This window comes from Flavobacterium sp. MFBS3-15, from assembly GCF_026107645.2.
Classification (GTDB): domain Bacteria; phylum Bacteroidota; class Bacteroidia; order Flavobacteriales; family Flavobacteriaceae; genus Flavobacterium.
Genome location: NZ_JAPCHV010000004.1, coordinates 115,343 through 171,868, shown reverse-complemented (window position 1 = coordinate 171,868; position 56,526 = coordinate 115,343). Strand labels below are relative to the sequence as shown.

General features: G+C 45.5%; 63 protein-coding genes and 2 tRNA genes (1 of these 65 running past the window's edge). 25 read left to right on the top strand and 40 right to left on the bottom strand.

The genetic code is table 11. From position 1 onward, the window contains the following. Positions 1-89: 89 nt before the first annotated feature. The 4 genes from rpsT to proS all read right to left on the bottom strand — a co-directional run bounded on the left by rpsT (position 90) and on the right by proS (position 2,094). Entirely contained in the window at positions 90-341 is a 252-nt protein-coding gene (gene rpsT / locus OGH69_RS05805; RefSeq protein WP_265173505.1) for a 30S ribosomal protein S20, read from the bottom strand. A 36-nt stretch (positions 342-377) separates the two neighbouring features. Continuing rightward, positions 378-449: transfer RNA gene (locus OGH69_RS05800), tRNA-Glu, on the bottom strand. A gap of 20 nt (positions 450-469) precedes the next feature. After that, positions 470-541 (bottom strand) — tRNA-Glu (locus OGH69_RS05795). Positions 542-621: 80 nt separating this feature from the next. Continuing rightward, a complete protein-coding gene (gene proS / locus OGH69_RS05790) occupies positions 622-2,094 on the bottom strand; it encodes a proline--tRNA ligase (RefSeq protein WP_265173504.1) in 1,473 nt (490 codons plus the stop codon). A 100-nt stretch (positions 2,095-2,194) separates the two neighbouring features. Between proS and OGH69_RS05785 the strand changes: the two genes are divergently transcribed. The 4 genes from OGH69_RS05785 to OGH69_RS05770 all read left to right on the top strand — a co-directional run bounded on the left by OGH69_RS05785 (position 2,195) and on the right by OGH69_RS05770 (position 6,788). After that, a complete protein-coding gene (locus tag OGH69_RS05785) occupies positions 2,195-3,250 on the top strand; it encodes a hypothetical protein (protein WP_265173503.1) in 1,056 nt (351 codons plus the stop codon). A gap of 76 nt (positions 3,251-3,326) precedes the next feature. Beyond that, positions 3,327-4,850: an OmpP1/FadL family transporter gene (locus OGH69_RS05780; RefSeq protein ID WP_265173502.1), complete on the top strand. Its 1,524-nt coding sequence runs from the start codon at positions 3,327-3,329 to the stop codon at positions 4,848-4,850. 157 nt (positions 4,851-5,007) lie between these two features. Further along, complete coding sequence (gene rimO, locus OGH69_RS05775; protein ID WP_265173501.1) at positions 5,008-6,339, top strand: 30S ribosomal protein S12 methylthiotransferase RimO; 1,332 nt, start codon at positions 5,008-5,010, stop codon at positions 6,337-6,339. Between the two features lie 62 nt (positions 6,340-6,401). Then, positions 6,402-6,788, top strand: a complete 387-nt coding sequence (locus tag OGH69_RS05770; protein ID WP_265173500.1) for a hypothetical protein — start codon at positions 6,402-6,404, stop codon at positions 6,786-6,788. Here the strand turns inward: OGH69_RS05770 and OGH69_RS05765 are convergent. After that, the gene (locus OGH69_RS05765) at positions 6,785-9,067 is read right to left on the bottom strand and encodes a B12-binding domain-containing radical SAM protein (RefSeq protein ID WP_265173499.1); all 2,283 of its coding nucleotides are present in this window, start codon (positions 9,065-9,067) and stop codon (positions 6,785-6,787) included. The two genes, OGH69_RS05770 and OGH69_RS05765, sit on opposite strands and share 4 nt — an antisense overlap. 91 nt (positions 9,068-9,158) lie before the next feature. On the opposite strand from OGH69_RS05765, the gene OGH69_RS05760 reads away from it, so the two are divergent. From OGH69_RS05760 to OGH69_RS05745, 5 genes are read left to right on the top strand one after another with little or no spacing between them, the layout of a single operon-like run. Further along, on the top strand, positions 9,159-9,692 hold the full coding sequence (locus OGH69_RS05760) for a hypothetical protein (RefSeq protein ID WP_265173498.1): 534 nt from the start codon (positions 9,159-9,161) through the stop codon (positions 9,690-9,692). Between the two features lie 49 nt (positions 9,693-9,741). After that, positions 9,742-11,331, top strand: coding sequence for a bacillithiol biosynthesis cysteine-adding enzyme BshC (bshC, locus tag OGH69_RS05755; protein ID WP_265173497.1), 1,590 nt, complete (start codon positions 9,742-9,744; stop codon positions 11,329-11,331). Positions 11,332-11,366: 35 nt separating this feature from the next. Then, complete coding sequence (locus tag OGH69_RS05750) at positions 11,367-11,597, top strand: hypothetical protein (protein WP_265173496.1); 231 nt, start codon at positions 11,367-11,369, stop codon at positions 11,595-11,597. Beyond that, positions 11,587-11,880, top strand: a complete 294-nt coding sequence (locus OGH69_RS18255; RefSeq protein WP_372339331.1) for a type II toxin-antitoxin system RelE/ParE family toxin — start codon at positions 11,587-11,589, stop codon at positions 11,878-11,880. Before OGH69_RS05750 ends, OGH69_RS18255 begins: the two co-directional genes overlap by 11 nt. Before the next feature lie 52 nt (positions 11,881-11,932). Then, complete coding sequence (locus tag OGH69_RS05745) at positions 11,933-12,352, top strand: nucleoside-diphosphate kinase (protein WP_265173495.1); 420 nt, start codon at positions 11,933-11,935, stop codon at positions 12,350-12,352. A 58-nt stretch (positions 12,353-12,410) separates the two neighbouring features. Here OGH69_RS05745 and OGH69_RS05740 read toward each other — a convergent pair whose 3' ends face one another. Both OGH69_RS05740 and OGH69_RS05735 read right to left on the bottom strand, forming a co-directional pair. Further along, on the bottom strand, positions 12,411-12,707 hold the full coding sequence (locus OGH69_RS05740) for a DciA family protein (protein WP_265173494.1): 297 nt from the start codon (positions 12,705-12,707) through the stop codon (positions 12,411-12,413). Continuing rightward, positions 12,707-13,120 (bottom strand): lipocalin family protein, encoded by a 414-nt coding sequence (locus OGH69_RS05735; protein WP_265173493.1) that lies wholly within the window; start codon positions 13,118-13,120, stop codon positions 12,707-12,709. Before OGH69_RS05735 ends, OGH69_RS05740 begins: the two co-directional genes overlap by 1 nt. 89 nt (positions 13,121-13,209) lie before the next feature. Between OGH69_RS05735 and OGH69_RS05730 the strand changes: the two genes are divergently transcribed. Beyond that, positions 13,210-14,283 carry a serine hydrolase domain-containing protein gene (locus OGH69_RS05730; RefSeq protein WP_265173492.1) on the top strand — a complete coding sequence of 358 codons (1,074 nt, stop codon included), beginning with the start codon at positions 13,210-13,212 and terminating at the stop codon, positions 14,281-14,283. A 319-nt stretch (positions 14,284-14,602) separates the two neighbouring features. Here the strand turns inward: OGH69_RS05730 and ftsY are convergent, their stop codons facing one another. From ftsY to OGH69_RS05680, 10 genes are all read right to left on the bottom strand, one after another. After that, entirely contained in the window at positions 14,603-15,556 is a 954-nt protein-coding gene (gene ftsY, locus OGH69_RS05725; RefSeq protein WP_265173491.1) for a signal recognition particle-docking protein FtsY, read from the bottom strand. 95 nt (positions 15,557-15,651) lie between these two features. Continuing rightward, the gene (locus tag OGH69_RS05720) at positions 15,652-15,804 is read right to left on the bottom strand and encodes a DUF4295 domain-containing protein (RefSeq protein ID WP_143373223.1); all 153 of its coding nucleotides are present in this window, start codon (positions 15,802-15,804) and stop codon (positions 15,652-15,654) included. A 9-nt stretch (positions 15,805-15,813) separates the two neighbouring features. After that, a complete protein-coding gene (rpmG, locus tag OGH69_RS05715; protein ID WP_008253902.1) occupies positions 15,814-15,996 on the bottom strand; it encodes a 50S ribosomal protein L33 in 183 nt (60 codons plus the stop codon). A 27-nt stretch (positions 15,997-16,023) separates the two neighbouring features. Then, positions 16,024-16,260: a 50S ribosomal protein L28 gene (gene rpmB / locus OGH69_RS05710; RefSeq protein WP_054409746.1), complete on the bottom strand. Its 237-nt coding sequence runs from the start codon at positions 16,258-16,260 to the stop codon at positions 16,024-16,026. Positions 16,261-16,339: 79 nt separating this feature from the next. Then, positions 16,340-17,587, bottom strand: coding sequence for a competence/damage-inducible protein A (locus tag OGH69_RS05705; protein ID WP_265173490.1), 1,248 nt, complete (start codon positions 17,585-17,587; stop codon positions 16,340-16,342). Further along, positions 17,587-17,931: an Hpt domain-containing protein gene (locus OGH69_RS05700; RefSeq protein WP_265173489.1), complete on the bottom strand. Its 345-nt coding sequence runs from the start codon at positions 17,929-17,931 to the stop codon at positions 17,587-17,589. Before OGH69_RS05700 ends, OGH69_RS05705 begins: the two co-directional genes overlap by 1 nt. Further along, on the bottom strand, positions 17,931-18,542 hold the full coding sequence (locus tag OGH69_RS05695; protein ID WP_265173488.1) for a fumarylacetoacetate hydrolase family protein: 612 nt from the start codon (positions 18,540-18,542) through the stop codon (positions 17,931-17,933). The genes OGH69_RS05700 and OGH69_RS05695 overlap by 1 nt, the downstream gene beginning before the upstream one ends. 12 nt (positions 18,543-18,554) lie before the next feature. Further along, positions 18,555-19,331: a 3'-5' exonuclease gene (locus OGH69_RS05690; RefSeq protein WP_265173487.1), complete on the bottom strand. Its 777-nt coding sequence runs from the start codon at positions 19,329-19,331 to the stop codon at positions 18,555-18,557. Between the two features lie 78 nt (positions 19,332-19,409). After that, positions 19,410-20,075, bottom strand: a complete 666-nt coding sequence (locus tag OGH69_RS05685; RefSeq protein WP_265173486.1) for a M15 family metallopeptidase — start codon at positions 20,073-20,075, stop codon at positions 19,410-19,412. A gap of 41 nt (positions 20,076-20,116) precedes the next feature. Then, a complete protein-coding gene (locus OGH69_RS05680; RefSeq protein WP_265173485.1) occupies positions 20,117-20,326 on the bottom strand; it encodes a hypothetical protein in 210 nt (69 codons plus the stop codon). A 111-nt stretch (positions 20,327-20,437) separates the two neighbouring features. On the opposite strand from OGH69_RS05680, the gene OGH69_RS05675 reads away from it, so the two are divergent. From OGH69_RS05675 to OGH69_RS05665, 3 genes are all read left to right on the top strand, one after another. Further along, positions 20,438-21,049 carry a hypothetical protein gene (locus OGH69_RS05675; RefSeq protein ID WP_265173484.1) on the top strand — a complete coding sequence of 204 codons (612 nt, stop codon included), beginning with the start codon at positions 20,438-20,440 and terminating at the stop codon, positions 21,047-21,049. Positions 21,050-21,203: 154 nt separating this feature from the next. After that, positions 21,204-21,437, top strand: a complete 234-nt coding sequence (locus OGH69_RS05670) for a hypothetical protein (protein WP_265173483.1) — start codon at positions 21,204-21,206, stop codon at positions 21,435-21,437. 154 nt (positions 21,438-21,591) lie between these two features. Further along, a complete protein-coding gene (locus tag OGH69_RS05665; RefSeq protein WP_265173482.1) occupies positions 21,592-21,819 on the top strand; it encodes a hypothetical protein in 228 nt (75 codons plus the stop codon). 59 nt (positions 21,820-21,878) lie between these two features. On the opposite strand, the gene hisS is transcribed toward OGH69_RS05665, so the two are convergent. Then, on the bottom strand, positions 21,879-23,303 hold the full coding sequence (gene hisS / locus OGH69_RS05660) for a histidine--tRNA ligase (RefSeq protein ID WP_265173481.1): 1,425 nt from the start codon (positions 23,301-23,303) through the stop codon (positions 21,879-21,881). A 179-nt stretch (positions 23,304-23,482) separates the two neighbouring features. Between hisS and OGH69_RS05655 the strand changes: the two genes are divergently transcribed. Beyond that, a complete protein-coding gene (locus OGH69_RS05655) occupies positions 23,483-24,721 on the top strand; it encodes an ABC transporter permease (protein ID WP_265173480.1) in 1,239 nt (412 codons plus the stop codon). A gap of 62 nt (positions 24,722-24,783) precedes the next feature. Here OGH69_RS05655 and prmC read toward each other — a convergent pair whose 3' ends face one another. Both prmC and OGH69_RS05645 read right to left on the bottom strand, forming a co-directional pair. Then, on the bottom strand, positions 24,784-25,632 hold the full coding sequence (prmC, locus tag OGH69_RS05650; RefSeq protein WP_265173479.1) for a peptide chain release factor N(5)-glutamine methyltransferase: 849 nt from the start codon (positions 25,630-25,632) through the stop codon (positions 24,784-24,786). 64 nt (positions 25,633-25,696) lie between these two features. Then, entirely contained in the window at positions 25,697-26,179 is a 483-nt protein-coding gene (locus OGH69_RS05645) for a GNAT family N-acetyltransferase (RefSeq protein WP_265173478.1), read from the bottom strand. Between the two features lie 114 nt (positions 26,180-26,293). On the opposite strand from OGH69_RS05645, the gene ribD reads away from it, so the two are divergent. Beyond that, positions 26,294-27,385 (top strand): bifunctional diaminohydroxyphosphoribosylaminopyrimidine deaminase/5-amino-6-(5-phosphoribosylamino)uracil reductase RibD, encoded by a 1,092-nt coding sequence (ribD, locus tag OGH69_RS05640; protein WP_265173477.1) that lies wholly within the window; start codon positions 26,294-26,296, stop codon positions 27,383-27,385. Continuing rightward, the gene (locus OGH69_RS05635) at positions 27,363-27,980 is read left to right on the top strand and encodes an HAD-IA family hydrolase (RefSeq protein WP_265173476.1); all 618 of its coding nucleotides are present in this window, start codon (positions 27,363-27,365) and stop codon (positions 27,978-27,980) included. Before ribD ends, OGH69_RS05635 begins: the two co-directional genes overlap by 23 nt. A 58-nt stretch (positions 27,981-28,038) precedes the next feature. Here the strand turns inward: OGH69_RS05635 and OGH69_RS05630 are convergent, their stop codons facing one another. Then, entirely contained in the window at positions 28,039-28,386 is a 348-nt protein-coding gene (locus OGH69_RS05630; RefSeq protein ID WP_265173475.1) for a hypothetical protein, read from the bottom strand. 6 nt (positions 28,387-28,392) lie between these two features. Further along, the gene (locus OGH69_RS05625; RefSeq protein WP_265173474.1) at positions 28,393-28,785 is read right to left on the bottom strand and encodes a hypothetical protein; all 393 of its coding nucleotides are present in this window, start codon (positions 28,783-28,785) and stop codon (positions 28,393-28,395) included. Positions 28,786-28,876: 91 nt separating this feature from the next. Between OGH69_RS05625 and OGH69_RS05620 the strand changes: the two genes are divergently transcribed. Further along, positions 28,877-29,485 (top strand): IMPACT family protein, encoded by a 609-nt coding sequence (locus tag OGH69_RS05620; protein ID WP_265173473.1) that lies wholly within the window; start codon positions 28,877-28,879, stop codon positions 29,483-29,485. Positions 29,486-29,488: 3 nt separating this feature from the next. On the opposite strand, the gene OGH69_RS05615 is transcribed toward OGH69_RS05620, so the two are convergent. After that, complete coding sequence (locus OGH69_RS05615; RefSeq protein ID WP_265173472.1) at positions 29,489-29,896, bottom strand: acyl-CoA thioesterase; 408 nt, start codon at positions 29,894-29,896, stop codon at positions 29,489-29,491. Between the two features lie 190 nt (positions 29,897-30,086). Here OGH69_RS05615 and dnaA point away from each other — a divergent pair, with 190 nt between their 5' ends. The 4 genes from dnaA to OGH69_RS05595 all read left to right on the top strand — a co-directional run bounded on the left by dnaA (position 30,087) and on the right by OGH69_RS05595 (position 33,412). Then, the gene (gene dnaA / locus OGH69_RS05610) at positions 30,087-31,514 is read left to right on the top strand and encodes a chromosomal replication initiator protein DnaA (RefSeq protein ID WP_265173471.1); all 1,428 of its coding nucleotides are present in this window, start codon (positions 30,087-30,089) and stop codon (positions 31,512-31,514) included. A 3-nt stretch (positions 31,515-31,517) separates the two neighbouring features. Further along, positions 31,518-31,982, top strand: a complete 465-nt coding sequence (locus tag OGH69_RS05605; protein WP_265173470.1) for a low molecular weight protein-tyrosine-phosphatase — start codon at positions 31,518-31,520, stop codon at positions 31,980-31,982. Then, positions 31,979-32,692: an SAM-dependent methyltransferase gene (locus tag OGH69_RS05600; protein ID WP_265173469.1), complete on the top strand. Its 714-nt coding sequence runs from the start codon at positions 31,979-31,981 to the stop codon at positions 32,690-32,692. Before OGH69_RS05605 ends, OGH69_RS05600 begins: the two co-directional genes overlap by 4 nt. A 324-nt stretch (positions 32,693-33,016) precedes the next feature. Continuing rightward, complete coding sequence (locus tag OGH69_RS05595; RefSeq protein WP_265173468.1) at positions 33,017-33,412, top strand: hypothetical protein; 396 nt, start codon at positions 33,017-33,019, stop codon at positions 33,410-33,412. Positions 33,413-33,457: 45 nt separating this feature from the next. On the opposite strand, the gene OGH69_RS05590 is transcribed toward OGH69_RS05595, so the two are convergent. The 4 genes from OGH69_RS05590 to dapF all read right to left on the bottom strand — a co-directional run bounded on the left by OGH69_RS05590 (position 33,458) and on the right by dapF (position 36,730). Continuing rightward, complete coding sequence (locus tag OGH69_RS05590; RefSeq protein ID WP_265173467.1) at positions 33,458-34,108, bottom strand: peptidoglycan-binding protein LysM; 651 nt, start codon at positions 34,106-34,108, stop codon at positions 33,458-33,460. A gap of 259 nt (positions 34,109-34,367) precedes the next feature. Beyond that, the gene (mltG, locus tag OGH69_RS05585) at positions 34,368-35,408 is read right to left on the bottom strand and encodes an endolytic transglycosylase MltG (protein ID WP_265173466.1); all 1,041 of its coding nucleotides are present in this window, start codon (positions 35,406-35,408) and stop codon (positions 34,368-34,370) included. Between the two features lie 18 nt (positions 35,409-35,426). Further along, positions 35,427-35,951: a GNAT family N-acetyltransferase gene (locus OGH69_RS05580; RefSeq protein ID WP_265173465.1), complete on the bottom strand. Its 525-nt coding sequence runs from the start codon at positions 35,949-35,951 to the stop codon at positions 35,427-35,429. Further along, positions 35,945-36,730 carry a diaminopimelate epimerase gene (gene dapF, locus OGH69_RS05575; RefSeq protein WP_265173464.1) on the bottom strand — a complete coding sequence of 262 codons (786 nt, stop codon included), beginning with the start codon at positions 36,728-36,730 and terminating at the stop codon, positions 35,945-35,947. Before dapF ends, OGH69_RS05580 begins: the two co-directional genes overlap by 7 nt. Before the next feature lie 105 nt (positions 36,731-36,835). On the opposite strand from dapF, the gene OGH69_RS05570 reads away from it, so the two are divergent. Continuing rightward, entirely contained in the window at positions 36,836-38,227 is a 1,392-nt protein-coding gene (locus OGH69_RS05570; protein WP_265173463.1) for a S1C family serine protease, read from the top strand. Between the two features lie 46 nt (positions 38,228-38,273). Here OGH69_RS05570 and OGH69_RS05565 read toward each other — a convergent pair whose 3' ends face one another. The 13 genes from OGH69_RS05565 to OGH69_RS05505 all read right to left on the bottom strand — a co-directional run bounded on the left by OGH69_RS05565 (position 38,274) and on the right by OGH69_RS05505 (position 54,322). Next, positions 38,274-38,900: a hypothetical protein gene (locus tag OGH69_RS05565; protein ID WP_265173462.1), complete on the bottom strand. Its 627-nt coding sequence runs from the start codon at positions 38,898-38,900 to the stop codon at positions 38,274-38,276. Further along, positions 38,884-39,540, bottom strand: a complete 657-nt coding sequence (locus OGH69_RS05560; RefSeq protein WP_265173461.1) for a DEAD/DEAH box helicase — start codon at positions 39,538-39,540, stop codon at positions 38,884-38,886. The genes OGH69_RS05565 and OGH69_RS05560 overlap by 17 nt, the downstream gene beginning before the upstream one ends. Positions 39,541-39,754: 214 nt before the next feature. After that, positions 39,755-40,510 (bottom strand): hypothetical protein, encoded by a 756-nt coding sequence (locus OGH69_RS05555; protein ID WP_265173460.1) that lies wholly within the window; start codon positions 40,508-40,510, stop codon positions 39,755-39,757. A 4-nt stretch (positions 40,511-40,514) separates the two neighbouring features. Further along, positions 40,515-41,678 (bottom strand): sigma-54-dependent transcriptional regulator, encoded by a 1,164-nt coding sequence (locus tag OGH69_RS05550; protein ID WP_265173459.1) that lies wholly within the window; start codon positions 41,676-41,678, stop codon positions 40,515-40,517. 177 nt (positions 41,679-41,855) lie between these two features. Further along, positions 41,856-42,536, bottom strand: a complete 681-nt coding sequence (locus tag OGH69_RS05545) for a hypothetical protein (RefSeq protein WP_265173458.1) — start codon at positions 42,534-42,536, stop codon at positions 41,856-41,858. Between the two features lie 136 nt (positions 42,537-42,672). Next, a complete protein-coding gene (locus OGH69_RS05540) occupies positions 42,673-43,971 on the bottom strand; it encodes an ABC transporter permease (protein WP_265173507.1) in 1,299 nt (432 codons plus the stop codon). Next, the gene (locus OGH69_RS05535) at positions 43,968-44,900 is read right to left on the bottom strand and encodes an ABC transporter ATP-binding protein (protein ID WP_265173457.1); all 933 of its coding nucleotides are present in this window, start codon (positions 44,898-44,900) and stop codon (positions 43,968-43,970) included. The genes OGH69_RS05540 and OGH69_RS05535 overlap by 4 nt, the downstream gene beginning before the upstream one ends. Before the next feature lie 357 nt (positions 44,901-45,257). Further along, positions 45,258-46,388, bottom strand: a complete 1,131-nt coding sequence (dnaJ, locus tag OGH69_RS05530; RefSeq protein WP_265173456.1) for a molecular chaperone DnaJ — start codon at positions 46,386-46,388, stop codon at positions 45,258-45,260. Positions 46,389-46,407: 19 nt separating this feature from the next. Further along, entirely contained in the window at positions 46,408-46,998 is a 591-nt protein-coding gene (locus OGH69_RS05525) for a nucleotide exchange factor GrpE (protein WP_265173455.1), read from the bottom strand. 164 nt (positions 46,999-47,162) lie between these two features. Further along, a complete protein-coding gene (gene asnB / locus OGH69_RS05520) occupies positions 47,163-48,779 on the bottom strand; it encodes an asparagine synthase B (protein WP_265173454.1) in 1,617 nt (538 codons plus the stop codon). Between the two features lie 246 nt (positions 48,780-49,025). Then, positions 49,026-49,478, bottom strand: a complete 453-nt coding sequence (locus OGH69_RS05515; protein WP_265173453.1) for a GreA/GreB family elongation factor — start codon at positions 49,476-49,478, stop codon at positions 49,026-49,028. 87 nt (positions 49,479-49,565) lie between these two features. Continuing rightward, positions 49,566-51,299, bottom strand: a complete 1,734-nt coding sequence (locus OGH69_RS05510) for a porin family protein (protein ID WP_265173452.1) — start codon at positions 51,297-51,299, stop codon at positions 49,566-49,568. Between the two features lie 8 nt (positions 51,300-51,307). Then, positions 51,308-54,322 (bottom strand): tetratricopeptide repeat protein, encoded by a 3,015-nt coding sequence (locus OGH69_RS05505; protein WP_265173451.1) that lies wholly within the window; start codon positions 54,320-54,322, stop codon positions 51,308-51,310. A 266-nt stretch (positions 54,323-54,588) separates the two neighbouring features. On the opposite strand from OGH69_RS05505, the gene OGH69_RS05500 reads away from it, so the two are divergent. The 3 genes in view from OGH69_RS05500 to OGH69_RS05490 are tightly spaced (at most 43 nt apart) and all read left to right on the top strand, a layout consistent with a single transcriptional unit that may run on beyond the window. After that, on the top strand, positions 54,589-55,272 hold the full coding sequence (locus OGH69_RS05500) for a cell division ATP-binding protein FtsE (protein ID WP_265173450.1): 684 nt from the start codon (positions 54,589-54,591) through the stop codon (positions 55,270-55,272). A 43-nt stretch (positions 55,273-55,315) separates the two neighbouring features. Beyond that, on the top strand, positions 55,316-56,203 hold the full coding sequence (locus OGH69_RS05495; RefSeq protein ID WP_265173449.1) for a glycosyltransferase family 2 protein: 888 nt from the start codon (positions 55,316-55,318) through the stop codon (positions 56,201-56,203). A 4-nt stretch (positions 56,204-56,207) separates the two neighbouring features. Continuing rightward, a protein-coding gene (locus tag OGH69_RS05490) for a glycosyltransferase family 2 protein (RefSeq protein WP_265173448.1) crosses the window boundary here: on the top strand, positions 56,208-56,526 show its beginning. It continues 614 nt past the right edge of the window; the window shows 319 of its 933 coding nt (coding positions 1-319); its start codon is at positions 56,208-56,210; the stop codon falls past the right edge of the window.

The window sequence follows — 56,526 nt, the reverse complement described above, 5'->3', positions numbered from 1 at the left end:
TATACTTTTGCCCTTAAAAATTATAATATTTTACAAAACAAAAAAGCTCCCGTATTACGGGAGCTTCTGTATTATCAGGAGTGCTCTGATTAAAGAGCCGCTACGTGCCTTGTAAGTTTTGACTTCAGGTTAGAAGCCTTGTTGGCGTGAATGATGTTTTTCTTCGCCAGTTTGTCGATCATGGAGATTACAGAAGATAGTTTCTCTGAAGCCTCATTTTTATCAGTAGCCAAACGTATAGCTTTGATAGCGTTACGCGTGGTTTTATGCTGATACCTGTTCAACACCCTCTTCTTCTCGTTTGTCCTTATCCTCTTTAAAGCTGACTTATGGTTTGCCATGTTCTTTTTAACTTAATGTCTTATTATTTCTTTTTGTAGTCCGTAGGGGAATCGAACCCCTGTTGCCAGAATGAAAATCTGAAGTCCTAACCCCTAGACGAACGGACCGTTGCCGTTTTTAAAATTTGTAGCCCGTAGGGGAATCGAACCCCTCTTGCCAGAATGAAAATCTGAAGTCCTAACCGATAGACGAACGGGCCATTTTGTTTCTCTAATGCGGATGCAAAAATACAACTATTTTTTATTTCCGCAAGAGCTAAACAAAAAAATATTAAAAAAATTAATAGGCTCTTGCAAACAGCACCCTTCCTGCCGACGGAGCACCAGTAAACACACAGGTTCCCGCCTCTTCCTTCCTGTCTAAAGGTATGCAGCGGATGGTGGCTTTGGTAAGCTCTTTTATCTTTTCTTCTGTAGCAGGCGTGCCGTCCCAGTGGGCCGATATAAAGCCTCCTTTATTATCCAGCACACCCTTGAACTCTTCAAACGAATTTACCTCGGTAATATGCTCCTCCCTGTAATTCAGCGCTTTTACAAACAAGTTCTTCTGCATTTCCTCCAACAGGTCGCTTATGTAGGTAACAATATCGGCGCTAAGCACTGTTTCTTTTGTAAGATTATCCCTCCTGGCCACTTCAAATGTACCGTTGGCTAGGTCGTTGGGGCCTATGGCAACACGTACGGGCACACCCTTAAGTTCGTATTCATTGAATTTCCAGCCCGGCTTGTGCGTGGTCCTGTCGTCATATTTTACAGAGATGCCAAGCTTCCTAAGCCTCGCCATCAGTTGTTTTGCCTCTTCGGATATGGCCGCGAGTTGCTCATCCCCTTTATATATAGGAACGATAACCACCTGTATAGGAGCCAGGTTTGGAGGCAGCACAAGGCCGTTATCATCAGAGTGTGTCATCACCAACGCACCCATCAAACGGGTAGACACCCCCCATGAGGTAGCCCATACATACTCCTGCTTACCTTCCTGGTTGGCAAATTTCACGTCGAATGCCTTGGCAAAGTTCTGCCCGAGGAAATGCGACGTACCCGCCTGCAGCGCTTTACCGTCCTGCATCAGCGCTTCGATGCAATAGGTCTCTATAGCACCTGCAAAACGCTCATTGGCGCTTTTCACGCCTTTTATAACCGGAATTGCCATGAAGTTCTCGGCAAAGTCGGCATATACATTCATCATTTGTTCCGCCTCGGCAATAGCTTCTGTTTGGGTAGCGTGTGCCGTGTGGCCTTCCTGCCAAAGGAATTCAGCCGTCCTCAGGAACAAGCGCGTACGCATTTCCCAACGCACCACGTTGGCCCATTGGTTGATAAGCAATGGCAGGTCGCGGTAGGACTGTATCCAGCCGCGGTAGGTATCCCATATGATGGTTTCAGAAGTCGGGCGCACGATAAGCTCTTCTTCAAGCTTCGCATCCGGGTCTACCTCAATTTTACCATCTTCGCCGGTTTTAAGCCTGTAATGAGTAACAACGGCACATTCTTTAGCAAAGCCGTCTACGTGGCTTGCCTCCTTACTGAAATATGACTTGGGGATGAACAGCGGGAAATATGCATTCTGGTGGCCTGTCTCTTTAAACATCCTGTCCAGTTCTGCCTGCATTTTTTCCCAGATTGCATAGCCATACGGCTTGATCACCATGCAACCCCTAACCCCCGAATTTTCGGCAAGGTCGGCTTTTACCACCAGTTCATTATACCATTTGGAATAATCCTCTGCGCGCTTGGTTAAATTCTTACTCATTTTAAATTATTTGGCACAAAAATTGTTTATATTTATATTAAAAATAATGCTGTGGCAAAACTAACCATTTTTACACAGTCCAACAATAAAAAAAATACTTATGAAATCTGATTACTTCAACCTGCGATCCCTCTCCCTCTACTCTCTACTGGGAGTTTTCGGCATTGCTGCCACTTCGTGCAGCTCATATAACAGTGTTTCCGGTTCGGATAACGACGGCATATACGGCAATGTACCCCGTAATGATAAAAACGAGCCTGTGTACAACTATAACGACGGCACGGTAACCCAATACCGCGACGGCGAGGTTACGGGCCAAAACGCCAATGGCTACTCAACCTATTTCAACTCGCTACAGGATGAATACCCGCTGGTTGGCGATGTTGAGGACTATAGCTCCTACAGCAATGACAGCATTGTAACTGTACAATCTTATAATTCCAACGCCGGATGGGGTGAAGACACCGACAATGTTACCGTAAATGTATACGGTGGCGCCGGATGGGGCGGTTACCCTTACTATGGCGGTTGGGGCGGATGGGGCTGGCCCTACTACGGTGGCTGGTATGGCAACGGTTGGGGCTGGGGCCTTGGCTATGGCTGGGGTGGCGGTTGGTACGGCGGCGGCTGGGGCCTTGGTTGGGGCTGGGGCGGCGGCTGGGGTGGCTGGTATTCTCCATATTACGGAGGCTGGGGCCACAATCACTACTACAACGGCGGCTATTACGGACACGGCAGGTCAACAGCACATTACACCGGTGGGCGCAGTACCTACTATAACAATGGCGGCAGGTATACACAGGGCAGGCGAAGCACCACAAGCATAACCAACGGCAGGAACACCGCCGGAAGGACTACAAGGTTTACCAATGGCAGCAGCCGCAATACAGGTACTAACGTTGTACGCTCACGCGGAGACAACAATGCTACCTATAACGGCTCATCAAGGAATACGGGCAACAGCCGTAGTACTTATAGCAACTCATCGCGAAACAGCGGCAGCAGCAGGAGCTACACCCCATCCAGAAGCTCTTCGCCATCCCGCAGTAGCGGTTCGTTCAGCACGCCTTCACGCAGCAGCGGAGGCAGCATGGGCGGAGGAAGGTCCGGTGGAGGCGGTGGCGGTTCACGCGGCGGCGGCGGACGCAGGGGCTAATACAAAAAATCATAATGCCCCATGTCATTTTTCAACTGAAAAATGACATGGGGCTTCTTTACTTAATACAGGAATCATGAAGAGAGTCATACTTTCTGCCGCCTTTATTTTAGCGGCAGCGGCAACATATGCACAGCAGGACCTGAACACGGCTGCAGACGCAGTTCGTTATTCTACAGACAATTTAACCGGATCGGCACGCTTCAGGGCGATGAGCGGCGCTTTTGGCGCAGTGGGCGGCGACCTGTCGTCCATTGGTGTTAATCCGGCAGGCGCAGCAGTATTCAATTATAATACCGGGACAGCATCCCTGTCCAATTACAGTACCAGCAATGAAGCCAATTATTTTGGCACAAAAGCAACAAGGAACACCAATGCTTTTGACCTCAATCAACTGGGTGCAGTATTTGTTTTCACAAATTCGAGTGAAGATGCGGTCATGAACAAGTTTACATTAGGCTTTAATTACGAGAACACCAACAGCTATTATAATAAAACAGATGCCATGGGTACCAACCCAACCAACTCGATCGACCAGTACTTTTTACGTTATGCGAACGGTATAGGTGATGAAGGCGGCATACTCCTTGGGACGCTCCGCAATGCCTACTTTGATGAGCTGAACTTTATCGACCAGCAGGCCTACCTTGGCTACAATGCATATATATTCGACCCTTTAACCGATAATAATGACAATACCGAATATGTAAGCGCTGTTCCCAATACCGGCAACTACTATCACGAGAATTACACCTCAACACGCGGTTATAATGGCAAGATGGCGCTCAACTTTGCCACACAGCTAAAGCAACGCTTCTACCTCGGGGCCAATATCAACTTCCATTTTACGGATTATGTTAAGACCACCAGCATGTATGAGGACAACAACAACCCATCGGCTACCGGCCTCCGTGCCGTCAGGTTTGACAATGAGCGCTATACCTACGGAGGTGGTTTTTCATTGAATTTGGGAGGTATCGTAAAGATAACCGAACAGCTGAGGGCCGGGGTGGCCTACGAATCTCCTACCTGGTACAGGCTGCAGGATGAGATAACACAGCGCATTTCATCTTTCTGCCCCGATTGTGATGCCAACACATCAAACGACAGTTTTGTAACCAATCCGGGCATAACATTCGTTTTTGACGATTATACCATCAAAACACCTTCAAAATGGACAGGCAGCCTTGCTTATGTATTCGGTAAGAACGGACTGGTAAGCGTGGATTACTCCATTAAGGATTTCAGCAAAACGGAGTACAGGAACGCCCGATATGAAACGATCAACCAGGAACTTTCAGATAACATGACTGTGGCCGGTGAGCTTCGGGTAGGCGCCGAATACCGTATAAAGAACTTCAGCCTGCGTGGTGGCTACCGATTTATGGAAAGCCCTTATAAAGACGGCAGGACCATGGGCGACCTTACAAGTTATACCGGCGGGCTTGGCTATTCATTCGCCAACTCAAGAATCGACCTGGCTTACGCATGGTACCAGCGCAAAAATGACATGCCGCTGCTTACCGCAGGATTTACTGACGCTGCCAGGGTAACCAGCACCAACAACAACGTAACGATATCCTACACGATTGACCTGTAGATTTTTCATCTCTATTATATTAAAGCCATCCCTTTTAATTCGGGATGGCTTTTTGTTTACAATCATCCGCGCCCGGAACTGTAACCGCAAACTTTACCGTTTAAATAGCCAATCTGTCAATAAATTATATTAATTTTGCACTCCAATTTTCAACTTCATGAGAACCAAATCGTTAAAGAAGAATAAGATCAATGTAATCACCTTGGGATGCTCCAAGAATGTGTACGACAGCGAAGTGCTGATGGGACAGCTGCGTGCAAGCGGCAAGGACGTAACCCACGAAGCGCCCGCCCATGAGGAAGGTAATATTATTGTGATCAACACCTGCGGGTTCATTGACAATGCAAAAGAAGAGTCGGTTAACATGATCCTGAACTATGTTGACAAGAAGGAACAGGGCATTGTGGATAAGGTTTTTGTAACCGGATGCCTTTCAGAGCGCTACAAGCCGGACCTTATTAGAGAGATCCCGAATGTAGACCAGTATTTCGGCACCACCGAACTCCCGGGATTACTGAAAGCATTGGGAGCCGACTACAAGCACGAATTGCTTGGCGAGCGACTTACTACCACCCCAAAAAACTACGCCTACCTGAAGATTGCCGAAGGGTGCGACCGCCCATGCAGTTTCTGTGCCATACCTTTAATGAGGGGCAAGCACGTTTCGCAGCCTATTGAAAAACTGGTTAAGGAAGCGGAAGGCCTTGCGCGCAATGGCGTAAAAGAGCTGATACTTATTGCGCAGGACCTTACCTACTACGGCCTGGATCTTTATAAAAAACGTAACCTGGCAGAGCTGCTTGAAAACTTAGTGAAAGTAGAAGGCATCGAGTGGATAAGGCTGCATTATGCATTCCCGTCCGGATTCCCAATGGATGTACTGGAATTAATGAACCGCGAGCCAAAGATTTGCAACTACATTGATATACCATTGCAGCACATCAGCGACAGCGTACTGAAGTCGATGCGCCGTGGCACGACACAGGAGAAAACAACGAAGCTGCTTAAAGAGTTCAGGCAGGCCGTTCCCGGCATTGCCATCAGGACTACACTGATTGTAGGCTATCCGGGCGAAACGGAAGAAGATTTCCAAATCCTTAAAAACTGGGTGGAAGAAATGCGTTTTGAGCGCCTGGGTTGTTTTGCCTATTCCCACGAAGAAAACACACACGCCTACCTGCTTGAGGATGATGTGCCTGCTGAAGTGAAGCAGCAGCGTGCCAACGAGATCATGGAGATACAATCGCAAATATCCTGGGAGCTCAACCAGGAAAAGATAGGCCAGACCTTCCGCTGCATCATCGACAGGAAAGAAGGCAGCCACTTTGTAGGCCGTACTGAATTTGACAGCCCTGATGTGGATAACGAAGTCCTTATCGACGCTACGCAGGTATATTTGAAAACCGGAGAGTTTGTAAATATTACAATTACTGATGCTACTGAGTTTGACCTTTACGGCATTCCGGCAGACATAAAAATTGAGGCATAATATTTGGAAAGCTAAAGGAGACTTTAGCTTTTTTTATTAAGTTTGATGAATATTAATTCCCCATGAAACTGAAACTTACCTACATACTGTTATTCTTCGCATTCTTTTTCTCCGCAACAACCTATGCCCAGGTAAACCGGAGCATAGCCCGTGAGCAATACAAGCGCCCTAAAAAGGATAAGAAAAACTATGATTTTGTAGAACAGTCGGTAAATTACCTGACAAAGGAGCTTAAACTGGACGATTTCCAAAAGGCCGCAGTAAAAGATATCCTTGAAGGCGAAAGGACAGCTATAACTGAATTGAGTGAAGACCGCGAGATGATGTCTGACGTGAGGGCGGACAAAGCCCGTGATATTTCTAACAGGATATACAAAAAAGTCCTCCCCCTGCTTTCTAAAGACCAGGCCGAGATTTACACCAAAATGGAGGAATCCAAGAAATTCTAAAGCACCAGCAGGCCGTACTCCCTCAGCGTGTTGACAGGCTTGCTGTACCAGAACAGCTCGAAATCTTCCTGAGTGCTCTCATAGTCCTTTTTCGCCTGCGCGAAAGTAGTGGTTCCTGTATTTTGCACAGAAGCCTTTTCCAGGAAATCCGCCAGCCAATCGCCGTTTTCCTTGGAAACCTGGATGGAATAGCTTTCCTTCTTATCGTGTAAAGCCAGCTCTGCCATTTCAAATGACCTGCCTTTTTTGCTTTTTGTAAAATAAGAAATTACAGGCTTCCCTCCCATCCAGACCAGCTTTGCGGTAGGCTTAATGTTCAGGCTGTCGTCTTCCTGCAATACAGCATAGATATAATCCTCCGGCACCTTGGTACGCGGCACCTTGAATTCGAACCAGTCCTGCAACGGGTAGTCAAAGCATATCCCGTGCATATAGTTGAACAGGGATTTTTTCAGCCCAAAACTGAACTTGTCGTGGTTGGCACCGCTGTTGTCGGTAAACAGGATATCATTGTTGGCAAAACTGCCCACAATGTCGCTGTCTTTCACCACACTGAATTTTTCGGGATACAACCCAACAGGGCTGTGCGCGGTCATGGCAAACTGATGCCAGAACCCCGATTGCAATATGCCTGTTTCGAACATCTGGCGCACCATTTCAAGGGAGTCGATGGTTTCCTGGGCCGTTTGCGTTGGGAAGCCATACATCAGGTAGGCATGCACCATGATGCCTGCTTCGGTAAAGTTGCGGGTCACACGGGCTACTTGGGCTACGGTTACTCCTTTCTGTATCAGTTCCAAAAGCCTGTCTGATGCTACTTCCAGCCCTCCTGATACCGCAATGCACCCCGAAGCCTTAAGCAACCGGCACAGGTCGGCAGTAAAGCTTTTCTCGAAGCGGATGTTGGTCCACCACGTTACGGCCAGGTTGCGTCGGAGAATCTCCAGCGCCACTTCGCGCATTAGTGCAGGGGGCGCGGCCTCGTCCACAAAGTGGAAGCCGTTCTGCCCGGTTTGGGCAATCAGTTCCTCCATACGGTCGACCAACAGCCGGGCCGCAACAGGTTCGTAAATCTTTATATAGTCAAGAGATATGTCGCAAAATGTGCACTTGCCCCAATAGCATCCGTGTGCCATGGTGAGCTTGTTCCAGCGGCCGTCGCTCCACATGCGGTGCATGGGGTTCACAATCTCGATAACCGAAATGTAACTATCGAGTAATAAATCGGAATAATCGGGCGTACCTACTTCGGATTGCTTATAGTCCTTACAACCGGAGTTGTCGATGTATTTTATTTCCCCATCCACGAGAGTGAACGTGCGTTTTAGTGCTGACACTTCCCTCCTGCCCTCGATATGCTCAATGAGGCATTCGATAGGCGCTTCGCCATCGTCGAGCGTAATGAAATCGAAAAACTCCATAACGCGTTTGTCGGCCAGCGAGCGTAATTCGGTATTGGGGAAGCCACCACCCATCACGGTTTTTACCCCGGGGAAATGCTGTTTTATATACTGTGCACTCCTGAAAGCCGCATACAGGTTACCGGGGAACGGCACCGAGAAACACACCAGTTGCGGATTGACCTCCTTCATCCTTTCCTGCAGCAATTCAACCAGCAGCTTATCGATATAGGTGTACGGCTGTTGCAGGCTTTCATAAAGTTCGTCAAATGAATTGGCCGAGCGCCCGAGCCTCTCGGCATAGCGGCTGAAGCCAAAATGTGGGTCGATGCACTCTACAATAAGATCGGATATGTCCTCAAGGTACAGCGTGGCAAGGTGCTTTGCCCTGTCCTGTGTGCCCATGCTGCCGAAAGCCCAGTCCAATTCCTCAAGCTGCGTAAACCGCGAAGCCTCGGGCAGGAAGTCTTCACTGCATATCAGGTGCGACAGTGTGGGGTTCTTGCCTTGCAGGAAGAGCATTACAGGATCAATGGTTTTGAGGTATTCGGTTTTCAGGGCGAGGATGCGCTCCGAGTTTGGGGTTCGGGGTTGAGAGTTCGGAGTTTTGGGTTGTGACATCTCGACTGCGCTCGATTTGACATCGCGTTCCTCAAGTTTGTGATTTGGGATTTGTGATTTGGAATTTCTTTCAATCTCCCCAAATAAATCGGTTAATCCCTGCTTTGAAAACAGCTTTAAAATAACTTCAATGCCCAGGTCGGCCTGGAAGGACGCGATGCCCTTTGTATTGAGGAAACCCTTCAGGTAGGCGGTCGCCGGGTAAGGCGTATTGAGCTGTGTGAAGGGCGGTGTTATTAAAAGGGCTTTGGTGTTCAAAATAGTGGATTAAAGTGCAAAGGTAGGGGATATTTTCGGGATTGGGAAGTGAAGGGATTTTGGGTATATTTACTTATAATAATTTATCACTATGAGAAGTATATTTGTTTTAGCTACAATAACCCTCTCAACACTCGCCTCCTGTCGCAAGGAACATACAGAAAATATTTCTATAAAAGAAACTATAGAAGAAAAAACCGATTCAATTAAGACAGCTGAAAATACGGAAGATATTTATAAAAGGCCTAACTACATTATTGCTGACCTTGACGGAGATAAGTTGCAAGACAGCGTAATAATTATAACCGATCCTGTAAACAAAAAGGAAGGCTTCCGGATTGTATACGCTAATAAAACAACTGACACTATTGGTATGGGCAGGGAAGTTGTGGGACAAGGATTTGATGACATTAGTTGGGCAGGAATTTTTGAAAAGGCACCAAAAGGCGAAAAATACGTTAATAATGTAGACGAAAATGGTGAGTTTATAGATATAGAAGAAATACCGGAAAAGGACTGGATAACATTGCCAAATGACGCAATATACATACACATGGTAGAATCGTGTGGTGGGGGCATTATCTACCTGGACAAGGGTGAGTACAAATGGATTCAGCAAGAATAACAACCCTGCCTATCCCTTTTTTCCGTAATTTTACACAAAACAAATTACAATGCCATCAGACTGTACCAGCTTCCAGAGCTCAGGATATTTTACCCCGCTAATTAATGATTACCTCGACCAAAAAGATAACCTGAAGCCGCTGTACAACCGTTTCCCCACCCTTGAAAATTTTAAGCTACAGATAGAAGAAAAGCAGGGAAATTATAACCCTGAATTTCGCAGTGTACTGGTTACTGCCCTACAGCAGCAATACAACGCCGTTAATGCATCAACGCTCACTGTTCAAAATATACAGTTACTGAGCAACGGCAAAACCTTTACCATAACCACCGGCCACCAGCTCAACCTTTTCACCGGGCCGCTGTATTTCCTCTACAAGATTATTTCGACCATCAACCTGACAAAAGAATTAAAGGTCGCATATCCTGAGTATAACTTTGTACCTATGTACTGGATGGCAACGGAAGACCACGATTTTGAGGAAATCAATTACTTCAATTTTAAAAATAAAAAGATTACCTGGCCGCGCGAAAGCTCAGGGCCTGTAGGGCGGCTTTCTAACAATGGCCTTGATGCCGTACTCGAGGTTTTCAGTAAGGAACTCGGGCCGGGCAATAACACGGAGTGGCTGAAGTCACTGTTTAGAAAAGCCTACCTCGAGCACGCCAACCTTGCCGATGCCACTCGCTACCTGGCCAATGAAATTTTTGGTGAATACGGCTTAGTGATCATCGATGCGGACACGCCCGAACTGAAAAGGCTGTTCATGCCCCATGTAAAAGAAGAGTTGCTGCACCAAACCTCGCACCACAAAGTCGCTGAGGCATCAGAATCATTGAAAAAGTATAAAATCCAGGTCAACCCCAGGGAAATCAACCTGTTTTACATTGAGGACAATATACGGGAACGTATCATTTTGCAGGAGGGTACTTATTACGTGAATAATACGGAACTGAAATTTACAGAAGCCGAACTGCTGGCACTACTGGAAAGCAACCCTGAAAAATTCAGCCCTAACGTTATCATGCGGCCACTGTACCAGGAAGTGATACTGCCCAACTTATGCTACATCGGCGGTGGCGGTGAATTGGCCTACTGGCTGGAATTGAAGTCGTATTTCGAAGCCGCAGGAGTTACTTTTCCAATAGTATTGCTACGGAATTCGGTAGTGCTGGCTACGCAAAAACAGGCCGACAAACTGGACAGGCTCGGATTGACGTGGGCGGATATGTTCTCGAAACAACAGGACCTGGTGAACCGGAAAGTGCAGGTTTTTTCGGAATTCCAACTTGACTTCACCGAACAGAAGGAGTTCCTGAAAGCGCAGTTTGAAAAGCTTTCGGCCATGGCTGAAAAAACAGACGTATCGTTTACCGGCGCTGTAAAGGCACAGGAGTTAAAACAGCTGAAGGGGCTTGAAAACCTTGAGAAACGCCTATTAAAAGCCGAAAAAAGAAAGCATGCCGATGAATTGGGGCGGATTACCTCCATCCAGAATGAGCTATTCCCAAACAACAGCCTGCAGGAGCGCAAGGCCAACTTTGCAGAGTTCTACCTTGAGTTTGACGGCAAGCTATTGGAGGAATTATTCAGGCGGCTAAAGCCTCTGGAGCAGGAGTTTAATGTAGTGGTGCTTTAATAATTTTTGTACATTTATGGAATAAATTATACGCCATGAATATCGCTAAAGAAAAAGAACGCTTAAAGATGGCCATCGATAAGGTTGATGATCCGGAGATACTGGAAAGGATAAACTATGTTCTCTCTGGATCGGAAAGAATTTCCATTACCGATGAGCAACTATCAATCGCAATGGAAAGCAGGGAAGAATATTTTAGGGATCCCTCAACAGGAATGTCTTTAGAAGACTTTGAAGCACATATGAAAAAGAAATATGGCTTTTAAAGAGGTTATCTCGCGTGTAGCCCAAATTCATATCAATGATGCTTTTTACTACTACGAATCACAACAACATGATCTTGGCTTACGATTTTTTATCGAATTCAAGAATGCTGTCAGATACATTTTGTTAGACCCATATCTGTTCCCTGTAAAATCTAAAAATCTGAGGGAGCTTAAGCTATCGGTATTTCCATATATTATCATTTACGAAATCGTTGATGACATTGTAATTATAGCAGCAGTTTTCCACACTTCGCAAAATCCTAAAAAGAAACCTAGTAAATAATATGGATTTGATGTAAAAACGATTATTTTTGCACCAAATTTTAAAAAAGACTATGGCTACTAACAGGACATTTACAATGATCAAGCCGGATGCTGTTGAAGGCGGACACATCGGCGGTATTTTATCAATGATATCTGAAGCAGGATTCAGGATCGTATCTCTAAAGCTTACGCAGCTTACAGTTGCTGACGCACAGGCATTTTACGCTGTTCACAGTGCAAGGCCTTTCTACGGCGAACTTGTTGAATTCATGTCAAGGGGTCCAATCGTAGCTGCCATCCTTGAAAAAGAAAACGCTGTTGAGGATTTCAGGACGCTTATCGGCGCTACTAACCCTGCTGATGCTGCCGAAGGCACTATCCGTAAAAAATATGCTAAATCTGTGGGCGAGAATGCCGTTCACGGTTCTGACAGCGATGAGAATGCCGCTATCGAAAGCGCTTTCCATTTTGCAGGCAGGGAGCAGTTCTAATACAGGACAAGCAAACACACTATATGAAAATGCCGCTTTTTGAGCGGCATTTTTTTATTTATCTAAGTACAACAGTCGTTACCACTTCCCTTTTCAGTTCTTCATTGATCATCTTTACGATCTTTTCCTTGCCATAGCTCAGCTCTTCGCGAAGTACCGCCGATGTCAGTTCTACATACAGCGTCGTACCTTTAAGCATTACATCGCGCGTGTAGTTATTCACGCCATTGCCCATGAGGTTCTTCCAGGCATCGCGCACATCGATCTTGTCCATGCCGGACTGCAGGTTGTTGGCCTGCATGAATTCCTTCAGCACGTCGCTTATGCTATTTTCCCCGTTCAGCCGCTTTGCCATTATTTTACTGTAAAAGGTTCTGCTCTCTTATAATGATACTCCATATCGTGGTTGTTCTTAACAACAAGTTCGTCTTCATCCAATGATAATATTTCTTCTTCCCATTTCGCATATTGCGTAGTGTAGCCAATAAAAGTCTTTCCTTCTTTTTCGGCAATAACGATCTTTTCCGAAACGTCATTTGCCAGGTATTTACCGTCAAATTGCGGCATCACTTTTTTACGGAAGCCCTCCTTGCCTTTCAGCTCGAAATAATCGATAGTTGGGTTTACCTTATAATCTTTATGTGAGCCATCCGGCATCACGACCTCCTGTATTTCCCAGTAGCCGTTCAGGTGTTTTAAGTTATCTTCCGATACCTTACCGCACGAAACTGCAGTAATTAAAACCAGCAGCAATATCAACTTTTTCATCCTCTTAATTTGAAGCGTAAAATTACTCAATATTTCGATCAACGGTTTAAACTATTTTATACTTTTAAAGTCTAAGAGAAAAACAAGCCATGAAAAAAACTTTCCTGTTCCTGCTGACCGTGATTACTGTAGGTTGCAGTTCTTCTGATAGTGAAACACCCCAAGAAAACCCCGATACCGAAGCCATGTACTTCCCCGATAACGGCACGGATGTATGGGAAACCAAAGACAGGGCAACGCTTAATTGGAATGAGGCTGCTGTCCAGCCTTTGCTGGATTACCTTGAGCTAAAACACAGCCGCTCATTCATTATACTCGTCAATGGCCGAATCGTGATGGAGGAATACTTTAACGGCCATACGGCCACAACGCCATGGTATTGGGCAAGTGCCGGAAAAACCCTGACCGCTACCGTTACCGGCATAGCTGAACAGGAAGGTTTTTTGGATATCAATGACAAGGTCTCGGATTATTTGGGTACAGGCTGGACAAGTGCACCATTGGCAAAAGAAAACCTTATAACCAACCGCCACCTGCTTACCATGACCTCCGGTCTGGATGACGCCAATGGTGATGACGTATCGCCTGCAAACCTGGAATACAAAGCCGATGCCGGCACACGCTGGGCTTACCACAATGTGTATGTAAAATTGCAGGATGTGGTTGCCGAAGCTACAGGCCAAAGCTGGAACGACTATTTTACAGCCAAAATAAAAACACCGCTGGGCATGACAGGAACCTGGCTGGAAAGCGGTGAAGACCTTAGCGTATACTGGAGCACTGCCCGCAGCATGGCCCGATTTGGATTGCTTGCTTTGAATAACGGAAAATGGAAAAACCAGCAAATCATCAATGCCGGTTATTTTTCCGATGCGACAACTACCTCTCAGAACATCAATAAGTCATACGGGTACCTATGGTGGCTTAATGGAAAGGAAAGCTACCACATGCCGCAAACGCAGTTTGAATTCAATGGCGAACTTATTCCTACCGCCCCGGCCGATATGTATATGGCTTTAGGCAAAAACGACCAGAAAATTTACGTGATCCCTTCTAAAAAAATGGTGATCATCCGTATGGGCGATGCCGCCGATGAGGAGAATTGGGCGCTATCCGGGTTTGATGAAGACTTGTGGGAGAAGATTAGTGCTGTGATCGACTAAGAAAGCAAATGATTCATGAAATAGTTCTGAATTTGCAGTGTAAACAATGATACTCCTGAGAGTATAAGTACGGAACTGATGAGAAACACCCAAAACAGCTTTTTAGTTTTCAGGTAGATTGCCATCAACACTATCACTACAAAATAGCAACCCATCATAACAAAACTATAATTCCGGATACCCGTCAACAGGCTATCCGGAATTAAAGGATTACTTAGGTTATAGCATGATTGCAAATATCGCACAGCTACAATTAAAAGCTGGATTATAGCTATCACCAAAACAACAATGGCAATTATTTTTCTGTCCCTTTGCTGCATTACTTAAAGAACGAATCCACAAATTCATGCTTATTAAATACCTGTAGGTCTTCGATGCCTTCGCCTACGCCAATATATTTAACAGGGATTTGGAACTGGTCGGAGATGCCGATAACAACACCACCCTTGGCTGTGCCGTCGAGTTTGGTAACAGCAAGGCAGCTCACTTCGGTGGCGGCAGTGAATTGCTTAGCCTGCTCGAAGGCATTTTGCCCCGTAGAACCGTCAAGTACTAAAAGTACGTCGTGAGGCGCATCGGGAATGACCTTCTGCATCACCTTTTTCACTTTGGTAAGTTCGTTCATCAGGTTGATCTTATTGTGAAGGCGGCCTGCAGTATCAATGATAACCACATCGGCATTCTGGCTTACGGCGCTTTGCAAGGTGTCAAACGCCACCGAAGCCGGGTCGCTTCCCATCTGCTGGCGAACTATAGGAACCCCTACCCTGTCCGCCCATATCTGCAGCTGGTCGATGGCAGCCGCCCTGAAGGTATCGGCTGCACCAAGCACTACATTATGTCCTGCTTTTTTGAACTGGTAGGCCAGCTTGCCTATGGTCGTGGTCTTGCCTACACCATTCACACCAACAACCATCAAAACGTATGGCTTCTTGTTGGCAGGCACATCAAATTCTGTTGCCTCTCCGGAATTGGTTTCCGACAGCAGGCCCGCGATTTCTTCGCGCAATATCTGGTTGAGTTCATCGGTACCAAGGTATTTGTCCCGTGACACACGCTCCTCAATACGCTCAATGACCTTAAGGGTAGTATTTACACCGACATCCGAGGACACAAGGATCTCCTCAAGGTTATCCAGTACCTCATCATCTACTTTTGATTTTCCGGCTACGGCTTTGGAAAGCTTGGAAAAGAAGGATGTTTTTGTTTTTTCGAGGCCTTTGTCCAGTGTTTCCTTCTTTTCAGAAGAAAATATTTTCTTAAAAAAGTTCATAGTTGCAAATAGTCTGTTTCCAGTGGTAAATATAGAAAATAAAAAAGCTACTTTCTTTATCTGAAAGTAGCTTTTCTATATATGGTTCGGGATAATTATTTCTTCTTAAGAAACGTATCCACTTCTTCAGGAGTCATAACGCTCTCAACAAAAGTATAAGCACCTGTTTTAGGCGATTTTACCATTTTGATAGCTTTAGTTAACCTCTTTGAAGATGTCTGTAGTGACGCTACGGTTTTCTTTGCCATGACTCTTGATTATTTAATTTCTTTATGAACAGTCACTCGCTTAAGGATAGGGTTGAATTTCTTGATTTCAAGCCTGTCCGGAGTGTTCTTTTTGTTTTTGGTAGTAATATACCTTGAAGTACCCGGAACACCAGATGTCTTGTGCTCAGTACATTCTAAAATTACCTGGATTCTGTTGCCTTTCTTTGCCATCGTGCTTATATATTTATCCGGCCGGGATTATTTAATGAATCCGTTAGCTTTGGCTTCTTTCAAAACCGCGGCAATACCGTTTTTGTTAATCGTTTTGATAGTAGAAGCGGCTACCCTTAGAGTTATCCACCTGTCTTCTTCAGGAAGGTAGAAACGCTTCTTCACTAAGTTTACACTAAATTTCCTTTTAGTTTTGTTCATAGCGTGGGAAACATTGTTTCCTACCATCGCTTTCTTACCTGTAAGGGCACAAACTCTTGACATTATTTCTCGCTTTTATATCGTTATTCAAAATCAGGGTGCAAAGAAACAAAAAATAAAAGTATTACGCAAACACAATCAATCAGTTTTTTAAAATTTCCTTATAAATTTTTTCGAGCCCTTTGTTTGCTGCCCTTTCAATCACTTTTTCACGTGGCTGGCCCAGGTTGTATTTTTCGCTGTACACGGTATCAGGCGTTGCTATACCGATATAAACGGTGCCTACTTCGGCATCAGCATCACCTTTTGCAGGACCCGCATTACCCGTGGTCGCAATCGCATAATCAGCATCAAAAACCTTCCTTGCCGCTTTAGCCATCGCTTCGGCTACTTCGCTGCTTACCACGGAATGTTGATCAATAAGTTCCTGAGGGATACCCAGTACGGCGACTTTCGATGATGTTGCATAGGTTACCGCACTGCCTTTAAAATAGGCCGACGAGCCCGGAGCAGCGGTCAGCATCTGTGCTATCCTGCCTCCTGTGCAGCTTTCGGCAGTGGCAATGGTCATTCCTTTTTCGGCCAGGAGCCGCCCGAGCACCACTTCAATCGTGTCATCTTCTTCAAACCCTACGATGATGTCACCTATCAGCGCGTTGAGTTTTTCTGTCTCTTCGGCAAGGCGTTGTTTCAGGGCATTTTCATCGGTTCCCCTGGCGCTGAGCCTTAGCCTTACGCGGCCGGGACTCGGCAGGTAGGCCAGCTTTATGAAGTCCGGCAGGCTGTCTTCCCATTCCTCGATGCGCTCTGCTACATGGCTCTCGCCCTGCCCGTAGGTCAGTATTGTTTTATGGATAATGTAAGGCCGCTCGAATTTTTCCACCAAATGCGGTATTACAGCGGTTTCCATGATACCCTTCATCTCGAAAGGTACCCCCGGGAGCGACACAAATACCGTGTTGCCTTTTTCCAGCCACATGCCCGGCGCGGTACCTGCTGTATTGAAAAGTACTTTGCACCTTGACGGAACCAATGCCTGGTCCTTGTTGATTTGCGACGCCGTCCTTCCCGTAACCCTTTCAAACAGCTCTATAACATGGGCTTCCACCTGCTCATCGCGCACCAGGTGGTCATCGAAGTATTCGCACAATGAAACTTTAGTGATATCGTCTTTAGTTGGCCCAAGGCCACCGGTAATGATTACCACATCCACACGGTTTTGCAAAAAGGCAAGCGTGCTGAGTATGTGCATCCTGTCATCACTGATGGACAGCATTTCATATACACCAATCCCGATCTTATCGAGCGCTTTGGCAATATATCCGGAATTCGTGTCGACAATCTGGCCGATGAGTATCTCATCCCCCACCGTTACTATGGCTGCTTTCATTAGAGGCTATAATCTTTTCTGAGTTCTTTTACGGTAAGCTTTACACGTTCACGAAGGCTTTTTACAATTTCTTTTATCTCTTTCTTTTTGCCTTCGGCGCGGGTCCATGACTCTATTGCTAACGCATCCTCATACGCCAGGTCCATACCCAGCAGGTCGAGTGTCGGCTTTATTTTATGCGCCGCATGATATACCCTGGTGTAGTCCTTTTCCTTAAAGCCTTTTTTTATATTTTTTATTTCGGCGGGAACTTCCTCAAGAAACAGCACCACGATTTGCCTGGCAAATTCCACATCGTTGTCAGAGATCGCATAAACCTTTGATAAGTTGTAATTAATTGCCATTATTTCACCTGTATCTTAAATAATTTCCTGCCCTGCAAAGTCCCTTCCAAAACATCGCCCGGATTCACCTTTGCCACACCCTCGGGCGTACCTGTAAAGATGATGTCGCCTGTGCGGAGGGTAAAATACTGCGATACATAAGCAATGATTTCATCTATTTTCCAAAGCATGCTTTCTGTATTGCCCTGCTGCACCACTGCTTCATTGTTTGTCAGCTCAAAATCAAGACAATTAAGGTCGCCCAGTTCCGACTTATGGATAAATTCCCCCACTACAGCCGAACCGTCGAACGCCTTTGCCTTTTCCCACGGCAGCCCCTTTTCCTTCAGTTTAGACTGGAGGTCACGGGCCGTAAAATCGATACCCAAGCCTATCTCGTCATAATATTTATGGGCAAATTTTGCGTCGATGTACTTACCCACCTTATTGATCTTTACCAAAACTTCTGCCTCGTGGTGCACATCGCTGCTGAATTCCGGGATCACGAACGGGAACTGCTTCTGCACCACCGCCGTGTCAGGCTTCATAAAAATAACCGGTTCTTCAGGCCTTTCGTTCTGTAGTTCCTCAATGTGCTTAGCATAATTCCTGCCAATGCAGATGATTTTCATACTGTGCTGAATTTAAGCCAATTTATTATTTAATTTCCTGAGTTTTATCGCCGTTAAGACTTTTTTAGTATACAGCGGAAAGTCGGCATTCTGGATCCAGCCATAGTAGCCCGGCTCCTGGTCCAGCACCTTCTCTACTTTTGCACCTTTATGCTTCCCGAAGGTAAAAATTTCTTCCCCATCCTTATCTTTCGCAATAAAGCCGGCAAAATCCACATTCACTTTACGGGTTGTATATTCGGCAAGCGATTTTATGTCATTCTCAAGGTCGTCGTACCTGTCAAGTTGCGACTTGAGTATCTCGTAGGTAGCATTGGTATCGGCCTCGGCACTATGGGCATTTTCGAGTATCTGTCCGCAATAAAACTTATAGGCAGCACTAAGCGTGCGTTCTTCTTTCTTATGAAAGATGGTCTGTACGTCTACCGAAACACGGTTCTTCATATCAAAGTCTACCCCTGCCCTCAGCAATTCTTCTGCCAATAGCGGTATATCAAAGCGGTCAGAGTTATATCCGCCAAGATCAGAGTCCTTTATGATATTGTGTACCTGGTGCGCGAGTTCCTTAAATGTAGGTTCATTGGCCACTTTCTCATCAGTAATGCCATGAAAGGCTATAGTTTGCGGCGGAATCGGCCTTTCGGGGTTTACCAGCCATGTGCGGCTTTCCTTATTCCCGTTCGGATACACCTTTAGTATCGATATCTCCACGATGCGGTCCTTACAGATGTCGGTACCCGTGGTTTCCAGGTCAAAAAAGCATATCGGCCTGTGCAGTTTCAGTTCCATATAAAAAAATTAGGAAAACAAAGATACGGGACAATTTCGTAAAGATGTGAATTACGCTCCTTTTCTTTATTGTTAAAACTACCGGCAATCCCAAATAAAACTTGCGGTCTCATAGCGCACTTTCTTATAATCGAAGTGCCACCACTCACTGGAAAGCGGGGTAAAACCCGCTTTTTTCATTATGTTGCGCAGCAGCTTCCTGTTTTTCCTGCCAATTTTTGAGACATTGTCGCTGTTGTAGTGCGATATTTCGGAAAAATCGTCAAATGCACCACCCATGTCAAGCAGCTCCCCGCTCTCGTCGGCCAGCGAAATATCCACCGCCGCACCACGGTTGTGGTTAGAGCCTTTGCCCGGCGGGGCCACATAGCGCGGGTCGTTTACGATGTCATACATTACCTGCTGGAACGGGTACGGCCGGTAGCAATCATAAATGACCAGCCTTACACCTTTATCTTTAGCGATCTCATTGGCCTTATCTAATGCTTCGGCCACTTCAGGGCGCAGGAAACAGCGCGCGCAGGGATAAATTTTGGCATGCATGAAGTTGGCGGTATCGGCATACGCCATGCGATTGAGCATTTGGGATGCCTCAAAATCCACCTCAGCCCATATAGGATCTACTGAATCGTTTGCTATTGCAATCTCACTTTGCGTATATAACTTAATGGCGTGGTTTCGCATTCCCGCAGCGCAAAGCAACACAAGCAGAGATGTAAACAATAGTACTTTAAGGATTTTCATCAGAGCGGTTTAAGAATAAAACAAATATAGCAAATCACTGCCTAATCTTCATACCCGCAAAGGGTCTTTCCCTGCTTTTCAGCTTCAGAAAGCTTCACCTTCACTATCTCCGCCTTGCAGTTGGAAAGGCCGCGGCAATCTTTTGTAAAATGATATTTCTTACCGCCCTTGCTTTGGCAGATATACACTTCCTTATCAACGGTTAGGGATGTAAGCGTTATGAATGCGATGAGCAAAAGGAGTTTTTTCATAATCAGTGTTTAGCAACCCAAATATAAGCAAACAATAACAGTGTTAATTAACTGCCTTAATTTTCTAAACTCCCGCATCCCTTGTTATCTTTACTTTTTTAAACGCTATTCATGAAAACACTATATTTATTGTTGGCCCTGCTATTGCTTGCAGGGTGCAACTCCTCCTCAACTGCTACCGCGCCACAGTCATTTTCATCATCATCGGAAAAAGGCCTCGCCATAGGCACGATCACTTTTGAAGGCGATACGCCTGCGAACGACATTTACCGCTTTTTTTACGGGCCGGCATCAGGCGATAAAAAATTCATAAAACGAAATTCCGGAAAGGTCATGATGCAGTCGGGGCGGGACAATGGCAGGCAGTTCGAGGGAGACTTCAATAATAGAAAAACATTCCTGTTCGTGATTGAAGCCGAACCCGGCAACTACGCCTTTACACATTATAATTACCTTGACCACATAGGCCCTACAGGCATGGTGAGCACCAGCAGGAAATTTGCTATACCTTTCGAGGTAAAAAAGGGCGAAATTGCCTATATCGGTGAGTTTACTTATAAAGATAAAGTGGATCATGGTTCACCAAAAATGTTTATATCAAGCGCTTATAGCCGCGACATCCCTGAATTTAGCAGGAAATTTCCGGGCATCAGGTGGCAGGATGCTGCAGATAAAACAGTTAAGTCAGGCGATAAGGGTGGTGGCATCATCGAATTCCTGTAAGAATTTGAAAGTTAATATTTAATTTTAACAAGAATTTAAATATTAATTCAAACAAATAAGCTTCGCAATGTTAAAATATTAACTTTTAACAATTTTAGTTGTGATTATTTCAAATACACTTCCTACATTTATCTCACTAAACTTATATGTGCTTATGGAAAAAATTACTTACGACGGAATGAGGAATTTTATCATTGAAAGAGAACTGACGGACAGTGTTGCACTATCGCTTCACCCTGACAGTTTTGACGATTTGGTAATGGATTACCTCGACTTTAACGGCAACCAGATTGAACGCCCTTTCGAAATCCTTGGTATCGAAATTGTACAGGATAACAGTGGCAGTGTTCCTAAAAACCTGGTGCAGGTGCTGGACTTAGTTGAGTAACCTCACAATTCCAATCATCTTACAAAAGAATATCCCGGAACGCAGCTCCGGGATTTTTTTATGGGTAATTTTGTAAGTATTTTGCTTAATTGCATAATACAAAACACATGGAGATTGCTGTGATTTGCAAGCTGTTATACGAAACAGTTAGAATATGCACAGATTGATGAGTTTTGAAGGAATGCAGGAGTATATTATCGACAATGAATTAACAGACAGCGTAATGATTGCGCTGCACCCGGAGAGCTTCGATACCCTTGCGCTCGACTATATAAGGATACACGAAACCATACAGAGGCCCTTTGAAATCCTCGGAATTGAAATTATTGAAGACACTTCAGGGACAGTACAAAAAAACCAGGTCAGGATAGTGGACATTTGAGATAACCGCAAATCTCCATAAACAGGAAATAGCTTTACCTTCCGTACCGCATAAAACTTTTATTTTATCCTCTCTGCCAAGCCTGCAAGGCTAACGCTTTCCTGCGTTCCCGAAGCCAGGTCTTTCAGGGTAAACGTATTGCTTTCCATCTCGGCATCGCCTGTAAGGATAGCAAAAGGTATACCGCGTTTATCAGCATGCTGGAACTGCTTGCCTATTTTGGCTGCATCCGGATACATTTCCACCTTGATGCCCGATTTTCTCAACTCGTTTATGGCCTTCATGGCATACAGCGCTTCCTTATTCCCGAAGTTAATGAACAGCGCCCTTGTAGTTTCTGTCACCGTAGCGGGAAAAAGCCCAAGCTCTTCCAACACGAGGTAGATCCTGTCAAGGCCGAAAGAAATACCCACGCCACTCATATTCTTTAAGCCGAAGATACCTGTAAGGTCATCATACCTGCCACCGCCACCAATGGAACCCATGGCTACTTCTTTTGGCGCTGTAACTTCAAATATGGCCCCGGTGTAATAATTCAGACCGCGGGCAAGGGTTACATCGAGATCGAGCTCGCTTTTGCCAAGGCCTATTTCCAATACATTATCGCAAATGAAACGCAGCTCTTCCACGCCTTTCAGCCCTTCTTCGGATGAAGCAAGGAGTTCTGCCAGCTTGTCCAGCTTTTCGTTTATCGTACCTGTAAAACTGAACAACGGCTGTACTTTTGTTATGGCTTCCGCCGAAATGCCTTTCTCTGTCATTTCCTTTTTCACGCCGTCCTCGCCAATTTTGTCCAGCTTGTCCAGCGCCACGGTAAAGTCAATCAGTTTATCTTTTGCCCCGATAACCTCGGCAATGCCTGAAAGCACCTTGCGGTTGTTGATCTTGATGACCGCACCGTTAAGACCCAATGTTGTAAATACGCTATCGTACAACTGCACCAGTTCCACTTCCTGCCATAGGGAGGTTGACCCCACCACATCGGCATCACACTGGTAAAACTCACGGAAACGGCCTTTCTGCGGACGGTCTGCACGCCATACCGGCTGTATCTGGTAACGCTTGAACGGGAATTCGATCTCATTCTGGTGCTGTACCACGTATCGAGCAAAAGGTACTGTAAGGTCATATCGCAGGGCTTTCTCCGATATCCTTGCAGTAAACTTATTAAGTTCTATTAATTGTTCTGTTGAAATGGTTTCTGAAGAATTTACCAGCAATTCTTCCAAAGATTGCGGGAGGTCTATTTTCTTTTTATCGAAAAAGAAATTACCTGAGTTCAGTATCTTAAAAATAAGCCTGTCCCCTTCCTCCCCATATTTACCCATCAGGGTTTCGGAATTTTCAAACGTAGGCGTTTCGATAGGCTGGTACCCGAAAGTCTCAAAATGATGCTTTATCGCCGACATTATGTATTGACGCTTAGCCACCTCTGCTGGTGAAAAATCTCTTGTGCCTTTTGGGATGCCCGGTTTCTGTGCCATTTTTTCTGAATTACGTTTGTGCAAATATACGGAGGCGATTTCAGATTTCAGATTTTAGATTTCAGATTGAGTTCACTCCTGCCTCTTAGCCCATATTATGAGATTGAGTGGCAAATCTGAAATCTGAAATCTGAAATCTAAAATGAAATATGTACTTTAGTGCCATAAAACAATATCCTATGTTCAGCCTGGCCAGGGAGAATACCAAAATAGCCTTCGATTCCATAAGGAGCCAAAAGCTCCGCACCTCGCTAACCGTGCTCATCATCGGCATCGGCATCTTTGCGCTGGTGGGCATACTTGCCGCGGTTGCGGTGCTTGAAAGCAGCATCACTGGCAACTTCTCTTCGATGGGGGCCAATACTTTTTCCATATCCCGATACGACTTTTCGCAGCGCATAGAGAACGACCAGGTAAAGGTAAACCCCATCATCAGCTACCCGCAGGCGAAGGAGTTCCAGGATAAGTTTACCTACCCTTCGGCGGCAACATCGTTGTCGTTTACCGCAGGAAGCAACCTGGAGGTAAAATATGCCGACAGGAAAACCGACCCCGAAATTACGATTGTAGGCGCCGATGAAAACTTCCTGCCCAACTCCGGCTTGGAAACGACAAAAGGCCGCAACTTCAATAGCTTCGACATCAGCAACAATAACTATGTGTGCATTGTGGGATCGGACTTTGAGAAAGGGCTTTTTAAAGATGTGAACCCTATTGACAAGACCCTGTCCGTAAGGGGGGCACGTTTTAAAGTAATAGGCGTACTCAAGGAAAAAGGCTCCACCTTTGGAAGCCGCCAGGATTTGAGGCTCATCATCCCCATACAGGTAGCACGTTCGCTTTTTACCGCACCCAACATCGACTACGAAATAAAGGTATCGATAGGTAATAGTGACATGCTTTCCTCCTCTGTAGATGAGGCGGAGCTCACCATGCGCCGCGTACGCAGGCTCAACCCGGTGCAGGAAGACAACTTCGGCATCGAACGCAGCGACGAACTGTTGCGCCAAATGCTTGAGGAATTGGAGTTCCTAAGCATATCAGCCTGGGTTATCGGCATCATTACCATTTTTGGTTCTTCCATAGCGCTCATGAACATCATGCTCGTATCGGTAACCGAAAGGACGAGGGAGATTGGTGTGCGCAAATCGCTGGGCGCTACTAAAATGACCATAGCGATGCAGTTTTTGACCGAAACGCTTATCATCAGTCTTTTGGGCGGCATTATCGGAATTATCCTGGGATTGCTGGTTGGCGGCGTAGGCGTATCATTGCTTGTAAACATTTCCTTCCCTATGCCTTGGGAAGCGATATTTTGGGCACTGGTTACCATACTTATCGTTACACTGGCTTCAGGGCTTGCGCCGGCAGTTAAAGCGGCTGGCCTTGATCCTGTGGAGGCTTTGCGTTACGAGTAAGTTTTTCGACTCCCTTCCCCTTCCCCTCCTTTGGAGGGGAAGCCAAAACGATAGTATTCCCGTTATCCCTTTATAGCCGATACCATCCGGTCATTGCCATAAATGTCTTTTTTCAGCGTTACACTTTTAAAACCGTAGCTTTCCAGCATTTCAACAGTTTCATTGCCTAAATACTGGTTGATCTCAAAATACAGCCTGCCGTTTTCCGCAAGCGCTGATTTTGCCAAAAGCGCTATCTTCCTGTAAAACAAAAGCGGGTCGCTATCTGCTACAAACAATGCCAAATGGGGTTCATGCTCCAAAACGTTCGGGCGTATTTCTGCTTTTTCCAACTCCCGCACATACGGCGGATTAGAAACGATGATGTCATAGGTATCGGTGAGCGTTTCTGTTTTGAGAATATCCTTCAAAAGGAAATTGACCGCTACACCATTTGCAACACTATTTCCTTTGGCTACAGCCAGCGCATTTTCAGATACATCTATAGCCGACACCTCTGCCATGGGCAGATTCTTTGCCAGCGAAACAGCGATGCAGCCGCTTCCTGTGCCGATATCGAGGATCTTTATTTTTCCTTTATGCTCATTTTCCCTGATGATCCATTCCACCAGTTCTTCCGTTTCCGGCCGCGGGATAAGGGTATTTTCATTCACCTCAAATGCCAGTCCATAAAAATGCGCCCTGCCGAATATGTACTGGATGGGCTTTTGCTTTTCCAGTTCAGTCAACACATCGTTCCACTTCGCTGCTTCATCATCCGACAAAACCGCATCGGGGTTCATGGCAAGATCTGTTCGCTTCCAGCCTTTCAGTTCGCCGAGGGCAATGCTGAAAAAGCTTTCCGCCTCCATGGCATCGTAGAGTGGGGTCAGCTTTTCGAGGAAATAGGTACGGTAGTCTTTTAGTTTCATTTAGAATAGTTTTCAGTCACAGTCACAGTCGCAGTTACCGAAAACTGAGACTGCGACCGGAAACTTAAAGTTGTTTTAACATCCAAACAGGGCATTCATTATGGCCGGTATCACCCATGGGCGCATCAAGATATGTAAATCCGTGTTTAAGGTACAGCTTTTGAGCCGCCTGCATGTAGGGCATGGTTTCGAGGTAGCATTGCGCAAATCCAAAATCACTTGCCTGCCGCAGGCACTTTTCAATCATCTGCGCGCCTGCCCCGAGTCCCCGTGCCTCTGAAAGGAAATACATTTTCTGCAGTTCGCAGGTATCTGCCGGCCCATTGTCCAGCGGAGCAATCCCTGCCCCACCGATGACCCTGCCTTCTTTTTCCAGGATAAAATAAGCGGAATGAGGTTCATTATATTTTTCAAACATAAAATCCAGCGAGGCATCGGCATAGGCTGTCCCAACCTTCGGCACATTGTGCTCAATCAGCACGTCGCGTATCACTTTTGCCACAGCGGCATTATCTTCTTTGGTAATTTTTCTAATGATTAGGCTCATGCTGCAAAACTAATGAATTTGATAACGCCGCGAAACTTTGTAACTTTGGTTATTGCATTCCAATAGTACCGACGTAGCATGCCACGTCGCTACGGTGGATAAAACAACAATAAAGTGAACCACGAAATTTACATGCAGCGCTGCCTGGAGCTGGCGCAAAACGGACTGCGGGCCGCAATGCCCAATCCATCTGTCGGTGCGGTGCTGGTACATGAGGGCAGGGTCATCGGCGAAGGCCACACCTCCCCTTACGGCGGACCGCATGGCGAGGTCAACTGCATCAATTCGGTAGCCGAAGCCGACAGGCACCTTATCCCCGAAGCGACTTTGTACGTGAGCCTGGAACCCTGCAGCCATCATGGCAAAACGCCACCCTGCTGCGACCTGATCATCCGCCGGCAAATACAAAACATCATTGTAGGTACTGTCGACCCAAATGAGAAAGTAGCGGGCAACGGCATCAAAAAGCTGCGTGAGGCCGGGAAGGAAGTGACCGTTGGCATACTGGAAAAGGAATGCCGTGAGATCAACAGGCGATTTTTTACCTTCCATGAAAAGCTGCGCCCGTACGTAATATTAAAGTGGGCCGAAAGCGCGGACGGTTTTTTGAGCCCATCCAAAAAATCATTTGGTGGTTCGGTTGCCGGATCACGGGAAGAAAAGAAACCTGTGTGGATTACTAACAGCTACTCGCGCCAGCTGGTGCACAAATGGCGCAGTGAGGAAGCTGCAATACTTGTCGGGACACAAACCGTGCTGGACGACAACCCACAACTGGATGTGCGCGACTGGACCGGGCCGGACCCGGTGCGCATTGTACTTGACCGTACAGGAAGAATATCTGGCGATCATTCTGTTAAAAATCAAAAAATAAAGACAATTGTCTTGACGGAAAAAACGGATTTGACTAACTTAGAGAACCTGCTTTACGAAAATGTCCCTTTTGACAGCAACCTGCCAAAGGCCATCATGGAAGCTTTGCACAGGCACAACCTGCTTTCGGTAATCGTGGAGGGCGGCAGGCAAACACTGCAAACCTTCATAGATGCCGGGCTTTGGGACGAAGCGAGGGTATTTAAAGGCAGGGCTGTTTTTAACGATGGGACTAAGGCACCGATTTTAGGTTCCGTTCCTATAACAAGGCAGCATATACAGGATGATGAACTTTTAATTTTCAGGAATTATGATCAACACGATAATATTTGACTTTGGTGATGTATTCTTAAACAAGGACAGCGAAGCCAAAGACAAGGCGCTTGCCGCACTCGGGCTGCACGACTGGAATGATGACCTTGAAAAACTTGAGAAAAAACTGGAAACCGGAAAGATTGATGAAGAAGATTTCCTGAAAGGCCTGCAGCCGTACACCGACAATGCATCCCTGCAACAAATAAAGGATGCCTGGAACAGAGGCATTGGCGATTTTCCGCTGTACCGACTCGAATTCCTGCAAAAGCTGACCGAAAGCTACCGCTTATTTCTCCTGAGCAACACCGACCCTATACACATGGAAAAATTCGAGCAGGATGCGGGGGCATCATTCTACAGTGATTTTTACCAGTGCTTTGAACGGATTTATTTTTCGCACGAGATAGGTTACCGCAAGCCCGAGGCAGAAGCTTTCAATTACCTTATCAACAACCACGACATACAGCCAAAGCGGACACTGGTTGTCGACGATAAGAAATTCAATACCGACGCCGCCGAAGCCTTAGGCTTCCAGGTTTGGAACCTGCAGGCGGGCGAAGAGGATGTGGTAGAACTTTTTGACAAAAAGATCATTAACCAGGAGGAAGTGTAGTTAGTTTTCAGTCACAGTCAGTCTACAGCGAACACTGTTTAGAGGCGGACTTCCAACTTTACTCACGCACTTCTACAATCAAAGTAACAATAATCAACAATAGCACCATAACTACTGCTATGATTATGTACAACCTGTTAACCTTCCTACTTATTTCATAATTGGCGGACGGTATAGTTTCGGCACAAGCGATTATTGCTGTACTCTTCACGACATCATCAACCAAGCCACTATATCTGTCAGAAAAAAAATAACGGATGCCGCTGCCAACTGTAGATTGGTTATCATCAATATGAAATGGAATATTCCTTTCATACAATGCTGCTTCAAAGGCAATCTTGTCTTTTAGATCAACCCATAGCCTGAAATGTGGCTGTAGTTTTATATAAAACGTTTTAGATTTCATCACTACTCATTTCTCATTCGTCAACGGCGCAACCATCTCATCGGTTGCAATATCATACAATAACAGGTAACGTGTCCCGGGCAGCCACTCCCCTGAAAAGAGATAACAGCTTAGCTCCTTTATTTTCCCGTCATCAAACTGACCGTAGATGATAAAGCCTATCTCTTTCTTTGTCCTTGAAAAAATCCTCATATCGAACACGAAGTCCGGCCCAAACAGCCCTGACATCATCCCGGAAACCGACGAAAGTATCTCATAATCTTCCTCGGCATATTCATAGTTTTGGGCAGCTATTTTGGCTATTTTCAAAATCTCCTGCTCATTTATCTCACGCCCGCACGGCTTCTCCTGGCCAAAAGCAAAACCGCAGAAAAACAATAACAACCAGAATATTTTCATAAACACAAAATTACCACAAGTATACTCATTTTTCCTTTTCAAACCGAAAACTGCGACTGCTACTAAAAAACTTTTTACCTTTGCCCTCCCTATGGAAAACGACACTTACAAAACCCTTGCCTCACCATCTGAAGAAATCCTGTTCAAGGAAAAGAACAGCAAGTTTTTTAGTCAGGCATTCCCCGTAAGCACTGAAGAAGAGGTAAAAGCCATACTCGAAGAGGTGCGTAAAAGGCACAGCTCAGCGGGGCATTGCTGCTATGCTTTCCAACTGGGGACAGATACGATATACTACCGTGCCAATGACGACGGCGAGCCCTCCAATACTGCAGGCATGCCCATTTACGGGCAGATACAGTCGTTTGGCGTAACCAATGCACTGGTGGTGGTGGTACGTTACTTTGGCGGCATAAAGCTGGGTGTGGGCGGTCTTATCTCGGCTTACAGAACCGGCGCGCAAATAGCGCTCGAAGCATCTGAAATCGTGGAGAAAACCATAGACGTTCATTATACCGTAAAATTCGGCTACCAGGACATGAATAAGGTAATGCGCGTGATAAAGGAAAAGAACCTGGGGATCGTTTCACAAAAGATGGAAATGGATTGTGAAATCGTAATAAGCACCCGCAAAAAAAATGCCCCGTCTGTCGAAGAGGCATTTGGTAATTTGTATGGGGTATCATTCCGCCAAGCAGGCTGAAAACTATTTTTTGATTGAATTTACCTTCTCAACAATATAATCAGGCGGTGAAACAGGGCGCCCGGTTTCCATGCTTACAAATACAAGAACGGAATTCCCCGTTGTTAATAACTCGCCTATTTCGTTGTATATTTCGTAGTCAAATTCTATCTTAACAGATGTTAATTTTTTCATAATGGTACGAATCCGCAGAAGGTCGTCATACCGGGCCGGTTTTTTATAGTTCATAGTCAGCGACACTACCGGCAGCATAATGCCGCCTTTTTCCATGTCGGCATAGCTAACTCCAAGATTTCGAAGCCATTCAACCCGACCCATTTCGAAATATTGCGCATAATTACCGTGGTAAACCACTCCCATCTGGTCGGTTTCGGCATACCTGACACGTACGTTAAATTCGTGAAAATCCATAAAGTAAAAATGTTAATTTTGTATTAAATTAATCTAAATTATGCTTACAATTTTTTTTCAGAAAAATCAATACGGAAACAATTTTTTTTTACAATTTTTTGTCTCCATATTTGTTCTCCCGAACGGATTGAAAAATCATTCTTTCCAATTTGTAAGACAACCTTTTATAAACATCTAAAATTCAGTGTGTATGACAAAAACTGCGCAATCGGTATGGGACAACTGTCTTGTTTTCATAAAAGACAATATACAGGATCAGGCCTACAAGACCTGGTTCGAACCGATAAAGGCAGTTGAGTTGGCCGATAACGCTTTGTACATACAAGTACCCAGCAAATTCTTTTATGAGTGGCTGGAGGAGCATTACGTAAAGTTACTCAAGGTCGCACTTACCAAAGAACTCGGAAACGGAGCAAAGTTACTGTATAAAATCAAGATGGAAAACACTTATGGCAACAAGCAGCCTTTTACGGAGCAGTTGCCAAGCGCCCATCGCTCGCCGGTAAAACCCCAGGAGGTTGACGTACCGTTACAGAACAAGAATCCGGAACTTAAAAATCCTTTCATTATCCCGGGCATCAGGAACCTCAAAATCGAGTCGCAACTGAATGCCAACTACAGCTTTGACAACTTTTTCGAAGGCGACTCCAACAGGCTGGCGCGTTCGGCAGGTTTGGCCGTAGCCAATAAACCGGGCGGTACATCATTTAACCCACTCCTTATATTTGGCGGTGTAGGTTTGGGCAAAACACACCTCGCCCACGCCATAGGCATTGAAATAAAGGACAAATACCCTGAAAAGACCGTGCTGTATATTTCTGCCGAAATATTCACGCAACAATATATCGACTCCGTAAAAAGGAACACGCGCAACGACTTTATCCACTTCTACCAGTTGATAGACGTGCTTATCATTGACGATGTCCAGTTCCTCTCGGGCAAGACGGGTACACAGGATGTGTTTTTCCACATCTTCAACCACCTGCACCAAAACGGCAAGCAGGTAATCCTTACATCCGACAAGGCGCCTGTTGACATGCAGGACATAGAGCAGCGACTGCTTTCCCGCTTTAAGTGGGGGCTTTCGGCCGAGCTGCACCAGCCGGATTATGAAACAAGGATCTCCATCCTTAACAACATACTATATCGTGACGGTGTGGAAATGCCTGATGAGATCATTGAGTATGTCGCCAAGAACATCAAGAGCAACGTGCGCGAACTGGAAGGCGCCATCATATCGCTGATAGCCCAGTCATCATTCAATAAGCGCGAAGTTACTCTTGAGCTTGCAAAGACCGTTGTGGAAAAGTTCGTGAAGAATGTAAAGCGCGAAATATCCATCGATTACATACAAAAAGTAGTATCTGATTATTTCCAGCTGGATGTGGACACATTGCAATCCAAGACCAGGAAGCGCCATGTGGTGCAGGCCAGGCAGCTTGCCATGTTCTTTGCCAAGAAGTTTACCAAGGCATCATTAGCCAACATTGGCTCGCAGATAGGCGACCGTGACCACGCAACCGTACTGCATGCCTGCAAAACGGTAGACAACCTTGTGACTACCGACAAACAGTTCAGGAAATTTGTAGACGACATCAACAAGAAATTATCCATATAACAAATGGTTAAGGTATTGATGGTTTGCCTCGGGAACATTTGCCGATCTCCTTTGGCAGAAGGCATCCTGCAATCCAAACTACCTGCAGATAAATTCCTTGTCGACTCCGCAGGCACAGGAAACTGGCATGCCGGGCAGCAGCCCGACGAGCGGTCGGTACTTACTGCCAAGAACCGCGGGCTGGATATCAGCTGCCAGAAAGCACGACAGATCAGGCAATCTGACTTTACCGAGTTTGACCATATCTATGTCATGGACAGCTCCAACCTGCGAGATGTTACCCGGTTAGCACCCAATCCTGCGGCAAAGGCCAAAGTAAAGCTGATGATGGACGAGATATATCCCGGGCAGGGCATTGATGTGCCCGACCCTTATTATGGCGGGCAAAAAGGCTTTGACAAAGTATATGACATGCTGGATAAAGCCTGTGAACTGGTAGCGGAAAAACTCATAAAACAACACGCATGACCTTAGGAAAGCTTTACCTGATCCCAGTGCCGCTTGGTGATGACGCCGACCCGAAACAGGTACTTCCGGAAACAGTGGCACGCACCATTGAGTTCATCGACCATTATATTGTAGAAAACGAAAAGACCGCCAGGCGTTTCATTAAAGCAATACTTCCCACAAAAAAACAACCCGACCTGAAGCTTTCGGTTCTTAATAAGCACACCGAGCCGTCAGAACATTCAGGCTTCATAAAGCCGTGCCTTGAAGGGAAAAATGTAGGGTTAATGTCGGAAGCGGGATGCCCCGGCGTTGCCGACCCGGGTGCGGTTATTGTAAAGCTTGCCCACGAAAAAGGCATTCAGGTAGTTCCGCTGACAGGCCCCTCCTCCATCCTGCTGGCCATGATGGCATCGGGCATGAACGGGCAGAGCTTTGCGTTCAACGGATACCTTCCGATTGACAAATCCGAGAAGAAAAGCGCGCTGAAAAACCTCGAAAAGCTTTCGCAGGATAAAAGTCAATCGCAAATCTTTATGGAAACACCCTACCGGAACAACAAATTCCTGGAAGATATTGTAAACACACTACAGCCTAACACACACCTGTGCATTGCGGCAGACATTACCCTCCCTACCGAATATATCAAGACCAAAACTATTGCCCAGTGGAAAAAGGAAAAAGCCGACCTGCACAACAGGCCGTGTATTTTCATCATCCATAAGTTTTAGGCTATAACTCCGAAAGAATCTTGCCAAAAAAGATTAACGGCAGGTTAGGAATAAGTGAATTTTTAGTCCTCACTGTAACGCAGAAAAATTACTAATCCGACCAATATTGAAATAAAACAAGCAATAATAATTAGCAAGTAATTACCTACGTAAAAAAATAGGGATAATTAAAATAAATACTATATTTTTTTGTTAAAATAAAATCATACACGGCAATTGATTGCAAATCCTAAAAAATTAAAAAGTTATTAAATTCCTAACCTTCTACATAAATCATTTGATAAATATTGTCATAATTTAGCGCTCCAACAAAGCATCTATATTATGTCTTACATACCGGAGATCTTAATCGCAGGGGTGTTCCTTGTTGCACTCATCACTTACTTCATAAATAAAAACAACAAGGACAACAGCAGGAAAAAAGTTTTATTATTGAGTTTCAGGGAGGTTAGGAAAAAATCCTTAAACCTGCAGAACGCTGTCACCCAATACCTGATGCTGCATGACAGCCAGGACGAGAAACTGGCTGAAGATATGACCTACGGCCAATTTCTTAAACAATTAAAGAAAAACCATGCAACACACCTTTCCGAGAAAAAATTCGTTAGGATCAAATCCTCAAATACTCTATTGTCACAACGTAAGATAAAGGCATTAATTGGAGAACAAAACGAAATGCTTTCACAAATGGAAAAGCAGTTTGAGAACGCAAAAAAATAAGCCCCCGCGATGCAGGGGCTTATTTTTTTATCCTCGACCGGTTTTTTAATCCAGTTTTACTTTTGGTTCGGGATGGGCAATGATGGCCGATGTATCGTAACCTCCAAAGCGCTTAATATAGCTTTTCAGTGAAGTCCCGAAACCATCACGGAACCCATTTTTTCCATTGCTTTTCAAAAAGGCTTTTACAGACCCTGCGCCTGCAAGGTGTGCCGCAGCCAGCAACCCGGATTCCGTAATCTGGACTCCCCTGATGACCTTTCCGTCATATTTGCTTATTTCATTGCGGAGCTCCCATTTATTTTTTGAAAGCAGTGCCCTGAAAGCGCGTTCCTGTATGTGCGGAGTGTTAAGGAAAGCTTTTGTATCGGTAATGCCAAGGGCGCGAAGCGCTGATTTGCCGAACTGGTATTTACCCATGTAACCGTAGCGGTTAACAAGCTTGTAAAGGCCCTGTGATTCTTTTATGGCAATTGCCTGCTTGAATCCCGTATATGATTTTCCGGTGAAGGGGAAACGAAGGTTAACATGTACTGTTTCGTCTACCGTTGGAACCGTATAGGTGGTAATCTCGTTATCGGCTAAATGAAAGCCATCGATTTTACCGAATTGTTTCGCTTCTTTAACTTTGAAGCCTGAACTAACTAGTGTGATGAATAAGGTTAAACCTAAAAAGTATGCCCATTTCTTTATCATTTGTTGTTTTTTCTCATGATCTGTCACCTCATGAATTTCACAGCCGCAAATATACTCAAAATATACACTTGATTTACAACTACTTATGTTTTAACCCCGTTTTAACAAAACGTTATGTATGTAAATTAAGTAAGAAATTAACCCTAACTCCCCCTAAACAAAGAGTTTAGCGGTCATTCTTTTTCGCTATCCACAGCATAAAAAAATCCCGGAAAAAAAACTTTTTTACCGGGATTTGTTATAATATTCTGTAAGGTTTTTACCTCTTAATTCCCATTTTCTCCACCCACGCAACGTACTTTTGTCGGTTTACTTCGTGCTGGGCAGCTGTCACGGCAAACTCATGGTAGCCAAAATTAGTCACGCTTGCACAGAAATAAATGTAGTTATGCTTTTCAGGGTTGAGCACTGCATCGAGGGCAGTAATATCGGGCATCGCGATAGGCCCCGGCGGCAGCCCTTCATATTTATACATATTATAAGGAGAGTCAATCACAAGGTCCTTGTATAAAACCCTCTTAATTACCTGGTCAAAGTCACCCGACTCCTTTTTGATGGCATAGATAACAGTTGGGTCGGCTTCGAGCTTCATGCCTTTTTGAAGGCGGTTCAGGTATACACCGGCCACACGCGGTCTCTCATCGGCTTTCGCAGTTTCCTTGTGTACTATAGAAGCCAGTGCAGATACCTGTAGTGGTGTAAGGTTGAGCGCTGCGGCTTTGGCCTCCCTCTCCTGAGTCCAGAATTTCCTGTATTCCTTTGCCATCTTGTCCCTCACTTTCGTTGCTGATGTATTCCAGAAAAACTCGTAAGTATTCGGGATCATGATGCTCAGTACATTGTCTTCGGTAAAGCCATTCTCATCAAGGAATTTCTTATCTGTAAATGCTTTTAGCAATGCCAGGCTGTCCGGCTCGATTTGCTGTGCAATGCGGCCCACTGCCCTTTGCAGGGTCTCCTGGTTGTTGAAGGAAATGTTTACCGTTACCGGCTGGCGCAGCGAGTTGATGATGTCGTTGGTATTCATTCCCTTTTTCAGGATGAACTTACCGGACTTGATATTATCAGGATAGGATTTCTTGTCGGCCACAGCATTGAACTTGTCCATGTCTTCAATGTAAGGCGCTACCAGTTTCTGCACTTCTTCAAAAGAAGAGCCGGTGGGGATGAACACCGCTACACGGTCATCATTGAATTTAGTATTGGCAGAAAATATCTGCTTATACAATATATAGCCGTAAATGGTTCCGGCGGTAACCACAACCAGCGAAAAGATGCCGATTATCTTTCTTAATTTCAAGGTAATATAATTTTAAAGTTAACGGATAAGCTGGTACAATGCTTCGTCATGATAGGTGTTCTCCCTCCTGAGCCAGTCCTTTTTTATACCTGCCAATTGGAAGCCAAAATTAGCAAAAAGCGATACACTTGCAACATTTGCAGGATCAATATTTGCGTATAATTGATGTAGTTGTAATTTTTGTAAAGCGTAGCCGATCAGCAAGCCCAGTGCCTCTTTCCCAAAGCCTGAATTGCGGTTGCCTTCCTCTTCGATAATGATGCCCACACCTGCCCTTTGGTTCACAGGGTCGAAGTCAAAGAGGTCAATCAGCCCAATGGCATCAAAGCTGTCCTTTTTGCAAATGGCCAGCCGCAGCTGTTTTGCCTCATAAATGTCCTGGTGGGCATTCTCGAGGTACTGCCGTATCAGGAAGCGGCTGTATGGGGTTTGCGTGTTGCTTACCTCCCAAATGGGTTCATTGTTTTCCAGTCGGTATATGAATTCGAGGTCCTCCGGTTCGAGCGCCCTAAGGTAAATGGTATTTCCTGTGAGGGTTACCATTCGATGTCGCCGTTAAACACAAACGTTGCAGGCCCTTTCAGGTAAATCTCCTTAAACTGTTTGCCCTCTTGCTGCACGAATGACACCTCCAGCTCCCCGCCGGGCGTTTCCAGTTTTATGGCATTGGCACCGGCCTTATCCAGCACTTTCATGGCAATGGCCACAGCGGTAACCCCTGTACCGCAGGAGAGTGTCTCGTCTTCTACCCCGCGCTCATAGGTACGCACTGCAAATTTGTCAGTCCCCGCAGGCATTACAAAATTTACGTTGGAGCCTTTGTCACCATATAGCCCGCTGTAGCGGATGCTGGCGCCCACTTTTTTCACGTCGAGGCCCTGCAGGTCGTCTACAAGTTCCACATGGTGCGGTGATCCGGTGTCTAAGAACACATAATTTTCATATACCGAAACTGTATGTACGTCCTTCATGTGCAGTGAAACCGTGCCGTCATCAGCAATGGTTGCGTGGTGGCGGCCGTCGATGGCGGTAAACTCCGTTTCGTCCTCAATTAGGCCGAGCGCACTGGCAAAGGCCACAATGCACCTGCCCCCATTCCCGCACATGGTGCTTTCATTCCCATCGGAATTGTAATACACCATACGAAAATCGGTGACATCGTCGTTCTCCAGTAGTATCAGCCCGTCGGCACCGATGCCAAACCTGCGGTCGCACAGGTGGCCGATGAGTTTGGTATCATTTTTGGGAAATATGTTATCGCGGTTGTCTACCATCACAAAGTCGTTGCCCGTGCCCTGGTATTTGTGGAATGTAAGTTTCATTGCTGCAATTATTACCACAAAAGTACGAATATTAATGACATCCCTGATGGCGGCCCAACCGCATCACTATATGTTTTATCAATAAAAATTAAATACTGTTTCACTATGAAAAAAATTTCAGGCTTATTGCTTGTAGGGCTGCTCAGCGGCGCCACTACCCTTGGAGCTTACAAATTGGTATTTGATAACGACACACCCTCATCTGCCTTATCAATAGCTCCTGAAAATTATACACGCAACGTTAGCTATAACGGTGCCAACCCGGTTGATTTTACCGCGGCTGCCGACAAGGCCGTGCACACCGTTGTCCACGTTAAGAACACGTCCTATGCAACAAGGGCAGCCAGCCCGTGGGACTTCATGTTCGGGTCGGGTGGCGGCGGGCAGCAGTACCAGCAGGTGGGTACCGGATCCGGGGTCATCATCACCGAGGATGGCTACATCGTGACCAACAACCACGTGGTACAAAATGCTTCCGAGCTTGAGGTGACGCTAAACAATAACCAATCCTATAAGGCAACACTTGTGGGAACCGACTCCAAAATGGACATTGCCCTGCTAAAGGTCGAGACCAAAGACAAGCTTCCGTTTGCCACATTCGGCAATTCCGACGACATCAAGGTGGGCGAATGGGTGCTTGCCGTAGGTAACCCGTACAATCTTACCAGCACCGTAACGGCAGGCATCGTTTCGGCGAAAGCCCGTAACCTGAGCAAGGACGGCATACAATCGTTCATCCAGACCGATGCGGCCGTGAACCCCGGAAACAGCGGCGGCGCACTGGTAAACACCCGCGGCGAACTGGTGGGCATCAACACCATGATCTCTTCGATGACGGGCTCCTATGTGGGATACTCGTTTGCCGTACCTTCCAACATTACAAGGAAAATAATTGAAGACCTCATGCAGTTTGGGAATGTGCAGCGCGGTGCGCTTGGCGTAAAAGGCGGCGAGCTGAACAGCGCCCTCGCCAAAGACCTGGGCATTGACGAGACCAAAGGCTTCTACGTGAATGATGTGATTGCCGAGTCGGGGGCCAAGAAAGCAGGGATTAAAAAAGGCGACATCATCGTAAAGATCGAAGATAAAGACATCAACGGCTTTGCCGACATCAACGCATCCATTGTGACCAAACGCCCTAACGACGTTGTAAAAGTGGCCGTAAACCGCAATGGCAAAATTATGACTATACCGGTAAAACTGTCTAAGAACGAAATCAACAGCTTTACCTATGACGGCCTTGAACTGGAAGACGTAACCGATGCCGAAAAGAAAGAACTGAAAATAGATTACGGCGTTAAGATCAAGGAAATTACCGATGAAGAATGGATGCCGTATTATGACGAGCTGAAGGACGGCATCATCCTGCGCATCGGGAACATGAAGGCGATGGATATTGAAAGCGTATCCAAAGTGCTGGAAAACAAAAGGCCCAACCAGAAGATACGCGTGGAAATGCTGACGAAAGCCGGCAGGATCGTGCAGTTTTTGATATAATGCCTTATGAGTTTAAATAACGAGCCCCCGCTATGCGGGGGCTTTATTATTTTAAGCCTGTGGGCAATTGCTGCTTAAACTCCTGGATTTCCTCATACTTAGTAATTTCTAAAAGATCAGTGAGATGCAAAAAATGGAGTTTGCCTGCAAGGTGATACTGAATGAGTTGCTCCCTTATCTCTTTGATTTGGCCTTTATAAAGAAGTTGGAATTGATACGTTATTTCATTATCATTTATATACAGGCTGAATGTATTTTCTATGCCCTGTGACTTCCTGCCGTCTAGCCCTCCGCGGCGCCCAATATATAGGCCTTTATAATCAACTAGGGAAAACGTAATTTTTGATATTTTATCTAATTCAAACAATTTATCATTTACGGTTATGTCATCTATATTAAATGTAACCTTACCATTTAAATCGCCGGGAAGTGTTTGATAACGAAATGTTGCGCTAATAGCCAAAGGAATGCAGCCAATAAAAATCAGTAGCATACAGGTCGTAGACACCAATCCAATTATCAAAGCTATATCACTTTGGGTTATACGGGAAATGATACAGCTTAAGATGCCAAGTATACCAAAGAAAGATGCTAAATATCCCACAAGATTACCTTTCGGGTAAAACTTCTTTACAGGCGTATAAATTTTAAACGTATTATTGCCGGCTTTCATCCTCTTCCCAATCTTCCTCTTCTTCCTCCCCGTCAAACTCATAGAACAATGGTTCGATCATGATCCTGTCGGCAAGCGATTCCACCCTGTCGGTAATGGTATTGGTAAAAAACAGGCGCTGGGTTTTGGCAATGCCGTTCGATATCCTCTCAATGCGGGTATCATGGCGTAGCTTTAGTATCTCATCGGCGTCGTCAATGATAAACATTTTCAGCTGGTTGATGTCATATCCGGCAGACGAAAACATTTCGGCCAGTCGTACCGGTGTCCCCACCAGCACATCAATACCCAGCGATATCTGGTTTTTGTCATAGTCAATGTCGCCTTTATCATGCACGCCGTACACGCGAAGGTCGGTATGGTCGCCGTAGGTTTTGAACATCTCCATTACTTCAAGCACTTTTGCCTTGTCCTTTACAAAAATGAGGGCGCGCGGCGACTCCTGGAATTCCTTTTCCAGTCTTTGGATCACATGGATCACCATAGTGGTCGTCTTGGCTTCTTCCGGTCCGGCCGAAAGCACAAGGTCGACACCGCTCTTTATGGTGCCGAAGGTTTCCTTCTGTAATGCTGTAGGTTCCGTAAGGCCGGCCTCTTCAAGCGACTGTGCCAGGCCCGGATGTATCTTTTTTAATTTCATATACTTTTTTTTAGCCAACAAATTCAACAAATTCCTTATGCTGTCAAATTTAACCACATAGAAACATAGGATTCATAGCTGTCACCTGAGAGAGGCATATACGCACATAGTGAAGCGACGCTTCAAACTCTGTGTTCGCAAGGAAAGATTGCTTCGTCGTGCCTCCTCGCAATGACCGCACGTTACGTACTATAATAATCTGTTTCAAATTTACTCACTTCCACCATTCCTCGGCTTCCTTCTTCCTGGCGGCTATCGTTTCAGGCCAGTCGGGATTGCAGCAATAGGCATCATAATAGCTCTCCCAGCCATTGCCTTTAAATTTCCCATTGACCATAAACTCTCCAGCACCCCAGTCGAGGTCGCCGCTTTCGGGTATCCTGTAGTCGCCCCAGTTGCATTTTTTAGATAAGCCCGTTTTATAGCTGGTCCACTCTCCGGTAAACTGGTTATTCCTGTAACCGTCGGACATCAGCATGAGCGCATTGTATTCAGGTTTGTCCTTACCATTAAAAACGGCATCGGTAACCAATGTCCCTTTAATGACACCCGACCCTGCCCCGGACTTGTCCTCATAAAGTGTTACAGCGCTTATTAGAGAGATACCTTTGTAATCCGGATCCATAAACTCCTGAAGCGAACCGTCATAGCCTGCCGCAGTAATTTCAATGGCTCCCGTAAAGCTGCATACATTCCCCTTAACCCTTGTCTTGCCTTTTACCTCATATACCAACGGATTGGCCTTGCTCTTTTTGAATGAGGTAAAATGAATCTGGAAGCGCTGAAAATTGTCGCCTATAAAGCCATGCGGATCGACATGCTCAACCATTTCGCGGCTGTCGTCGCTAATGCTGTCGGGGTTAATGACTTTCGACAGGTCATACCGCTTCATCTGCTCCAGGTAATCCTGCGCCATCGCGGCATTCGCCAAAAGCAACAAAAGAAACACGTATAAGGCTGTGCTTTTCATCTCGCTATTTGCTTGCGAACAGTTTCACGTCGGTCTCCGATATTTCGCTTCCGCCAAGGATGATAAGGCGTTCCACCACGTTACGCAGCTCGCGGATGTTGCCCGTCCAGTCATATTCCTGCAGCAGCTTTATCGCATCCGCTGCAAACTTCTTCGGCGCGCTGCCCTGTTCCGAGGCAATTTTTTCGGCAAAGTGATTGATGAGGGTTGGGATATCGTCCCTCCTTTCATTGAGCGCCGGAACCTTTATCAGGATTACGGCAAGGCGGTGGTACAAATCCTCCCGGAAGCGCCCTTCGGCAATTTCCTTTTTCAGGTCTTTGTTGGTTGCCGCCACCACGCGCACATCTACCTTAATATCTTTCTCGGCACCTACGCGCTGTATCATGTTTTCCTGCAAGGCACGCAGTACCTTGGCCTGTGCAGGCAGGCTCATGTCGCCTATCTCATCAAGAAATATAGTACCCTTGTCCGCGGCTTCAAATTTGCCCGCACGGTCTTTCACCGCGCTGGTAAAAGCGCCCTTCACATGGCCGAAAAGTTCGCTCTCTATAAGTTCCGACGGGATGGCTGCGCAGTTCACCTCGATGAAAGGCGCAGCAGCGCGCTCACTCTTTTCGTGGAGCCAGTGGGCTACGAGTTCCTTACCCGTTCCGTTTGGCCCGGTGATCAGCACGCGCGCATCGGTTGGCGCTACTTTTTCTATGATCTCCTTGATATGGTTGATGGGTTCGCTGCTGCCTACCATTTCGTAGTTTTTGCTTACCTTCTTTTTCAGCATCTTGTTCTCCACCACAAGCACCTTGCGGTCAAGCGCGTTGCGAACGGTATTGAGCAGGCGGTTCAGGTCGGGCGGCTTCGATATGTAATCGAAAGCCCCGAGGCGCATCGTATTGATGGCGGTCTCTATGTCGCCATGCCCCGAGATCATCACGAACGGTATCTCGGGCTTTATCTTCTTAACGGCTTCCAGTACCTCAACGCCATCCATCTTGGGCATCTTGATGTCGCACAGCACCAGGTCGTAATCATCGTTCTTAATTTTTTCAAGCCCTGACTGCCCGTCTTCGGCTTCCTCTACTTTGTAGGTATCGCTTTCTTCAGAAAGTATCTTGCCCAGCACCCTGCGGATGGCGGCTTCGTCTTCTATTATGAGTATTTTGGACATTCTTTGTATTTATTATTTTCTGTTGGCTTTTCTGTTGCCAATCTGTATAAATTTATTTTATATAATTATATTTTCCAAATTGACAATTTGGTATTTAATTAGTCATATTTAGCAAAGACTATTATTAGCCGAAGATTAATACGAATAAATAATATATTTTTTTAAGGGCTTTTGTGATTAAAGCCCTTCACCATTAGCTTTGTTATACTCATTATCATAAAACATCGCTATACGATATTCACCATAATCCTCAATAATCAAAAACCAAACTGTCTTATTGAGACTATTCAATGACTCATAAGATATTTCAACATTTAAATCTTCCAATCTCTGTTTCTCTTTTTCATTGAGAGAACTTTTATTCATAAGCAATTCTATTTCTTTAATCAAAGAGTCATGTTTTATTGACTTTTGATAGAAAACAGCTTCATATCGTTTATTTTTTATTGACATCTCGTAAGAAATATCTTCAGTTTTAGGAATTATATATTTTGCTATCGTCGTATCTGACTGAGGTGAATATCTTTTGTTATTCTGAAACTGTTGAATTAGATTATTAAATCGAATTTTGATATTTGTCTCGTTTGTGGGATTGACATCTATAACTGCAATTCGCCAAACCTTATTATTATTCGTCCCAACGCTTATCTTAACCTTTACACCATTGAAATCTCCATCTAAAATACCATCTTCATCTCGATTTTTTACAAATCCTTTAGATTTTAATTTCTGAACCATTTCAGCTTTAAAACCATCAACAGGTATGTCAAGAAATTGCGTGACGTCTTTTTGAGCATAGAATGATATAGACAATAATAACATTAAAAGCCAAATTGCTTTTCTAAAATATTTATCCATAATCCGTGGTTTAAGAAGTTTTCTTTCTATTATGTACGTTTACTCTAATTACAGAAATCACTTTTGCAAGATCAACAAAGAATTATATACTGTTATTTTTTTATGCAGTTAACACTATTTTTCTGGACGAATGACTCTAATATTTCAGCCACCTGAATATCTCCCTGTACGTTGGCTTTTTGCCATACATCAGGATACCGATGCGGTATATTTTAGACGCGAACCACACTACCCCGAAAAATGTCGCAAACAATATGGCTACCGATAAAAGGATTTCCCACAACGGTACGCCGAACGGTATACGCATCAGCATGACTATCGGGGAGGTAAGCGGTATCATGGAAAATACGGTTGCCACCGTGCCATGGGGTTCGCTGATTACGCTGAAAAAGCCTACATAAACGCCAAGCATCAGCGGAAGGATGATAGGCAAAAGGAATTGCTGCGAGTCGGTCTCACTGTCCACAGCCGCGCCGATTGCCGCATAAATGGAGCTGTACAGGAAAAAACCGCCTATGAAATATACCAGGAATCCTGTGAACATTGTGGCTAGCGGCAGCTTGGTGAACTCGCTAAAATACAACTGCGCGTCGCTCATGGCCTCCTGAGAAGCCTGTTGCACAGCCGCCGTATTTGCCGCAGCACCCACTTTTATGTCAAAAACCATCGTGAGCAGCAAAAACAAGCTAACCCCGAGGACAGCCCAGATGATGAACTGCAAAACCCCCGCTAGCGATGTCCCGATGATCTTGCCCATCATCAGCCTGAAAGGCTTTACCGAAGAGATGATTATCTCAATGATGCGGTTGGTTTTTTCCTCTATCACGCTGCGCATAACCATATTGCCATAAATGATGATGAACATCATGATAAGGTAGCCCATCGCGGCGCCGAGGCCCATTTTGAGGTAGCTGCCTTCTTTATGGCTTTCCTCGCCTGAAAATTTGCTCAGGTGGATATTTGCTTCCGCTTTGGCCTGCTCAATCTTTTCATAGTCGAAGTTGAGCACCTTCAGGTTGTGCCTTGTCACTTTATCATCGATGGCATCTTCAATGTTCCCCACCAGCTCAAGGTTCGGAGTATCGTTCGAAAGGTATTCTACCTTAGTGGTCAGCTGGGTAATGTCGTCTACAGCCGGAACGTATACAAACCCTTCATAACTTTCCGAAGCCTCTTTTTTCGCCAGCTCCAGTGGCATAGCCGAGAGGTCGGTATATTTCAGGTGGTCGGTGCTTTTCAGCTCATCATGCAGCCAGCCTTTGGCATCGTGAATGGCGACTTTGTTTACTACGTCGTTGTTCACGCTGGTCAGGTAAGCAATGAGGCAGCCCATGGCGACAAACAGCATCGGGCTCAGGAACGTCATCACTATGAATGACTTGTTACGCACCTTGGCGTTGAATTCTCTTTTTATGATCAGGGAAAGGCTCATTATCTTTTGCTTACGGTTTGGATGAATATATCGTTCACGCTCGGTATCTTCTCTACAAAGTAGGTCACGTCGCCATGCCTCATAAGGTATTGCAACAGCTCTTTCGGGGTCGCGCCTTTCGGAACGGTTATCTGCAATTTCAGTTCGTCGTCAAGAGTCCTGAAGCTGGCCTTCTCGCTCGTGTATGGGGTGTTCAGCGCCATGTCGGCAAAGAATTGCTCTATGTTGCCCGGCGCGATGCCCACTTCAAAAGTGTTGCTGCGGTACTGTTTCTTCACATCGATAAGGTTGCCCTCAATAAGCTTGTTGGATTGGTGGATGAGGGCGATGTTGTCGCACATTTCCTCTACGCTCTCCATGCGGTGCGTCGAGAAGATGATGGTAGCGCCCTTATCGCGCAGGCCGAGTATCTCATCCTTGATCAGGTTGGCATTCACCGGGTCAAACCCGCTGAACGGCTCATCGAATATCAGCAATTTGGGTTGGTGCAGCACCGTTACCACAAACTGTATCTTTTGGGCCATCCCCTTGGAGAGTTCCTGTATCTTCTTGTTCCACCAGCCCTGTATTTCCAGCTTTTCGAACCAGTATTCGAGCTGGGCTTTGGCTTCCTTTTTAGAAAGGCCCTTGAGCTGGGCCAGGTACAATGCCTGCTCCCCCACCTTCATGGTTTTATAAAGGCCGCGTTCCTCCGGCATGTAACCGATGTGGCTGATGTGGTGCGGGGCCAGCTTTTCGCCATCGAGGAAAACTTCGCCGCTGTCGGGCATGGTGATTTGGTTGATGATGCGTATGAGTGAGGTCTTCCCCGCGCCGTTGGGGCCAAGCAGTCCGTAAATGCTGCCGCGCGGTACCTGTAGCGAAACGCTGTTGAGCGCGGTGTAGTCACCATATTGCTTTACAACATTTCTTACTTCTAAAATTGGTTCCATTCCGTTTTATTGATTGTGATCGTAAAAATACCAATATATGGTGAATAATGACGGAAAAAGTTCATAATGTCGCCTTACACAACCCCTAAAATCGCATGACATATACCCTAAAATCATATGACACGGGCCGCAAAATCTCCTTAAAAAGATACTTTTAGGGTATTTTAGGGAACCGACAAAAACTAATGATGAAATTATTTTTAAAAAAAGTTTATTTTTCAGGTAGGGTAAAACTACTTTTAGCTGTTTCATAAAAAAACCCACCCTTATCTTGCGATGAGGATGGGAAAAATTGCTATGAAAAAGAAAAATCCACTAGTTACCTAGTGAATTTCAAATGTATAATAATTTCTTAAATTATGAAAACATATCCTTAACTTTTTCAAAAAAAGATTTATCGGATTTTTCCGGTTGCGGAATAAAGTTTTCATCTGTAAGATATTTCTCAAAAAAATGTCGCTGCTCTTTTGACAAAGTCTTTGGAGTCCAGACATTTACATGCACAAGCAGGTCACCCGTACCATAACTGTTCACGCTTGGTATTCCCTTGCCTTTTAGCCTTAAAATCTTGCCCGACTGGATGCCTTCCTCGAGTTTTATCCTCACTTTACCGTTCACAGTGTCAATATCTTTCGACGTTCCGAGTGCTGCTTCGGCAAAACTGATGTAAAGATCGAGGTGCAGGTTTTCGCCTTCACGCTTCAGTGTTTCGTGCTCAACTTCCTCAATGGCCACGATAAGGTCGCCCGGAATGCTGTTGCTGCCCGGCGCATCATTACCTTTATTGCTTACCTTCAACTGCATACCATCCACCACGCCGGCAGGTATCTTGATCGATACCGTCTCATCCTCCAATATCATGCCCTGAGCGTCGGCCTGGCCAGGTTTTGAATCTATTATTTGGCCGGTACCGCCACAATGGTGGCACGCAGTAGCCGTCTGCATCCTGCCCAAAATTGTATTCGTCACCTTCATTACCTGTCCGGCACCATTACAGGTTGGGCATGTTTTATAGGTAACACCTTTGGCCTGTACCTTCCTTTTTACCTTTACCTTCTTTTCAACCCCATTGGCAACCTCTTCAAGGGTCATCTTTACCTTAATGCGAAGGTTGGATCCTTTCATCCTGCGCTGGCCGCCTCCGCCGCCAAAACCGCCGCCAAATCCTCCGCTGAAGCCACCACCAAACGCACTGCCGAATATATCGCCAAACTGGCTGAAAATGTCGTCCATGTTCATGCCACCGCCGCCAAATCCGCCGCCGCCTTCAAAAGCAGAATGGCCAAACTGGTCATAACGTGCCTTCTTGTCGGCATCGCTAAGCACTTCATAAGCCTCCGCAGCCGCTTTAAAGTTTTCCTCGGCCTGCTTATCGCCCGGGTTCTTGTCAGGATGGTATTCGATGGCTTTTTTGCGGTACGCCTTCTTTATCTGCTCCGCAGTCGCGCCTTTTTCGATTCCCAGTATTTCGTAATAATCTTTTTTCATCTCTGTCTGTTTTAACGGCTTAGTTACCTATCACTACTTTAGGGAAACGGATTATCTTATCGCCCAGCTTGTAGCCTTTCTCTACCACATCAACAATCTTGCCCTTAAGTTCCGGTGATGGCGCGGGTATTTGTGTGATTGCTTCGGCAAAATCTGCATCAAAAGCATCGCCTGCCTTTACCTCTACCTGCTCAAGGCCTTTGGATACCAAAGTGTCTTTCAATTTGTTATGAATCAGCTCTACCCCTTTTAGCAGCACCTCATCCTCCGACTTTGCAATTTGTGCCAGCGCCCTGTCAAAATCGTCCATTACCGGCAAAAGCGCCTGTAAAACTTCCTGGTTGGCAGTCTTAAACAGGTCCAGCCTCTCTTTGGATGTCCTTTTCTTGTAGTTTTCAAATTCGGCAAACAGGCGTAAAAACTTATCTTTTTCCTTAGCTACCTCTTCCCTGAGCTTTTGCTCCTCGGTCAATTCCTCAGCAGACGGTATGCCCGCTTCGGCAGTAGTTTCGGTGTTTTCGGCATCATTGATCAATTCTTCCTGCGTTAAGTCTTTCTCCACATTTTCAGAATTCTCCTGGCTCATATTTTTAAATATTTTCTTAAACATTAAATTTTCGAATGGTTCGCTAAAGCGAAATGCAAAAGTATTGCCAAAAGAAATAAAATGTCAAATTGTCACGGTTTATTTTTTATGTACAGAAACAAAAAATGCCCCGGCTCGTCGGGGCGTTTTTCTACAAACAAACAAACTAAATTCCAAAAAACCTGAAATTATGCTTCTGCCTTCACTTGGGCAATTGCGGTATCGGCGTGTACGTGCGCCGCGTTGGCCCTTCCGCTCGGGTCTGTATTTTCCTGCCACTTAGGTATCCATTTCCTAACCGTTTGCGCCGCGCTCACTTGCGGGAAATGTTTGTGGAAAACAGACCTGTAAAAATAGGCCTCCTTAGTAACAGGTGTATTGTAAGGGAAACGCTGTTCGGCTGTTTCCAGTTCTTCATCGGTAACTCGTGCAGAGCAGTATTCAATTAGGGTATCAATCCAGCTGTAGCCAACGCCATCACTAAACTGCTCTTTCTGCCTCCACAGCACCTCATCCGGCAGGTAGGGCTGTTCCGGCGTGTCGAAAGCTTTACGCAAAATGTATTTCTCAACGCCATCGTAGGTTTTCGGCTGTTTATCTTCAGGATTAATCCTGATCGCAAGCTCCAGAAACTGCTTGTCCAAAAACGGTACGCGTGCTTCTAGCCCGTGTGCCATGGTGCTCTTGTCGGCCCTTAGCAGGTCGGCGGTAAACAGCTTCTGCACCCTTTCGATGGTTTCTTTTTGAAAGGCTGCCGCCGACGGTGCATTCCTGAAATACAGATAGCCTCCAAAAACCTCATCGGCACCCTCACCCGACAGCACTACTTTCACGCCCATATCAGTAATGGCTTTCGAAAGGAAGTACATCGGCGTGCTGGCCCTTACCGACGTTACATCATACGTTTCAAGGTGCCATATCAGCTTATCCAAAATCTCGATACCTTGTTCTATTGTAAAGTGTATCTCGTGATGCTCAGTACATAAAAACTCCGCTACCTTACGTGCCGCAACAGCATCAGGTGCCATGGCATCCAGCCCTATCGAGAACGAACGCAATAGCTGTCCCCTCTCTTTCATCAGCCTTGATGCAATTGAAGAGGTTAGGGAAGAGTCAAGCCCACCCGATAGCAGTACACCTACGGGTACATCGCTCATCAGCCTTTTCTCAACAGCTTGTGTCAGCGACTCGCGGATGGCGGCATAATCAACCGCTTCGACCGCTTTGGCAGCATCCTCCCACTGCGGCCTGTAGTATTTTACAAAACCTGTCTGCGGCGTATAGTAATGCCCCGGAGGAAAGGTTGAGAATGTTTGGCACTGGTCGGCAATCGACTTCATTTCAGAGGAGAAATAAATCCTGCCCCTCTCGTCGAGGCCATAATACAAAGGCTTTATCCCAAGCGGGTCACGGCCTGCAATGTAGTCGTCGCCATCTATCACCACGAAGGAGAACATACCGTCCAGCAGGTTACAGAAATCGTAGCCATATTCCTCATACAGGTGTACGATAACCTCAGAATCTGAAGTAGTCCTGAATGTATGGTGCTTCAGCACGGTTTCACGCAGCTTTTGATGGTTATATATTTCGCCATTATGTACCATCCATGCATTCTTTGAACCCTGAATGGGCTGCTTACCTGTATGCAGGTCAATTATCGAAAGGCGCTCGTGGCTCAGTATATGACCCTTCTCTGTTACATGAAGGTCACTTTCGTCCGGCCCGCGGTGCGACATCCTTTTAGAAAGTTGCTTAACCAATGCCTCGTCTTTTCCTTTTCCGATAATTGCTAAAATTCCGCACATACTTGTTTCTGTTTTAAATGGCAACTGAACAACCTTTATTAATTATGTTCAGTAAGACAAAATTGTAATATTAGTTTCAATTTTAAAACATAAAAACACTTTTAACTTTCATTATAAAACTTAAAATAACCAAATAGCAACAATTTATCATTACGAAAACGGTTTTTGTACATAGTAGGTTACAAATTATAAAAAAAACCATCCGGACAGGATGGTAGTTCAGCTTGAAATATAAATAATATGTACTTAAAAAATTTCCTTAATTATATAATTTGTAGTACCCACCTCAAATTCATCGCCCTGCTCCATCCCCATCATTTTCATGCCTAATGGCGACTGTGGCGACAAGGCAATTACAGTGACTCCATCTATCGTTATTTTAGGTAATGCGGCACTCACGAACAAATGCATGTTGTTGGCTTTCACCAAACTGCCCAAAGCGACTTTTGGGAATTCAAGCTCGGGGTTGATTTTGTCTAGAATGGCTTTCTGATCGATAAATTCCTTTAGCTTATGATTGAGCTTTTCCTGCTCCAGATGCATCATGGAGAGCGCCGTTTCGTGCTTGTCACCTGCTGAACCTTTAGCATCATTAGAGGCATCTTCGGTGAGTGCAGCGATCATGTCGCGAAAGGCATCGATGCGATCATCCACCTGCTGCTTATAGTAAGCGAGTACTTTTTGTTTGAGAAGATTCAATGTTAGATTTAAGATTGAAAAATTGAAAGATTTAAAAATCCGTGCAAAGCGAATCTTTAAATCTTTCAATTTTAAACTTTTAAATATTTAAAAATTAAACTTATACGATGCCCCAATCAGGAACTGGAACCCCTGTACAGGATAGTTCACCCAACGCTGGTAATCCTGGCCGGTAATGTTATTCAGCTTCAGGAAGCCGATAAGGCGCTCGTTGTATTTGTAGCCCAAGTGCGCGTTCAGGTCGAAGAAGCTCTTCAGGGTAACGGTTTCCAGATCGCCTGAATTAAGCATTACAACGTCTTTCCTTTCACCTGTAAAGAAGATGTTTGTGCCCGCATACCATTTAGGTGTGATGTCAACATCCAGGCTTGCTCCTACTTTCATTTGCGGCAAATTAAAAGCTTCATCAAGGTCGTCAGTCGAATAGCTGTAGTAGGTTCCGTTGATGCCAAAATGCACTTTCTGAGAGAAATCGGCCTTTAATTCACCAAAGAAGCTAATCGTCTGCAGCCTGTCATACACCAACCCGAAAGAGTTGCCATACGAGTAGCCTTCATCGTCTCCCAACGAAGTAAGCGAGGCATTGTTCACGAAAAACGCCCTATTGTCCTCGTTCATGTACGAGCCTCGGATGTTGTAGGCTACCGTACTGGCCAGCTTGCCTTTTAGTCCTACATAAATATCATACTGCTGGTCGGTTGGGGCAACAGCAAGTGTTGGCGATACGAACGGGTTCTGGCTTACGAAGTCGGCATACGAATTCTGGCGAAGCGTGCCTTCGGCTCCTGCGTAGGCTACCATCAGGTCGCCCACCACTTTGTACGATGCTTTCACCTGCGGATAAACGAAAAACTTGTTGTCCGTTTCGTCGTTCATCTTACCCATGCTGTAAAAGATACCCGCGCCCAGCTGTACCGAAAGATCCTCTTTTTGATACAACAGGCTTGGCTGTATGCCCAGGTTAAAATGGCTGTAGCTTAAATCGCCAGCATCATTGATGTCTTTTTCAAAAGTCCCTCCCACATAATCGGCAACGAAATCTACTTTAATCTTTTCATCCATAATAGGGATATCCAATGAAGGTGTCAGAAAGAAACGGTTCTCTGCTGACCCATATGCATCCCAAAACCGCTTATATTGGGCTGATGCATCATGGAAATAGCTGTCCTTGGTCTGTATTTTACCTCCGATATAAAAAGTATGGTACGTTTGCTGAGGGTCAACTTCTGCAACGGTTTCGGGCGCAAAGTCGACATACTCCAACGGAAGTCCATACCAGTTATACACCTGGTTCTGGTAACCCAAATCGGTACTCCAGTTGTAGCCCTGCTGGCGGCTGCCATAGGTCAGGTCGAGTGCGGTGTTGTAATACTTGTCGTCAACCTTTGCAGCATCTATCCCGCCCTGCGACGACAGGTGGCGCAGCATACCGCCCATGTAGTCGGTATCACTCACATTCTCTGTCACGAACAATTCGGCATTGATGGTACCATAGTTACCCACACCCAGCGTTGCGTAATTATTGTAATATTTCTCCCTTGCTTCCTTATCTACCGATGCCGCCTTACCTTTGGCAGGTGCAAAGGTTGAAGCCACAGGAAACGAGAAGATATTGTATTTTATCTCTTCCTTTTGTTTTTCCTGATCGTCTTCTATAATAGGTGTTTCCTTTACCTTAAAGGCATCCGATATGGTGGGTGTGTAGGGTTTCACCACGTTCACCACCTCGGTGCCTATGTTTTCGTCCTTCTTTTGTGCGAAAGTTTGCTGTGTTCCTGCGAATACAATCGCTATGGCTATGTATCTGAAATTAATCTTCATGGCTTGCATTAGTTTTGAATGGATGAGTTACGTTTCGCTTCTTCGCCCTTGATGATGTCAAGCTCGGCCTGCGCTTCCTGTACCACTTCCGGATAGGCCGTAAAGTTCTTGATAACGCTCTCCAGGATGTAGGTCGCCTGGTAGCTGTCCTTCAGCCCGAAATAATTTTTCGCCATCACCACCAAGCCTTTGGCTCCAAAATATTTGTAACCCGAATAATCTTTGGACAGCTTCTGCACTACAGCATTAGAAGCCTCAAATTTCCCTTCCTTATTCTTAAAGTAGGCGTCATAGTACATCGCCTCGGCAGCAAGCTCGCCTTTGGCAATGGTAAGCAATTTGGCGTAAGCCGCTTTAGCCTTTACCTCATCATTGGTTTTAATAGCCGATCGTGCTATGATGATTTGCGCATCGCTCTTCACCCTATCCTCGGTCTTGCTGTTTGCCAGTACTTTATCTGCATAAACCACCGCATTGCCATAGTCCTTACCTTCATAGTAGCCCTTCATCAGGTTAGACTGTGCAAAGGTTACATTCTGTGGGAAGTCAGCCTCCGTTTCCAGCCTTTTTAGTACCGGGATGGCTTTTGCATAATCGTTTTTCTTCAAGTGTATGTCGGCCAGCCTTACCAGTGCCTGCTCAGTAAATTCACTTCTTGATTTCGAAATAACAAACTCATAGTGTGGTACAGCATTGGCCTCAAGCCCGTCAGCGTAGTACGACTGTGCCAGATAAAAATTAGCTTTAAGTGACGAAATACCATTAGGGAATTTAGACACATAGCTGCTAAGTGATGAAATTGCCTGTTTGGTATTGTTTTGCAGATATTGTTTTTCAGCCGCCTCAAATGCGGTATTGTCCAGGTCGGCATCACTGATATCTACGAATGTCAATGTTTTCACCCAGGCAGCATATTCATCTGTGCGGCCGCTGTCTACATAGATAAGGCGGGCCGTTTGGACGGCCTCCATGGCTTCGGGCGTATTTGGGAATTCAGCCACTACCTTTTTGAACTTTGCAAGCGCCAGGTCGTCCTTCTCTGCATTATAGTATATGAGCGCCTGGCGCATGATAGCCTTACTCACATATGTACTCGATTTATAATCAGTAATCAGCTTATCATAAGTTTGGATGGCTTTATCTGTTTGCTTTTCGGTTACATGGGTGTTACCCAACTCATACAGTGCGTCATCAGCATACTTCGATTTTGGATAGGATTGTGCGAATTTGGTCAGGTCTTCAATCTTCTTTTCGTTTCTTCCCACAAATCCATAACTGATCCCTTTTTGGAACAAGGCATAATCCGCATCGATTCCCTTCATATCTATTGCCTTATTATACGCTTCCATCGCAGGCCAGTACTTACCGGTTACAAAATTACTGTCACCCAAACGCAGCAATGCATCGTTAAGGCGCACTTTATCATCTTTGGCTACAGCTACATAATCGGCAAAGTGCTTGGCAGCCTGCTCATATTCCTTTTGCTTAAAATAGGCATAGGCTATGTTATAATGGATATTTTTATACTCCGGGGTAGTTTTCGCCTCCCCCATACCGAGGAACTGCTTATAGCTAATAAGCGCTTCATTGAATTGCTCGAGATTGTACTCGGTTTCTGCTTTCCAGAATGTTGCACGCGCCGTAATCCTTGGCGTCCTTTGCTCCGCCAATGATTTCTTGAACAGCGCCAATGCTTCCTGGTGCTTGCCGTCGGTAGCCAGCTCCATGCCACGGTAGAAGGTTACCTTTTGGTAGGCAACCCTGTTCTCGGGCGACTTGTTTTTTTCCAAAAGCACTAAAGCTTCCGTATAGTTCTTTGATGTGATGTACGAATCGATCAACAGGTTCTGTATCTCCTGTTTGAATGGCGTTGCCGGATATTTTTCGAGGAAATTACCCAATACCTCCGGCACGCTTTGATACGGGTTGCCTATGTCGTAGCTCAGCTTGGCATAGTTCAGGTAAGCATCCTCCTGGATTTTAGCCTCAAACGTCATCTCAGATGCATTCTTGAACGCATTGAGCGCCTGCTGCTTCTTCCCGGTTTTCAGGTAGCTCTCGCCAAGGTGGTAATAGGCATTCTGCGCCACGGCATCGTTACCGCCAATGATTTTATTGAACTCGGTTATTGCGTTCTCATAGTCGCCCTGCTTGTAATAAGCATAGCCCAACTGGTAAAAGTCAGTGTTGCTCCACTTGCCTTTCTTGCCTCGGTAGTTTTTAAGGTGCGGGATGGCCTTGTCGTACTGCCCGAGGTTAAAGTAGCTCTCCCCTATAATCTTGGAAAGCTCGGACTTCTCGTTGGCATCGCTTTTCGGTAATTGCGGCACACCCAGGTCGATTGCCTTTTGGAACTGACCTTCCTTGAATGCCATGTCGGCCTGAAAGTACGACATCTTTTCGCTGTACTTCTCCTTGTCTTCCACCTGCTCAAAATATTGGCTGGCTTTTTTATAGTCATCCCCTTCATAGGCCATGAAACCAAGATAGTATTTGGCCTGCGAACCGTATTCTTTAGAATCTTTAACCTTCAAAAGGTACTTGTCGGCGTTCTTTTTGTCGCCAGCACTAAAGTAGCTGTATCCCTTCTGGAAGTTGTAGCGGTCGCGGTCGGTTTCACCAAGGCTGCCCTCGTCTACCCTGTCGTACCATTCCAGTGCCTGCTTGTACCTCCCCTGGCGAAAATGATTCCCTGCAACTTCAATATACGCCTGGTTTTGCTTTGGGCTTGTAGGATAATCTTCAATGAAATCCTCCATCAGCTCATCGGCATTCTTTTGGTTTAGCTTTATTGCGCTCGAAGCGATGTAATAGGCACAGTCGGCTTGTACATCCATTCCCTGACTGCCACTTTTTGTTTTCTCAAAAAGTATTTGGGCAGCCTGGTACTGCTTGTCATTGTAAAGCGATACAGCCTTGTCATAATCCTTAAGCTCGTGGGTGTAAATGGCCGACTGCTGTGCCGAGAGCGTGAGCCCATAGAGTGGCACCAAAAACGGTAGGGACCTTTTGAGTATACGCATAGTTCGTGTTTTTAGTAATCTGTTCCTTTGTTTTATTTAACGGATATTCACAAGGGTTTAGTATCAATTGTAGTTCCCCGTTGCAGGAATCCGCAACGCCAAACTTACGAATATACCTACGCTGCCTCAAAGGCTTTAATTTATTATTAACGGGTATTTATTAACAATTAACTGTGGATAAACCAAATAGCAGCAGCATGAAAAAATAAAATTTTGTATACCGCCGTTATCTTAGTACTTTTACCAAAACAAACTCACGCACTACTATGTCGCAGGCCGTACTTTCGCTTGAAAACGTAAACATCTTCCAGGAAGGCAATGCCATCCTTACCAATATCAACCTTGAGGTGAAGCATGGCGAATTCCTTTACATCATCGGGAAAACCGGATCGGGAAAGAGCAGCTTCATGAAAACGCTGTATGCCGACCTTAAGCTTAAGGAGGGCGAGGGCACATTTGTGGATTATGACCTGAAGAAACTGCGTGAGAGGGACATCCCGTACCTGCGCCGAAAAATAGGCATTGTTTTCCAGGATTTTAAACTGCTGCCTGACCGCAGTGTTTTTGAGAACCTCCACTTTGTGCTTCGGGCTACGGGCTGGAGCCAAAAAGAAGAAATGAAGGTAAAGATTGATGAGGTACTCGACAAAGTGGGTATGAAACATTCTTCTTTGAAAATGCCGCACCAGCTATCGGGGGGTGAGCAGCAGCGTGTTGCCGTGGCCCGCGCCCTGCTGAACGATCCTGAAGTGATCCTCGCCGATGAGCCTACCGGAAACCTCGACCCGCAAACCAGCGTGGAGGTAATGAACCTGCTTCGCGACATCAATCAAAATGGCAAGACGATCATCATGGCTACCCATGACTACGCACTTATCATGAAATTCCCTGCAAAAACACTGAAGTGCGACGAGGGAACATTATTTGAAGTGGTGCAGAGGACGGTTTAATTATTAGATATCGGATTAGAGTTCACTGATAAAAAAACGCTGATTGCTCTCCATACTCATCCCTACATACAGCTACAATGTGTTTCCGCTGGTTTCGGAACTGCAAAAACAAGCCATTGCACAAGGGGTTGAATTTGAAATTATTGTTTTTGATGATGCCTCGCCGGATGGAAACAAACGTGCAGAGAATGAAAAAATAAATACCCTCGAGCACTGCCGCTATACGCTACTCCAAAAGAACATAGGCCGGAGCGCCATCCGCAACCTGTTGGCTGAAAATGCCCGGTATGAGTGGCTATTATTCCTGGACGCTGATACACTCCCCATTACTGAAAATTTTATTGCCGGTTACCTGCCCTGCCTTAACCATGAGGAAAAAATAGTTTATGGCAGTATAAAATACCGACCCGAACAGCCATCAGCAAATAGACTATTGCGCTGGATATATGGCAATGAGCGCGAAGCCTTGCCAATACATGTTCGCCAACAGGAGCCTTACCTTAGCCTGCTCACGCTGAACTTTGCTATTAGCAAGCCGGTTTTTAGGAACGTAAAATTCAATGAGGAAATACCCAACCTTAGATATGAGGACACTTTATTTTCGTACGACCTCATGAAAGCCAATATAAAAGTGGAACATATTGCCAATGAGGTTTATCACCTGGGTCTGGATACAAGCGAACTATTTGTGAAGAAGTCGGAAGAAGCTGTAGTGGGCCTTAAATACCTGCTTGACAACAAACTGCTGCCGCCTGATTACATAAAGCTTGCCAAAGCCTATGTTCGATTAAGGAAATTTGGATTGCTACCTGTTATGGCTCTTTTTCATTCCACAACTAAGAACGCCTTTCGCAAAAACCTGTTGGGGAGCAAGCCGTCACTTTTTATTTTTGATTTGTACCGATTGGGCTATCTTTGTTCTTTAAAGTAATTGTATGCCCTATTTTTCAATCGTTATACCGCTTTACAATAAGGAAAACTTTGTAGCAGCCACTATCAACAGCGTGCTGGCACAAACGTTTACCGATTTTGAAGTGATCATCATCAATGATGTATCGACTGATAACAGCCTTGCTGTGGCACAACGGTTTGACGACAGCCGTATAAGGATCATCAGTCATCCTGTTAATAAGGGATTATCTGCTTCGCGAAATACAGGCATTAAGAATGCATCTTCCGAATATATCGCCTTTCTTGATGCCGATGATTTATGGAAACCGGAATTTTTGGAAACCATTCGCCAACTGATAGTTG

Coding starts and splice junctions, on each gene's coding strand:
- OGH69_RS05670 (WP_265173483.1), top strand. CDS start 21,204: ATGGAAAAAATTACTTACGACGGAATGAGGAATTTTATCATTGAAAGA.
- OGH69_RS05600 (WP_265173469.1), top strand. CDS start 31,979: ATGACCTTAGGAAAGCTTTACCTGATCCCAGTGCCGCTTGGTGATGAC.
- OGH69_RS05590 (WP_265173467.1), bottom strand. CDS start 34,108: ATGATAAAGAAATGGGCATACTTTTTAGGTTTAACCTTATTCATCACA.
- OGH69_RS05685 (WP_265173486.1), bottom strand. CDS start 20,075: ATGAAAATCCTTAAAGTACTATTGTTTACATCTCTGCTTGTGTTGCTT.
- OGH69_RS05555 (WP_265173460.1), bottom strand. CDS start 40,510: ATGAAAAGCACAGCCTTATACGTGTTTCTTTTGTTGCTTTTGGCGAAT.
- OGH69_RS05770 (WP_265173500.1), top strand. CDS start 6,402: ATGAAACTGAAACTTACCTACATACTGTTATTCTTCGCATTCTTTTTC.
- rpmB (WP_054409746.1), bottom strand. CDS start 16,260: ATGTCAAGAGTTTGTGCCCTTACAGGTAAGAAAGCGATGGTAGGAAAC.
- OGH69_RS05780 (WP_265173502.1), top strand. CDS start 3,327: ATGAAGAGAGTCATACTTTCTGCCGCCTTTATTTTAGCGGCAGCGGCA.
- dapF (WP_265173464.1), bottom strand. CDS start 36,730: ATGAAACTTACATTCCACAAATACCAGGGCACGGGCAACGACTTTGTG.
- bshC (WP_265173497.1), top strand. CDS start 9,742: ATGCCATCAGACTGTACCAGCTTCCAGAGCTCAGGATATTTTACCCCG.
- OGH69_RS05680 (WP_265173485.1), bottom strand. CDS start 20,326: ATGAAAAAACTCCTTTTGCTCATCGCATTCATAACGCTTACATCCCTA.
- OGH69_RS05730 (WP_265173492.1), top strand. CDS start 13,210: ATGAAAAAAACTTTCCTGTTCCTGCTGACCGTGATTACTGTAGGTTGC.
- OGH69_RS05760 (WP_265173498.1), top strand. CDS start 9,159: ATGAGAAGTATATTTGTTTTAGCTACAATAACCCTCTCAACACTCGCC.
- dnaA (WP_265173471.1), top strand. CDS start 30,087: ATGACAAAAACTGCGCAATCGGTATGGGACAACTGTCTTGTTTTCATA.
- rpsT (WP_265173505.1), bottom strand. CDS start 341: ATGGCAAACCATAAGTCAGCTTTAAAGAGGATAAGGACAAACGAGAAG.
- proS (WP_265173504.1), bottom strand. CDS start 2,094: ATGAGTAAGAATTTAACCAAGCGCGCAGAGGATTATTCCAAATGGTAT.
- OGH69_RS05635 (WP_265173476.1), top strand. CDS start 27,363: ATGATCAACACGATAATATTTGACTTTGGTGATGTATTCTTAAACAAG.
- OGH69_RS05665 (WP_265173482.1), top strand. CDS start 21,592: ATGCACAGATTGATGAGTTTTGAAGGAATGCAGGAGTATATTATCGAC.
- OGH69_RS05625 (WP_265173474.1), bottom strand. CDS start 28,785: ATGAAAATATTCTGGTTGTTATTGTTTTTCTGCGGTTTTGCTTTTGGC.
- OGH69_RS05535 (WP_265173457.1), bottom strand. CDS start 44,900: ATGGAACCAATTTTAGAAGTAAGAAATGTTGTAAAGCAATATGGTGAC.
- OGH69_RS05550 (WP_265173459.1), bottom strand. CDS start 41,678: ATGTCCAAAATACTCATAATAGAAGACGAAGCCGCCATCCGCAGGGTG.
- dnaJ (WP_265173456.1), bottom strand. CDS start 46,388: ATGAAAAAAGATTATTACGAAATACTGGGAATCGAAAAAGGCGCGACT.
- OGH69_RS05695 (WP_265173488.1), bottom strand. CDS start 18,542: ATGAAAATCATCTGCATTGGCAGGAATTATGCTAAGCACATTGAGGAA.
- OGH69_RS05595 (WP_265173468.1), top strand. CDS start 33,017: ATGTCTTACATACCGGAGATCTTAATCGCAGGGGTGTTCCTTGTTGCA.
- asnB (WP_265173454.1), bottom strand. CDS start 48,779: ATGTGCGGAATTTTAGCAATTATCGGAAAAGGAAAAGACGAGGCATTG.
- rimO (WP_265173501.1), top strand. CDS start 5,008: ATGAGAACCAAATCGTTAAAGAAGAATAAGATCAATGTAATCACCTTG.
- OGH69_RS05655 (WP_265173480.1), top strand. CDS start 23,483: ATGTTCAGCCTGGCCAGGGAGAATACCAAAATAGCCTTCGATTCCATA.
- OGH69_RS05735 (WP_265173493.1), bottom strand. CDS start 13,120: ATGAAAAAGTTGATATTGCTGCTGGTTTTAATTACTGCAGTTTCGTGC.
- OGH69_RS05525 (WP_265173455.1), bottom strand. CDS start 46,998: ATGTTTAAGAAAATATTTAAAAATATGAGCCAGGAGAATTCTGAAAAT.
- OGH69_RS05785 (WP_265173503.1), top strand. CDS start 2,195: ATGAAATCTGATTACTTCAACCTGCGATCCCTCTCCCTCTACTCTCTA.
- OGH69_RS05675 (WP_265173484.1), top strand. CDS start 20,438: ATGAAAACACTATATTTATTGTTGGCCCTGCTATTGCTTGCAGGGTGC.
- OGH69_RS05565 (WP_265173462.1), bottom strand. CDS start 38,900: ATGAAAGCCGGCAATAATACGTTTAAAATTTATACGCCTGTAAAGAAG.
- OGH69_RS05750 (WP_265173496.1), top strand. CDS start 11,367: ATGAATATCGCTAAAGAAAAAGAACGCTTAAAGATGGCCATCGATAAG.
- OGH69_RS05545 (WP_265173458.1), bottom strand. CDS start 42,536: ATGGATAAATATTTTAGAAAAGCAATTTGGCTTTTAATGTTATTATTG.
- OGH69_RS05605 (WP_265173470.1), top strand. CDS start 31,518: ATGGTTAAGGTATTGATGGTTTGCCTCGGGAACATTTGCCGATCTCCT.
- rpmG (WP_008253902.1), bottom strand. CDS start 15,996: ATGGCAAAGAAAGGCAACAGAATCCAGGTAATTTTAGAATGTACTGAG.
- hisS (WP_265173481.1), bottom strand. CDS start 23,303: ATGGCACAGAAACCGGGCATCCCAAAAGGCACAAGAGATTTTTCACCA.
- OGH69_RS05745 (WP_265173495.1), top strand. CDS start 11,933: ATGGCTACTAACAGGACATTTACAATGATCAAGCCGGATGCTGTTGAA.
- OGH69_RS05580 (WP_265173465.1), bottom strand. CDS start 35,951: ATGGTAACCCTCACAGGAAATACCATTTACCTTAGGGCGCTCGAACCG.
- OGH69_RS05720 (WP_143373223.1), bottom strand. CDS start 15,804: ATGGCAAAGAAAACCGTAGCGTCACTACAGACATCTTCAAAGAGGTTA.
- OGH69_RS05560 (WP_265173461.1), bottom strand. CDS start 39,540: ATGAAATTAAAAAAGATACATCCGGGCCTGGCACAGTCGCTTGAAGAG.
- prmC (WP_265173479.1), bottom strand. CDS start 25,632: ATGAAACTAAAAGACTACCGTACCTATTTCCTCGAAAAGCTGACCCCA.
- OGH69_RS05690 (WP_265173487.1), bottom strand. CDS start 19,331: ATGGAACTGAAACTGCACAGGCCGATATGCTTTTTTGACCTGGAAACC.
- ftsY (WP_265173491.1), bottom strand. CDS start 15,556: ATGAACTTTTTTAAGAAAATATTTTCTTCTGAAAAGAAGGAAACACTG.
- OGH69_RS05500 (WP_265173450.1), top strand. CDS start 54,589: ATGTCGCAGGCCGTACTTTCGCTTGAAAACGTAAACATCTTCCAGGAA.
- OGH69_RS05620 (WP_265173473.1), top strand. CDS start 28,877: ATGGAAAACGACACTTACAAAACCCTTGCCTCACCATCTGAAGAAATC.
- OGH69_RS05505 (WP_265173451.1), bottom strand. CDS start 54,322: ATGCGTATACTCAAAAGGTCCCTACCGTTTTTGGTGCCACTCTATGGG.
- OGH69_RS05740 (WP_265173494.1), bottom strand. CDS start 12,707: ATGGCAAAGCGGCTGAACGGGGAAAATAGCATAAGCGACGTGCTGAAG.
- OGH69_RS05705 (WP_265173490.1), bottom strand. CDS start 17,587: ATGAAAGCAGCCATAGTAACGGTGGGGGATGAGATACTCATCGGCCAG.
- OGH69_RS05645 (WP_265173478.1), bottom strand. CDS start 26,179: ATGAGCCTAATCATTAGAAAAATTACCAAAGAAGATAATGCCGCTGTG.
- OGH69_RS05700 (WP_265173489.1), bottom strand. CDS start 17,931: ATGGCAATTAATTACAACTTATCAAAGGTTTATGCGATCTCTGACAAC.
- OGH69_RS05570 (WP_265173463.1), top strand. CDS start 36,836: ATGAAAAAAATTTCAGGCTTATTGCTTGTAGGGCTGCTCAGCGGCGCC.
- OGH69_RS18255 (WP_372339331.1), top strand. CDS start 11,587: ATGGCTTTTAAAGAGGTTATCTCGCGTGTAGCCCAAATTCATATCAAT.
- OGH69_RS05510 (WP_265173452.1), bottom strand. CDS start 51,299: ATGAAGATTAATTTCAGATACATAGCCATAGCGATTGTATTCGCAGGA.
- OGH69_RS05615 (WP_265173472.1), bottom strand. CDS start 29,896: ATGGATTTTCACGAATTTAACGTACGTGTCAGGTATGCCGAAACCGAC.
- OGH69_RS05630 (WP_265173475.1), bottom strand. CDS start 28,386: ATGAAATCTAAAACGTTTTATATAAAACTACAGCCACATTTCAGGCTA.